Below are 56,912 nucleotides of genomic sequence, written 5' to 3' on the forward strand. Positions count from 1 at the left end.
CACCGTCGTCGCGTACATCCATTCGAGAATGGCGCAGTCAGGAGCGACCCTAACCCCCGGCACCGACGATGGCCGGAATCCTTCGCACGAGGGTCATACTCCCGTCACAAATTCCGGAGCACGGGTGGGGGAGGATGGCCGGGTGATCCGATTCGAGCATGTGACCAAGCGCTACCCCGACGGGACGACGGCCGTCGAGGACCTGTCCTTCGAGGTGGCGGAAGGCGAACTGGTCACCCTCGTGGGCCCGTCCGGCTGCGGCAAGACGACCACGATGAAGATGGTCAACCGGCTCATCGAGCCGACCTCCGGCCGGATCCTGCTCGGTGGCGAGGACATCGCGAGCGCCGACCCGGTCGAGCTGCGCCGGCGCATCGGGTACGTCATCCAGCAGGTCGGGCTGTTCCCGCACAAGACCGTGCTGGAGAACACCGCGACCGTGCCGCAGCTGGTCGGCACCCCCAAGGCCAAGGCGCGCGCCCGGGCGGCCGAGCTCCTCGACCTGGTGGGGCTGGACCCGGCCGTGTACGGGGGCCGGTACCCGGAGCAGCTGTCCGGCGGGCAGCGCCAGCGCGTCGGCGTCGCCCGCGCGCTGGCGGCCGATCCGCCGGTGCTGCTGATGGACGAGCCGTTCGGGGCGGTGGACCCGGTGGTCCGCGAACGCCTCCAGAACGAGTTCCTGGCGCTCCAGAAGACGGTGCGCAAGACGATCCTGCTGGTCACGCACGACTTGGAGGAGGCGATCCGGCTCGGCGACCGCATAGCCGTCTACGGCGAGGGCACCATCGAGCAGTTCGACCGCCCGGCGGCGGTGCTGGGCGCGCCGGCCACCGAGTACGTGGCCTCCTTCGTCGGCGCGGACCGCGGCCTGAAGCGGCTCGCGGTCACCCCCGTCGAGCGGGCCGACCTGACGGCGGCCGACGGGGCGCCGGCGGCGGCCGGGACGGTGGCGCTGGGGGCGAGCCTGCGCGAGGCCCTGGCCGCGCTGCTCCAGGAGGACTCGGGCCGGATCGGGGTCACGGACCCGGACACGGGCGCGCTGGCCGGCGTACTGACCCCGGAGGGCGTCCACCGGGCGCTGCGCCGGGCGCGGTTGCAGGAGACGTAGGGCCCGGCCGGGCGGCACGGCGCGGCGGCACGGGCCCGGAACGACGTGTGACCGGCCTCCTCGGGCCGGTCACGGTCATGCTGGCGGGCCGTCCCGCCGGGGGTCAGGCCTGGATGCGGTTGCTCATCCACACCAGCATCGGCGGGATCTCGCGGCGCCAGGTGTTGAAGTTGTGGCCGCCGCTGTCGAGGATGATCGAGGAGACCCGGTCCGGGCCCTTGACCAGCTTGATGAACTTCTTGGTGTCGTCCAGGTTCGGCTCGCCCTGCTCGCTGCTGGTGACCAGGAAGGACGTGCCGGACGGCTTCTTGTTCTCGATGCTGTGCAGGACGTCCGCGCGCTTCTTCAGCTTGTCGTCGCCCGCGAACAGGTTGCCGGTCGTCGCGTCGTTCGCCGCGTCGTAGTACGCGGACAGACCCGCGGCGGCGCCGAAGGTCTGCGGGTAGTGCGCGGCGATCTTCAGGGCGCAGTAGCCGCCCGTCGAGTTGCCGATGAAGCCCATGTTCTGCGGCTTCTTGCCGACCCGGAAGGTGTCCTGGATGGCCTGCGGCAGGTCCTGGCCGAAGAACGTCTCGGTCTGGGGGCCGCCCGGTATGTCCACGCACTCGGTGTCACGCGGCGGTGCGATCGTCGGGCGCAGCATCACCAGGATCATCGGCTTCATCTTGCCCGCCTTGGCCTGCTTGAAGGCCGTCATCGGGTAGTTCAGCCCTTTGATCAGGTTCTCGGCGGTGCCCGGGTAGCCGGTCAGCACGATCGAGGCCGGGAAGTTCTGCTCCTTGTGCTGCGGCTGGAAGTACTCCGGCGGCAGCCACACGTACCCTGGGCTCGTTATTTTCGACTTCTGCCCGGTTATGGCAACCTTCAGGATCTGTCCGCCCACCTGGGGCTGGGCGCCGCCCGGCACGTCGAGCTTCTGCTTGTCGACGACCTTGATGTCCTTGCTGCTCATCGAGTGGTCCACGACCTTGCCGACAGAAGTCTGCTGGCCGAACAGGTCCGCCCACGAGCCGTAGAAGGAGAAGGACTTGTTCGCCGCCAGGCCGACGGCCGAGAACAGCGCCAGCTGGGTCGCGAGCAGGAGGCCGACCCGGCCGAGCAGCGCACGCCAGGTGCGGCCCGAGAGCCGGGGCCACCACCACACCGTGGCCGCGAACAGCAGCACACCGGCGATGATGGCCAGCGCCAGAACCGTATTACTGGTGAGACCCATGAGCAGTCAGTCGACTTTCTGATGGCAGGACTAGTTTTTCTCGGCGGAAGAGTGAACCCGCTCGGCCCCGATGTCGTCCTAGTGGACGCACCACACTCCGGAGGCTGTCGCGGCCTTCGGCCACATGATCTCTCGCGGAGCAACGGGAAGCGATGTCTAGCAGGATAGATGGCGATAAGTCGGGACAGGTTCCGAAGCAGGTCCGCCGAATCTTCCGCGGGCCCCGACCGGAGTCGGTGCCCGGGCTCGTAGGTACGGCCGTCATGATCGTCGGCCTTCTGGACATCGCGGCGGGCGTGTTCCCGCGGTTCCGGCACAGCCGGATCCACGCGGTCACCGAGGTGCTGCCCGGTTCGCTGGGCCCGTTCGCAGCCGCCCTCGCCATCAGCGCGGGCGTCCTGCTGCTCCTGCTCGCCCACGGCCTCAAGCGCCGCAAGCGCCGCGCCTGGCGGGCCGCCGTCGTGCTGCTCCCGGCCGGTGCCGTGGCGCAGTTCACGTACCGGCACTCCGTCATCAGCGTCGTCATCTCGGCGGTGCTCCTGGGACTCATCGTCCGTCACCAGGGTGAGTTCAAGGCCCTGCCGGACCCGCGCAGCCGCTGGAAGGCGCTCGCCAACTTCGTGCTGATGAGCGCCGGCTCCATCGGGCTCGGTCTGGTCATCGTCAACTCCCACCCGGGCCGTGTCGTCGGCCATCCGGGTGTTTACGAGCAGATCAGCCACGTCGTGTACGGCCTCTTCGGCATCGAGGGACCCGTCGACTACTCCGGCCGCGTCTCCTGGACCGTGGGCTACTCCCTCGGCGCCCTCGGCATGCTGACCGCGCTCACCACCATCTACCTGGCCTTCCGCCCCGAGCACCCGGCCGCCCGGCTCACCGCCGACGACGAGACCAAGCTGCGCGAGCTGCTCGCCAAGCACGGCGGCCGCGACTCCCTCGGCCACTTCGCGCTCCGCCGCGACAAGGCCGTCGTCTTCTCCCCGAGCGGCAAGGCCGCCGTCACCTACCGCGTCGTTTCCGGCGTGATGCTCGCCTCCGGCGACCCCATCGGCGACGTCGAGGCCTGGCCCGGCGCCATCGAGCGGTTCATGGAGGAGGCCAAGGCCCACTCCTGGACCCCGGCCGTCGTGGGCTGCAGCGAGACCGGCGGCGAGGTCTGGACCCGCGAGACCGGGCTGGACGCCCTGGAGCTCGGCGACGAGGCGATCGTCGACGTCAAAGACTTCTCCCTCTCCGGCCGCCCCATGCGCAACGTCCGCCAGATGGTGAAGCGCATCGAGCGCAACGGCTACACCACCAAGGTCCGCCGTGTCAGCGAGCTGACCGAGGAGGAGCTGGAGCAGGTGCGCGGCGCGGCCGTCGCCTGGCGCGGCACCGACACCGAGCGCGGCTTCTCCATGGCCCTGGGCCGGGTCGGCGAGGAGGGCGACGGCGACTGCTTCATCGCCACCGCGCACCGCGTGGAGGAGAACGACCCCAGCCCCTTCGGTGACCTCAAGGCCATCCAGCACTTCGTGCCGTGGGGCAAGGACGGCATGTCGCTGGAGATGATGCGCCGCGACCGCTCCGCCGACCCCGGCATGAACGAACTGCTGATCGTCGCCTCCCTGCAGCAGGCGCCCGACCTGGGCATCGAGAAGGTCTCCCTGAACTTCGCGATGTTCCGCGCGGCGCTGGCCCGCGGCGAGAAGATCGGCGCCGGCCCGGTCCTGCGCATGTGGCGCAGCCTGCTGGTCTTCCTCTCGCGCTGGTTCCAGATCGAGTCGCTCTACAAGTTCAACGAGAAGTTCCGCCCCCGCTGGGAGCCGCGCTTCATGGTCTACCGCACCAGCAGCGACCTGCCCCGCATCGGCTTCGCCGTGATGCAGGCCGAGGGCTTCGTGACGGTGGCCCTGCCCCGGCTGTTCGCCAGCCGTCGCCGTCCCAAGCCGGTGCGCACCTGCGCCCACAACCCCGTGGCGACCGCGGTCCCGGCGCAGCCGAAGCAGGACCGCGAGGTCCAGGTCGCCTGACCCCGGCCGCCGCCCCGGAGCCCGGCCCGCCACCCCGGCGGGCCGGGCTCCGGCGTTTCCCGGCCGAGGGCCCGCGCCCCCGGCCAGGTGCAGGCCCGCGCCCCCGCCCGGACGCAGGCCCCGGGCCCTGCGCCCGCGTACCGCCCGGTCAGGGCGGCGGCCCTACCCTGGAGCCATGAACATCGAGCACGGGGCCGTCGGCAGGGGCCGGGTCACAGGCCTGCCGGACTGGGACCGCTGCGCGGTCATGGGCGTCGTCAACGTCACCCCGGACTCCTTCTCCGACGGGGGGCGCTGGTTCGACACCACCGCCGCCGTCAAACGCGGACTCGACCTCGTGGCCCAGGGCGCCGACCTCGTCGACGTCGGCGGCGAGTCCACCCGCCCCGGCGCCACCCGCGTCGACGAGGAGGAGGAGCTGCGCCGCGTCGTCCCCGTGGTGCGCGGCCTGGCCTCCGAAGGGGTCACCGTCTCCGTCGACACCATGCGCGCCTCCGTCGCCGCCCGGGCCGTCGCAGCCGGCGCCCTGCTGGTCAACGACGTCAGCGGCGGACTCGCCGACCCCGGCATGATCCCGGCCGTCGCCGCCGCCGAGGTGCCGTTCGTGGTGATGCACTGGCGCGGCTTCAGCGACGGCATGAACAGCCTCGCCGTCTACGAGGACGTCCTCGCCGAGGTCACCGCCGAGCTGCGCACCCGCATCGACGCCGTCGTGGCCGGCGGTATCGCCCCCGAGCGGCTCCTCGTCGACCCCGGACTCGGCTTCGCCAAGAACGCCGAGCACGACCTGGCCCTGGTCGCCCACCTCCCCGAGCTGCGCGCCCTCGGGTTCCCGCTGCTGGTCGCCGCGTCGCGCAAACGGTTCCTCGGCCGGGTGCTGGCCGGCGCGGCGGACGCCGCGCCGCCGCCGGCCCGCGAGCGCGACGCCGCCACCGCCGCCGTCTCCGCCATCGCCGCCCATCAGGGCGCCTGGGCCGTACGGGTCCACGAGGTACGGGCCACGGCCGACGCGGTTCGGGTGGCCCGCGCCGTGGAAGGGGCCCTGTGATCCGTCCCGCCGGTGGCCGGACCCGTACAGCCAGGAGAGGGGAACGGTGAGCCGCACAGACATCGAAGCCGTCGACGAGGTCAACACGGCCTTCTACGAGGCCATGGAGCGGGGGGACTTCGACGCACTGTCGGCGCTCTGGCTCGAAGACGAGATCTCCTGCGTGCACCCGGGCTGGCCGGTGCTCTCCGGCCGCGGCGAGGTGCTCCGCTCGTACGCGCTGATCATGTCCCACACCGACTACATCCAGTTCTTCCTCACCGACACGAAAGTCGCCGTCATAGGTGACACCGCACTGGTGACGTGCACGGAGAACATCCTCAGCGGCGGCCCCGCCGAGGAGGGCGGCGCGCTCGGCCCGCTGGTCGGTCAGCTGGTCGTCGCCACGAATGTGTTCCGACGCACATCGGAGGGGTGGAGGCTCTGGTCCCACCACGGTTCTCCCGTCCTGACGGAGTCCGACGAGGACGAGGAAGAGGACTCCGCCTGACCCCACCGGCGGGGTCCGAGGCCTTTCGCAGGTAAATTCGAGGACGGACGACGCCGACCGCACTCGGCGCAGGCCCATGGATCCGGGGAGTCCCGGACCGCAAGCACCTACGAAAGCAGGAGTGATTCGCGTGGATCGTGTCGCGCTGCGCGGCCTCAAGGCTCGCGGGCACCACGGCGTCTTCCCCCGGGAACGCGAGGAGGGCCAGACCTTCATCGTCGACCTCGTGCTGCACATCGACACCCGCCCCGCGGCGGCCGACGACGACCTGGCGAAGACCGTGCACTACGGGGTCGTCGCCGAAGAGGTCGTCGACGTGGTCCAGGGAGAACCCGTCGACCTGATCGAGACCCTGGCCGAGCGGATCGCCCAGCAGTGCCTGAAGCACGAAGCGGTGGCACAGGTGGAGGTCGTCGTCCACAAACCGGACGCCCCCATCACCGTCCCCTTCGACGACGTGACCATCACGATCACCCGGAGCCGCGTGTGAACAACGGACTGAACGCCCAGAGCGACCCCACCGTCCAGCCGGTGCCCGCATCCGTCGTCGAGACGGTGGACGCGGCCGATGTGACCCTGTCCAACCCCAAGTGGGCCGTGATCGCGCTCGGCGCGAACCTCGGCAACCGCCTGGAGACCCTCCAGGGCGCCATCGACGCCCTCGGCGACACCCCCGGCCTGCGGGTCAAGGCCGTCTCCCCCGTCTACGAGACCGAGCCGTGGGGCGTCGAGCCCGGCTCGCAGCCCTCGTACCTCAACGCGGTGGTCCGCGTGAAGACCACGCTGCCGCCGTCGTCGCTGCTGGAGCGCGGGCACGCCATCGAGGAGGCCTTCGACCGCGTCCGCGAGGAGCGCTGGGGTCCGCGCACCATCGACGTCGACATCGTCTCGTACGCCGAGGTGGTCTCCGACGACCCGGTCCTCACCCTCCCGCACCCGCGGGCCCACCAGCGGGCCTTCGTCCTGGCCCCGTGGAACGACATCGACGCCGAGGCGCAGATCCCGGGGCACGGCCCGGTCGCGGCCCTCCTGTCCGGAATCGGCCTGACCGGCGTGACGCCGCGGCCGGACCTGGAACTCCGCCTCCCCGAGTAGTCGTTAACCTGTGGCTGGCTGAGGCCGACGACGTGGTGCGCAGAGCGAAAGCGGGGAACGGGCACGTGAAGCAACTGAGGCCGGCGGTCCTGGCGGGGATCTTCGTCGTCGCCGGGGTGCTGTCCTGGGCGGGCGCCCGGCTGTGGAACGCGTACGGGACCCTGCCGGGCGTCCCGCTGGCCGCGCCCATCGTCCTGGGCGTGATCGCGGTCGTCCTGCTGGCCACGGCCCTGTCGCTGCGGGCCCGGCTCAGGGCCCAGCGCGAGCGCCGGCCGGGCGCCAAGGGCGTGGAGCCGCTGATGGCGGCCCGCGCGGTCGTCTTCGGCCAGGCCAGCGCGCTCGTGGCCGCCCTCGTGGCGGGCATGTACGGCGGCGTGGGCGTCTTCCTGCTGGCCGACGGCCTGGAGGTGCCCGCCCGCCGCGACCAGGCCTGGTACGCCGCCTTCTCGGTCCTGGCGGGCGCAGCCGTCATCGCCGCCGCCCTCTTCCTGGAGCACGTCCTGAAACTCCCGGAAGACGACGACACGACCCCCCACTCCCCGGCCCGCACCTGACCCACGCCGGGGCCGGGGGTTCACATCCGGTCAGCGAGCCATGATCAGGCTCATGGCCTCGTTGCGGGTCGCGGGGTCGCGGAGCTGACCGCGGACCGCCGAGGTGATCGTCTTCGCGCCGGGCTTGCGGACCCCGCGCATCGTCATGCACATGTGCTCGCACTCGACGACCACGATGACGCCGCGCGGCTCCAGGATCTCCATCAGGGAATCCGCGATCTGCGTGGTCAGCCGCTCCTGCACCTGCGGACGGCGGGCGAACACGTCCACGAGGCGGGCCAGCTTCGACAGGCCCGTGATCTTGCCGTCGGTGGACGGGATGTAGCCGACGTGGGCCACACCGTGGAACGGCACCAGGTGGTGCTCACAGGAACTCATGACCTCGATGTCCTTGACCAGGACCATCTCGTCGTGGCCGAGGTCGAACGTGGTCGTCAGGACCTCTTCGGGCTTCTGGTAAAGGCCGGCGAATATCTCCTTGTACGCCCTGGCCACACGGGCCGGGGTCTCCAGCAGGCCCTCGCGCTCCGGGTCCTCGCCGACCGCGATCAGGAGTTCGCGGACCGCCGCCTCGGCGCGCTTCTCGTCGAACTCGCCGATCGTGCCCTCGTCACCGGTCAGGGTCACTGGGTCGGTCATCTCTTCCTCGTTCCTGTGTGCACTGCCGCTCGCGGACACGCGAAAGTGCCGCGCCCCCCAGGCTAGAACCTGGGGGGCACGGCATCCATTCCGGGACGGTCCGGCCGAGGGCTACTCGGCGCGGTCCTCCGGCGCGGTGTCCTTCTCCACGGAGACGGCGGACGAGGCCGCCGACGTGCCGTTCGCCGAGTTCGTCAGCTGGAGCTCCTTGGGAGAGAGCACCGGCGGACGGGTCGACGGGGTGCGGTGCGAGGAGCCGGTCCACGCCGGACGGGCCGGGCGCTTCACGATCGTCGAGAAGATCTCGGCGATCTCCTCCTTGCCCAGCGTCTCCTTCTCCAGGAGCGCGAGGACCAGGTTGTCGAGGACGTCGCGGTTCTCGACCAGGATCTCCCAGGCCTCGTTGTGCGCCGTCTCGATGAGCTTTTTGACCTCTTCGTCGACCAGCGCCGCGACCTCTTCCGAGTAGTCCCGCGGGTGCGACATCTCGCGGCCCAGGAACGGCTCGGTGTTGTCCCCGCCGAACTTGATCGCGCCGAGGCGCTCGGTCATGCCGTACTGGGTCACCATCGCGCGGGCCGTCGCCGTGGCCTTCTCGATGTCGTTCGCCGCGCCGGTGGTCGGGTCGTGGAAGACCAGTTCCTCGGCAGCGCGGCCGCCCAGCATGTACGCCAGCTGGTCGAGCATCTCGTTGCGCGTGGTGGAGTACTTGTCCTCGTCGGGCAGGACCATGGTGTAGCCCAGTGCCCGGCCGCGGGACAGGATCGTGATCTTGTGGACCGGGTCGGAGTTCGGGGAGGCCGCCGCGACCAGGGCGTGACCGCCCTCGTGGTACGCGGTGATCTTCTTTTCCCGGTCCGACATGATCCGGGTCCGCTTCTGCGGGCCCGCCACGACGCGGTCGATGGCCTCGTCCAGCATGTGGTTGTCGATCAGCTTGCGGTCCGAGCGGGCGGTGAGCAGCGCCGCCTCGTTCAGGACGTTGGACAGATCGGCACCGGTGAAGCCGGGGGTGCGGCGGGCGACGGCCGAGAGGTCGACGTCCGGAGCGACCGGCTTGCCCTTCTGGTGGACCTTGAGGATCTCCAGACGGCCCTGCATGTCCGGCCGGTCGACCGCGATCTGCCGGTCGAAGCGGCCCGGGCGCAGCAGCGCCGGGTCGAGGATGTCCGGGCGGTTCGTGGCGGCGATCAGGATGACGCCGCCCTTCACGTCGAAGCCGTCCATCTCGACGAGCAGCTGGTTCAGGGTCTGCTCGCGCTCGTCGTGGCCGCCGCCGAGGCCCGCACCGCGGTGCCGGCCGACGGCGTCGATCTCGTCGACGAAGACGATCGCCGGGGCGTTGGCCTTGGCCTGCTCGAACAGGTCGCGGACACGCGAGGCACCGACACCGACGAACATCTCGACGAAGTCGGAACCGGAGATCGAGTAGAACGGCACTCCGGCCTCGCCCGCGACGGCGCGCGCCAGCAGGGTCTTGCCGGTTCCGGGCGGACCGTAGAGGAGCACGCCCTTGGGGATCTTGGCCCCGACGGCCTGGAACTTGGCCGGCTCCTGGAGGAACTCCTTGATCTCGTGGAGTTCCTCGACGGCCTCGTCCGAACCCGCGACGTCGGCGAACGTCGTCTTCGGGGTGTCCTTGGTGATGAGCTTGGCCTTGGACTTCCCGAAGTTCATCACCCGGGAGCCGCCGCCCTGCATCTGGTTCATCAGGAACAGGAAGACCACGACGATGAGCACGAAGGGCAGGAGGGAGAGCAGCACGCTCAGGAACGGGCTGGTCTTGTCCGGCTGGACCTTGTAGCCGTCCGGGATCTGACCGGATTCGAACTTGGTCTGGAGGTTCTGGGCGAGCTCGACGCCCTGATCCCCGATGTAGTTGGCCTGGAACTTGGAGCCGGAGTTGTCGGCGAGCTTCTGGTCCTTCTTCAGCTCGACCTTGATCATCTGGCTGTCGCCGGTGGTGAGCTCGGCGCTCTGCACCTGGCCACTGTTGATCGCCTTGATGACCTCGCTGGTGTCCACCGTCTTGTAGCCGCCGCCGGAGCCGACGACATTCATCAACACGACCACGGCGAGGACGGCCAGCACGATCCACATGACCGGCCCACGGAAGTATCGCTTCACGTCCATCCATACGGGGTGCCGGGCACCCCGTCCCTCCTGCCCGTAGGTAAATGCTGCTCTGAGTAAAGACTGTTCTTCGGAATGTACCCCTGTATTGTCACCCGCGGCCTCGTGGGACGGCTGACAGAACTGCTTTCCCCTGCTCCAACGCCGGGAATCGTTCCAGGGTTCCCCTGTGCGGGCCCCGGCCGGGGCCCGCGGCGTCAGCCGCCGTAGACGTGCGGGGCGAGGGTGCCGACGAACGGCAGGTTGCGGTACTTCTCCGCGTAGTCGAGGCCGTAGCCGACGACGAACTCGTTCGGGATGTCGAAGCCGACCCACTTCACGTCGATGGCGACCTTGGCGGCGTCGGGCTTGCGCAGCAGCGTGACGACCTCCAGCGAGGCCGGCTGGCGGGAGCCCAGGTTCGACAGCAGCCAGGACAGGGTCAGGCCCGAGTCGATGATGTCCTCGACGATCAGGACGTGCTTGTCCTTGATGTCGGTGTCCAGGTCCTTGAGGATCCGGACGACACCGGAGGACTGGGTTCCGGCGCCGTAGGAGGACACCGCCATCCAGTCCATGGTGAGCGGGGTGGACAAGGCGCGCGCCAGGTCCGCCATCACCATCACGGCGCCCTTCAGGACGCCGACGATGAGCAGGTCCTTGCCCGCGTACTCCGCGTCGATCTTCGCGGCCAGCTCGGCCAGCTTCGCGTCGATCTCTTCCTTGGTGATGAGCACCGACTGGAGGTCGCTGCCCATGTCCTTCTCGTCCACCCGCATCACTTTCGTTGTCGGCCGGGGCTCCGGGGGGTCCCCCGGAGGACTCAGCCGTGCTTCAGCACCAATCAGCCCTGCCGGATGACAAGTCTGCCACCCTGCCGCTGCGCCTCGACCCTGCCGGGCAGGTTGATGGCACCCTGGCCCCGCCAGCCGGTGATGAGCCGGTCCACTTCCTCGATGTGGCGGGCGAAGAGGGAGCCTGCGGGGGAGCCGGCCGCGACCACGGCCCTGCGCAGCACGCGGCGGCGGACGGCCGGGGGCAGGGCGTACAGCTTGGCGCACTCCAGCCGGCCGTCCTCGTCCCGTACGCCCGTCTCGGCCTCGGCGGCCCAGGCGTCGAGGGCGTCGGCGTCGTCGCGCGACAGCTGGGCGGTGCGGGCGAGCGCCTCGACCACTCCCTTGCCGAGCGCCTTCTCGAGGGCGGGCAGTCCCTCGTGGCGGAGCCGGGAGCGGGTGTAGGCGGGGTCGATGTTGTGCGGGTCGTCCCAGACCGCCAGGGACTGGACCATGCAGGCCTTGCGGGCGGTCTGCCGGTCGATCTGGAGGAAGGGACGGCGGTAGCGGTGCGAGCGGCCCGGGCCGCCGGACACCTCGGCCATGCCGGAGAGCGAGCGGATGCCGGAGCCGCGGGCGAGGCCCAGCAGGACGGTTTCGGCTTGATCGTCCCGGGTGTGGCCGAGCAGCACGGCCGATGCGCCCAGCCGGTCCGCGGCCTCGTCCAGGGCCGCGTAGCGGGCGTCGCGCGCGGCAGCCTCGGGCCCGCCGTCACGGCCGACGCGCACGGCGACGGACTCCACCGGGTCGAGGCGGAGTGCGGTCATGCGGGTGACGACCTCCGCGGCGCGCAGGTCGGAGCCGGGCTGGAGGCCGTGGTCGACGGTGATGCCGCCGGCCCGGATGCCGAGCTTGGGCGCCTCGAAGGCGAGGGCGGAGGCGAGGGCCATCGAGTCGGCGCCGCCGGAACAGGCGACGAGGACGAGCGGCGGGGAGCCGGCCGCGGTGCCGGGGGTCCCCCCGGACGGAGCCTGGGAGGGTTCGGCGGAACGGCCGGTGAGGTCGGTGAGGTCGGTGAGGACGTCGTGGAGTACGCGGCGGACCGCCAGGCGTATCGCCGCGACCGCAGGATGGGGACCCATGTCCGGTGCCCTTCGGTGGAGTTCGGATGCCTCGAAGGCGTTGGGGTGTGGTGCTGGAACGGCTGCTGTTCGGTGCTGTTCGACTCGCTGCCCTTGTGCCCCGGCCCCCGTGAGGAGCCCCCGCCGGGAGCCCTCGCGAGATGAGGGTTGTCACTCAGAGTGCGTCGATGGTGACAGAACCGAGCCGTTCCCTGAGCATCGCACGCCCTTCCACGCCTCACGGTCCCTCGGACGGGTGACGCTGCTTCCCCCAGTGAGACATGTTTACGCCCCCCGAGTCACCCCCCTTCGCTCCTATTCGCCCTTGCGGTGCACCCGCGCGACCCAGTCCGCGGGCTTGGCGATCTCCGCCTTGGTCGGCAGCGTGTTCGGAGAGGTCCAGACCCGGTTGAAGCCGTCCATGCCGACCTGGCCGACGACGGCGCGCACGAAGCGCTCCCCGTCGCGGTACTGGCGCAGCTTGGCGTCCAGCCCCAGCAGCTTGCGCAGCGCGGCGTCGAGGCGGCCCGCCCCGCTGGCCCGGCGCTGCTGGAACTTCTCCCGGATCTCGGCGACCGAGGGCACCACCGCGGGGCCGACCCCGTCCATGACGTAGTCGGCGTGCCCCTCCAGCAGGGACATCACGGCGGTCAGCCGGCCGAGCACCTCGCGCTGTTCGGGGGTCTGGACGAGTTCGACCAGGGAGCGGCCCTCGTCGCCCTGGTCGGAGTCCGGACGGCCCCCGGCGAAGGACTGGGCGGCTTCGCGCAGCCGTTCGAGGATGGTCATCGGGTCCAGCTCGGTGGCGCCGAGGAAGGTCTGGATCTCGCCCTCCAGGTGGTCGCGGAGCCAGGGGACGGCCGTGAACTGCGTACGGTGCGTCTCCTCGTGCAGGCAGACCCACAGCCGGAAGTCGTGCGGGCGCACGTCCAGCTCGCGTTCGACGTGCACGATGTTGGGGGCCACGAGGAGCAGCCTGCCGCCGCCCGCTGCGGAGCCCGGCAGGTCGAGGCCGGCCGGGGCGAAGGTCTCGTACTGGCCGAGCACGCGGGAGGCCAGGAAGCTGAGCAGCATGCCCAGCTCGACACCGGTGACCTTGCCGCCGACGGTGCCGAGGACGGCTCCGCCGGGCGCTCCGGCGCGGCGATCCTGCATCCTGCCGAGCAGCGGGCCGAGGAGCTCGCGGAAGCCGGCCACGTTGGCCTTGACCCAGCCGGCCCGGTCGACGACGAGAACGGGGGTGTCGGGGACGGCCGCGCCCTCGGGGATCATGCGGGTGAACTCGCGTACGTGGCGTTCGGACGTCTTGGCATGCCGGCGCAGCTCCGCCACCACCGCGCGGGCCTCGTCGCGGCTGACCTCGGGACCCGGCCGCACCAGCCGGGTCGCGGTCGCCACCGCGAGATTCCAGTCGACCATCTCGGCACCACCGATGCTCGTCATGCGTCAACCGTACGGGGACCGGGGCCGGTGCGGATCCCCCCGGAACCGCTACGAGGCCCGGGCGACGGCCGCGGCGAGCTTGTCGAGGCCCTTCTCCGCGGCCCCCGGGTCAGGGGTGTTCGCGGTCAGGAACGCGAAGGCGAGCAGTCGGCCGGAGGGGTCGACGACGGTGCCGGCGAGGGAGTTCACGCCGCTCAGGGTGCCCGTCTTGGCACGGACGAGGCCGGCGGCCGGGGAGGTGCCGACGTTGCGGCTGCGCAGGGTCCCGGTGAATCCGGCGACGGGCAGTCCGGTGAGCACGGGCCGCAGCTCCGGCCGCTGCGGGTCGGCGGCCTTGGCCAGGAGTCCGGCGAGCAGCCCGGTGGTGGCCTTGTCGGCGCGGCCCAGGCCGCTGCCGTCGGCGAAGCGGGCGCCGGCGGTGTCGAGGCCGAGGGCGGTGAGCCGGTCGGTGACGGCCCTCTCGGCCCCTTCGAAGCTGGCGGGCTGTCCGGAGGCGAGGGCGGTCTGGCGGGCCAGGACCTCGGCGATGTCGTTGTCGCTGTTGGTCAGCATCCGCTCGACGAGGCCGCCGAGCGGGGTGGAGAGGGTGGTGGCGAGCGGCTGGGCGCCGGCGGGCGCCTTGGCCCTGGCGGGGTCGCCGGTGACCGTGACGCCGCGTTCCCTCAGGAGGGCGGCGAAGGTGCGGGCGGTCTCCAGGGCGGGGTCCTCGACCCGCTCGACGGGCCCGGAGGTGGAGTCGTCGGGGCGGCCCTCGTCGGCCGCGAGGGAGGTGATCAGCGCGATGTTGGGGTTGTCGCCGATGGGGTGGCGGGCGGGCCCGGTGAAGAGGGTGTCGTCGTAGCCGAGGCGCACGGCGGCGGTACCGGCGGCCTTGAGGGCCTGGGCGGCGTCGGCGGCGAGGGCGACGAGGCTGCCGCCGGATCCGGCCGGGCTCTTCTTCTTGGCGGTGAGGGAGGGGTCTCCGCCGCCGACCAGGACGATCTCGCCGGGTCCGGCGCCGGGGGTCACCGTGGTCCGGATCCGGTGTTCGGGGCCGAGCGCGGAGAGCGCGGCTGCCGCCGTGGCGATCTTGATGGTGGAGGCGGGGGTCATGGGCTCGCGCGGCCCGGACTCGAAGAGCACCTGGCCGGTGGCGGTGTCGATGACCGAGGCGGTGCGGACCGTGCCGAGGGCGGGGTCGGCCAGCAGCGGCCGCAGGACGTCGGCGAGGCGCCCGGAGCCGGCGGGCGCGGCCCCGGCGTCGGCCTTGCGCAGGGCGGCCGGGCCGATCGCGGAGAGCACCCCGGGGGCGCTGGGCGCGGCCTGCGGCTCGCGTCCGCCGCCGGCGTCGCCATCGTGATCTGCGCCACCCGTGAGGCCCCAGGAGGCGGCCCTGTCCCGCTCGGCCTTACGCTGGCCGGAGTCCCAAGGACCGGCGGCGGCCACCGCAGCCACCGACAGGGCGAGGCCGGCCACGGCCGACACCGCGATGAGCTGCCACGTCTTGACCAAGGGCACCTCGGACCAGCCCCTTTCGCGATCACACATATGCGTGAGGGACACTTAACCACTGCGTCTTGCCGCGAGCATGGCACCCCACCCCGGTTGGGCTGGGAGGGACGCGCACGCAGGTGAATGAACGCAGTCTCGAAGCAATGAAGCTGATCATGGAGGAGCAGGACGTGGAGTTCGACGTCACCATCGAGATCCCCAAGGGTTCGCGGAACAAGTACGAGGTGGACCACGAGACCGGCCGGATCCGTCTGGACCGTCGCCTCTTCACCTCCACCAGCTACCCGGCGGACTACGGCTTCGTCGAGAACACCCTCGGCGAGGACGGCGACCCGCTGGACGCGCTGGTCATCCTGGACGAGCCGACCTTCCCGGGCTGCCTGATCAAGTGCCGCGCGATCGGCATGTTCCGCATGACGGACGAGGCGGGCGGCGACGACAAGCTGCTGTGCGTGCCGGCCTCGGACCCGCGCGTGGAGCACCTGCGGGACATCCACCACGTGTCGGAGTTCGACCGCCTGGAGATCCAGCACTTCTTCGAGGTCTACAAGGACCTGGAGCCGGGCAAGTCGGTCGAGGGCGCCAACTGGGTGGGCCGCGCCGAGGCCGAGGCCGAGATCGAGGCCTCGTACAAGCGCCTCGAGGCGCAGGGCGGGCACCACTGAGTCCGCTCCACCGGTAGCGGGACGGCGGGATTCCCCGCTGCCCCCGCACCCCCGTGACACACGACGGGCGGTACCCCTTCACCGAAGGGGTACCGCCCGTTCGTCATGTGGTTTCGCCGGGGACGAAAGGGTTCCGCATACTGATACCCGGGCTGGTCGGGGACTGGAGGACGTGTGGCGGAGGCCGAGGGATCCGGGGGCACGGAGGACCGGAAGCCGAAATCGGACGAGGCGCACAGCGCCTTCGCTCCGCCCGCCGGGATCGAGCCCGAACCGGTCGACGAGGACCAGCCGACCTCGGAGTTCACCGTGCCGGCCGGGCTGCCCGCGCCGCCGGTCGAACCCGAGGGCTCCGCGTTCGCACCCCCGGCCACCTACAGCGCCCAGCACTCCCCGCCCGCGTACACCTCCGGCCACGGCTTCCCCGTCTCCCTGATGAAGGAATCCCCCTGGCAGGACCGCATGCGCACCATGCTGCGCATGCCGGTCGACGTCCGGCCCGTCCCCGAGACCGCGCACAAGCACAGCGAGACCGGGCCGGCCGTGGGCCGCATCCTCGACCTGACCCTGCGCATCGGCGAGCTGCTGCTCGCGGGTGGTGAGGGCGCCGAGGACGTGGAGGCCGCGATGTTCGCGGTGGCCCGCTCGTACGGGCTGGACCGCTGCGAGCCCACGGTCACCTTCACGCTGCTGTCGATCACCCACCAGCCCTCGCTGGTCGACGACCCGGTCTCGGCGAGCCGGACCGTGCGCCGCCGCGGCACCGACTACACCCGTCTGGCCGCGGTCTACCAGCTGGTGGACGACATCAGCGCGCACGAGATCGAGCTGTCCCTGGAGGAGGCCTACCGGCGCCTCGCCGAGATCCGCCGCAACCGGCACCCGTATCCGTCCTGGGTGCTCACCGCGGCCGCCGGGCTGCTCGCCGGGGCCGCCTCCACCCTGGTCGGCGGTGGCGTGTTCGTCTTCTTCGCGGCCGCGATCGGCGCGATGCTCGGCGACCGGCTGGCGTGGCTGTGCGCCGGGCGCGGGCTGCCGGAGTTCTACCAGTTCGTGGTGGCCGCGATGCCACCCGCCGCGATCGGCGTGGCCCTGAAGCTGGCCGAGACCGACGTCCGGGCCTCCGCGGTGATCACCGGCGGGCTGTTCGCGCTGCTGCCGGGGCGGGCCCTGGTCGCGGCGGTGCAGGACGGGCTGACCGGCTTCTACATCACCGCCTCGGCCCGACTGCTGGAGGTCATGTACCTCTTCATCGGCATCATCATGGGCGTACTGGTCGTGCTGTACCTCGGGCTCCAGCTCGGCGCCTCGCCGAAGCCGGAGGAGGTCCTCCAGATCACGCAGCGGCCGCTGATCCAGATCGCGGCCTCGATGGTGCTGGTGTTCACGTTCGCGATCCTGCTCCAGCAGGAACGATCCACCGTGTTGATCGTAACGCTGAACGGCGGGGTCGCCTGGGTGACCTTCGGGGCCCTGCACTACGCGGGCGGCATCCCTCCCGTGCCCTCCACGGCCATCGCCGCCGGCCTGGTCGGCCTGTTCGGCCAGCTCTTCTCCCGCTACCGCTTCGCCTCCGCCCTGCCGTACACGACGGCGGCCATCGGCCCGCTGCTGCCGGGCTCCGCGACGTACTACGGGCTGCTGCTGATCGCCGAGAACCGGCTGAACGAGGGCCTCGGCTCGCTGGTGAACGCCGCCGCCATCGCGCTGGCCATCGCGATCGGGGTCAACCTGGGCTCTGAGACCTCACGGCTGTTCATGCGGATCCCGGGCGCCGCGAGCGCCGCGAAACGCCGCGCGGCGAAGCGGACCCGCGGCTTCTAGCCCCGCGCGCCCCCCGGCGCCCCGGGCGCGCGCCCCCGCACGCCCGCGCCCCGCGCACGCGAGAGCCCCGGGGACCCTCTCGGGTTCCCGGGGCTCTCGGACGGGCCGGTACGGCGCTCAGCGCTTGGCGTGGCGGCCGCTGCGCCGGGCCGGGGCGCCCGGGGCCTGCGGGTCGTCGGCGGTCGCGGGCTGCCCGCCGGAGGCCGCCGCCGCCTTCTTCTCCTTGCGGGACTTCAGCACCTCGAAGATCACCGGGATGACGGAGACGAGGACGATGACGATGAAGATCGGCTCGACGTTCTTCTTGATGAACTCGAACTGGCCGAGCTGGTAGCCCAGGACCGTGACGCCCGCGCCCCACAGGACACCGCCGATGACGTTGAACGTCAGGAAGGTGCGGTACTTCATCGCCGTCGCACCCGCCACCATCGGCGCGAAGGTGCGGATGATGGGCACGAAGCGCGCGAGCACGATGGCCTTGGGGCCGTGCTTCTCCATGAAGTCGTGCGCCGAGTCGAGGTTCTCGCGCTTGAAGAGCTTGGAGTTCGGCCGGTTGAAGATCTTCGGACCGAACACCTTGCCGATCATGTATCCGACCTGGTCACCGAGGATGGCAGCGGCCGAGATCAGGGCGCAGACCAGCCACAGCGGCTCCTTGATCGCCCCGCTCGCGGTGAACAGGCCGGCCGTGAACAGCAGCGAGTCCCCGGGCAGGAAGGCGAAGAGGCCCGACTCCGCGAAGACGATGACCAGGATGCCGATCAGACCGAACTGCCCGATCAGATACTCCGGGGACAGCCACTCAGGGCCGAGCGCAAGCGTGTACACGAGTTCCGGGCTCTCCTGGATCGGGGGTATCGCGGGCATCGCGGCAGGGCGCCCGCGGGTGCTGCGGAAAAGGCGGCGGTTTCAATTATCAACGCACAGGTCCCCCTCCCGGTTCCAGGTACCGGGAGGGGGCCGTGTGAGGAACATCTAGAGCTATCTAGAGCTTGCGGACGGCGTTCGCGAAGATCGCGTCCCGCACGAAGACCGCCAGGCCGGGCCGGACGCCGTCGTAGTAGGCCGTGAAGCGCTCGTCCGCGACGTACATCTCACCCAGGCACGTGTGCATCTCGTGCGAGCAGGTGTAGCAGTTGCGGTCGATCCAGTTCCGGTGCTCCTCGGCCACGTCCATGGCCTCCTCGGAGTCCGCGGCCGCACCGGCGGCGAGCAGCGCGGCGAACCGCCGGTTGATCCCGTCCGCCTCGTCCTGGAAGCGCTTCCAGTCCTCCTTCGTGTACGAGGCCGTCCGCCGGGCGGATTCCTTGTACGCGTCCGTGTGGCCCCAGCGCTCGTGCGCCTCATCCCCGTACTGGTCGGGGTCGAAGTCGCCGAAGACCTCGAACTTCTCCTCGGGCGTGAGATTGATGCCCATCCTCTGTGCCTCCATGGCGTGCTCCACGGCCGCGGCCATCTGCTGGAGCCGGGCGATCCGGTCGGACAGGAGGGCGTGCTGCCGGCGCAGGTGCTCCCTCGGGTTCGAGTCCGGATCGTCCAGCAGGACCGCGACCTCTTCGAGCGGGAAGCCGAGCTCCCGGTAGAACAGGATCCGCTGCAGCCGGTCCAGGTCGGCGTCGTCGTAACGCCGGTGGCCCGCGCTGCTGCGGGTGCTCGGGGAGAGCAGGCCGATCTCGTCGTAATGGTGCAGGGTGCGCACCGTGATTCCGGCGAATCCGGCGACCTGTCCCACGGAGTAGCTCATCGTTTCCGCTCCTCTGGTCGGTACGCCCTTCACTGTGGGTCCTCACGCCACGTGAGGTGCAAGTCCTCCGGCCGGGGAGCCCCCTGGGGGGCGGGACGGTCGTCGGCTACGAGGCGGGCCGGGCCTCCCCCTGGGCCTGCGCCACCAGCTCGAAGGCCGTCCTGCCGTCCAGCGACTCGCGCACGATGTCCGCGTGGCCCGCGTGGCGGGCGTGCTCCTCCACCAGGTGCAGGAGCAGCCACCGCATCGAGACCCTGCCCTCCTTCGGGAACCAGGGCGCCTCGGGCAGCGGGAAGGTGTCGTCCAGGCTCGGGACGGAGTGGATGAACTTCTCCAGCTCCGCCACGACCCCGTCCCAGAACTCCAGGATCTGGGGAACGCTCTCGCCCTCGACCAGACGGAAGCTGTCGCCCCAGGTCTCCTCGGTGCGCTGCTTCTCGTTCGGCTGCTGCTGCGCCATCCGCAGCCAGCCCAATTCCGTCTCCGCGACGTGCTTCAGCAGCCCCGACAGCGACAGCCCGCTCGCACTCGGGCGGCTCGCCGCCTGCTCCTCGGTCAGGCCGAGGACCGAGCGGCGCAGGGCGCCGCGCTGGGCCTCGACGAAGGACAGGAGCGCTCCGCGCTCGTCGCCGTAGGACTCCGCGGGAACGTGAGTGACCATGCCGATCCACCGCCTTTTCCGTATGCCGTGCATGTCGTGCCCCCTTTCCGGGGGCAGGAGACACGTTACGAAGGGTTGCGGTCAGGATCTGTCCGCAATGCCGGTCACTGGGCGGCGCCCTCGGGACGGATCGCCGGGAGTTGCGTCTGCGGCTGCGGGAGCAGGGCCTTGGACAGGTCCTGGTTGCCCTTCTCGTCGAGCCCGTACATCGCCTCGTAGATCTTGCGGACGGCCGGACCGGAAGCCCCGGAGCCGGTACCGCCCTGGGAGATCGTCATGACGATCGCGTAGTCCCCGGTGTACGAGGCGAACCATGAGGTGGTCTGCTTGCCCTGGACCTCCGCGGTGCCCGTCTTCGCGTGCATCGGGATCTGCTTCTGCGGCCAGCCGCCGAACCGCCAGGCCGCGCTGCCGGTGGTGGCCACCGAGGCGAGCGCGCCGTCGATGTCGTCGCGCAGCTCCTCGTCCATGGGGAGCCGGCCCTGTTCCCTCGGCGCGATCTCCTTGACCGAGGTGCCGTCGGCGCTGACGATCGCCTTGCCGATGCTCGGCTGGTGCATCATGCCGCCGTTGGAGATGGCCGCGTAGATCGACGCCATCTGGATCGGGGTGACGAGGGTGTCGCCCTGGCCGATCGAGTAGTTGATCGCGTCGCCCTCGCGCAGCTGGTTGCCCTGGCGGCAGTTCTCGTACGCGATCTTCTCGGCGTACGAGCCGTCCTTCTTGCCGTCGCGGCACCAGGCGGCCTTGTTCGCCTCGAAGAAGTCCTTCTTCCACTGGCGGTCGGGGACCCGGCCGTTCACCTCGTTCGGCAGGTCGACGCCGGTGGCCTTGCCCAGCCCGAACTGGTGGGCCGTCTTGAAGAACCAGTCGGCCGGGTCCTTCCTGGGGTTGATCCCGCCGTCCTTCTTCCACTCCTTGTCCGCGATGCCGTAGTAGACGGTGTCGCAGGAGACTTCGAGGGCCCGGCCGATGGTGATGTCGCCGTAGCCCTGCGACTCGAAGTTGGTGAAGCTCTGGCTGCCGACCGAGTACGAGCTGGGGCAGCCGTAGCGCCCGTTGAACGGGTACCCGGCGTTCACCGCGGCGGTCGAGGAGACGACCTTGAAGATCGAGCCGGGGGCCGCCTGTCCCTGGATCGCGCGGTTGAGCAGCGGGTAGTTGGATTCCTTGTCGGTGAGGGCGGCGTAGTCCTTGGCGGAGATGCCGCCGACCCACGCATTCGGGTCGTAGGTGGGGTTGGAGGCCATCGCGACGATGCGGCCCGTCTTGGCCTCCATCACGACGACCGCGCCCGAGTCGGCCTCGTAGTTCTTGTGCGTGATCTTGTCGTACGTCTTGCGGGCCTCGACCATCGCGTTGTTCAGCTCGCGCTCGGCGACCGCCTGCACGCGCGAGTCGATCGAGGTGACGATGTTGGAGCCGGGCGTCGGCTTCTCGGCCTGCGCCTGCCCGATGACCCGGCCGAGGTTGTCCACCTCGTAGTGCGTGACGCCCGCCTTGCCGCGCAGCTCCTTGTCGTACGTGCGCTCCAGGCCGGAGCGGCCCACCTGGTCCGAGCGCAGGTACGGGGAGTCGGTCTTCTTCGCCTTGGTGATCTCCGCGTCGGTGACCGGCGAGAGGTAGCCCAGCACCTGGGAGGTGTTGGCCTGGTCCGGGGCGGGGTAGCGGCGCAGGGCGGTCGGCTCGGCGGTGATGCCCGGGAACTGCTCGGCGTGCTCCCTTATTTCCAGCACCTGGTCCGTGGTCGCCTCGTCGGTGACGGGGATCGGCTGGTACGGGGAACCGTTCCAGCACGGCTTGGGCGTCTTGGCGTCGCACAGCCGGACGCTGTTGACCACGTCGTCGGGGTTGAGGCCCAGGACGCCGGCGAGCCGGGTCAGGACGCCCTTGCCCTTGTCCTTCATCTTGGTCAGGTCGGTACGGCTGGCGGAGACGACCATGCGCGTCTCGTTGTCGGCGAGGGGCACCCCGCGGGCGTCCAGGATCGAACCGCGCACGGCGGGCTGGACGACCTGCTGGGTGTGGTTGTTCTTCGCCTCGTCCGTGTACTCCTGGCCGTTGCGTATCTGGAGGTACCAGAGGCGCCCGCCGAGGGTGAGCAGCAGCGAGAAGACGACCACCTGGATGACCACCAGGCGGTTCTGGACCCGGGGCGTGCGCCCCGTCTCCGGAATGTTGCTCAACTCAGGTCTCCCCCGGAACGCTGCCCGCCGCCGACTCGCACTCGCACGCGCACGAGTCTAGAACGAGGTCAGAACGGGAAAGTCGTCCGGCCGTGCTGGACCGAGATCCACTTCTGGGTGGTGAAGGCCTCGATCGTGGCCTCGCCGTTGAGTCGGCCCAGGCCCGAGGCCTTCTCCCCGCCGAACGCGGCGAGCGGCTCGTCCCCGATGGTCGAGTCGTTGACGTGGATCATCCCGGTCTCGATCCGCTGCGCGAACCGGACGCCGCGCTCCACGTCCCGCGTGTGCACGGCGCCGCTCAGCCCGTACGGGGTCGCGTTGGTCAGCCGTACGGCCTCGTCCTCGCCGTCGAAGACCACCAGCAGAGCCACCGGGCCGAAGATCTCCTGGCCGAGCAGCGGGGAGTCCTCGGGCAGGCCGGCCAGCACGGTCGGCTCGACCAGGTTGCCGCGCGTAGAACCGCGGACGAGGGCCTGGGCCCCTGATTCCACGGCCTGGTCGACGAGCGCGGTCAGGGCGTCGGCCTGGAAGGAGTTGATCAGCGGGCCGATGTGGGTGTCCGCCTCGTGGGGGTCGCCGGTCTTCAGGCTCCGCACCCGGGCGGTGAACTTCGCGGTGAACTCCTCCGCCACCGAGGCGTCCACGAGGATCCGGTTGGCGGCCATGCAGACCTGGCCCTGGTAGACGAAGCGGCTGAAGACGGCCGCGTCCACCGCGTAGTCGAGGTCGGCGTCGTCGAGGACGACCAGGGCGCTGTTGCCGCTGAGCTCCAGGACCGTCCGCTTGAAGTGGCGGGCGGCGACGGAGCCGACGTGCCGGCCGACCCGGTCGGAGCCGGCGAAGGAGATGACCTTCGGAACGGGGTGCGTCAGCAGTGCGTCGCCTATCTCGGCGATGTCGGTGACCAGCACGTTCAGCAGGCCGGCGGGCAGGCCCGCGTCCTCGAAGACCTTGGCGATGACCCCGCCGCCGACCACGGGTGCGTTCTGGTTCGGCTTGATCACCACGGCGTTGCCCAGGGCCAGGGCCGGGGCGACCGACTTCAGGGTGACCAGGAACGGGAAGTTGAACGGGCTGATCACGGTGACCACGCCGACCGGCAGGCGCTGGACCCGGTTCTCCTTGCCCTCGACCTGCGACGCGAGGATGCGGCCTTCGGGGCGGACGGCCAGCTGGATCGACTCGCGGATGAACTCCTTGGCGAGGTGGACCTCGTACTCGGCCTTGGGACGGGTCCCGCCGAGCTCGTCGATCATCGCCTCGACGATCTCCTTCTCGCGCTCCTCGGTGATCCGCAGGGCGCGTTCCAGGACGGCGCGTCTGGCGTACGGGCTGGTGGCGGCCCACTCTCTCTGGGCGCGCTCGGCGCCGCGGTAGGCCCGGTCCACCTGCTCGACGGTGGCCACGGTGATGGCCGCGAGCTTCTCCCCGTTGTACGGGTTGACGTCGATGATGTCCCACGAACCGGTGCCGGCCAGCCATTCGCCGTCGATGTACTGGTGAGCCAGGTCGTCGAATATGGACATGCCATCCCTTACTGCGAGCGCGCACCCGTGCGCTGCACCGGAGACCGATCGGTCATCATGCACTGATCAGACGTCATACTACGTGCGAATCAAGACAGTTGAAGGAGGCCGCGGAGAAGATCCCGGGTCCGGTCCGGGTCGGGGCAGTCGGCCTGGAGCCGCTCCATCGCCCTTTCGTACTGCCTCACTTCCTCGTCTTTGTCCAGGTAGAGGGCGCTCGTGAGCTGTTCCAGATAGACGATGTCCTGGAGGTCGGACTCCGGGAAGCGCAGCAGGGTGAAGGCTCCGCTTTCGCCCGCGTGGCCGCCGAAGGAGAACGGCATCACCTGGAGCTGCACGTTGGGCCGCTGGGAGACCTCGATCAGGTGCTCCAGCTGACCGCGCATCACGTCGCGGTCGCCGTACGGGCGGCGCAGCGCGGCCTCGTCGAGGACGGCGTGGAAGACCGGGGCGCTCTCGGAGACCAGCACCTTCTGGCGCTCCAGGCGCAGCGCGACCCGGCGGTCGATCTCGGCCTTGGTGGCCCCGGGCATGCCGCGGCTGACGACGGCCTGGGCGTAGGCCTCGGTTTGCAACAGGCCGTGGACGAACTGGACTTCGTAGATCCGGATGAGCGACGCCGCGCCCTCCAGGCCGATGTACGTCTGGAACCATCCGGGCAGCACGTCGCCGTAGCTGTGCCACCACCCGGCCGCATTGGCCTCGCGGACCAGTCCCAGCAGGGACTCCCGCTCCGCGCCGTCCGTGACTCCGTAGAGCGTGAGGAGGTCCTCGACGTCCCTTGCCTTGAAGCTCACCCTTCCCAACTCCAAGCGGCTGATCTTCGATTCGGATGCGCGGATCGAGTAGCCGGCCGCCTCACGGGTGATGCCGCGGGATTCTCGGAGTCGCCTGAGCTGAGAGCCCAGGAGGATGCGGCGCACCACAGAACCGCTTGCTTCTGCGGTCACTTGTCCTGCCCTCCCCATCGCCTTGTGTACGCGTGGTCTGCGCGTGGTGTGCGTCGCCGGGGCCCCCGAACCCCAGGGCCCGCAGTCTGCCACCAAAACGCATCGGCCCGTACTCGTTCTGTAACGGAATCCCGGCTGCCGCAAAAGAAGTCCGTAAGTATGCGTAGGAAGAAATGAGCAAGAACCATCACGGGAGTGGACAGGTCCGGCGCGTGCACGTGCATCTGCCCTTGCATCCAGCTTCTGCATTCGGAACGATGGTGCCGCGCACCTGCGTGCTCCTTTCGCGCCGGCGCCGGACCCACCCCGCAGTTCTTTCTGGACGGAGTCACCGCTCCGGCCGCGAATCCCGGGAGTGCCTCGCATGGGGACGAATGGATCGACCATGCTCGAGCCGTTACGGCAGGGGCTGCCCCCGGTCGACCCCACGGCTGTCTCCGGGTCCGCCTCCTGCGCTCTGCCCGCCCGTTTCGAGGCGGTGCGGGGCGCCCGCTCGTTCACCCGGTCGACCCTGTGCCAGTGGGGGCTCGACGAGCGCTTCGACGACGTCGCCCTGGTGGTCTCCGAACTCGTGACCAACGCGCTGCGCCACGCCCTGCCGGACGACGCACGGCCCGGGAGCGGCGCCGCGGGCGAGCCGGAGGCCTCGGTACGGCTGCACCTGATGCGGTGGAGCACCCGGCTGGTGTGCGCGGTGCGGGACCCCAGCGAGGACCGGCCGGGCGGGTCGTTCACGCCGGAGCGGACGCAGGAGAACTGCGACCTGGAGTCGGGGCGCGGGCTGTTCCTCGTGGACGCGTACAGCGACGGCTGGGGCTGGCACCCGCTCGCCGGGCGGCTGACCGGCAAGGTGGTCTGGGCGCTGTTCATGCTCCCCGAATAGCCGTCGCCCAGTCGTTCCGTCCAGTCGTTCCGTCCAGTCGTTCCGCCGGGTGCACACAGGCCAACTGGCCGGGGTTGATCGTTTCGATCAGTCCCGGCCAGTGCACGTGCATGGCTTGATCAGCGCGCTGTTCCTTCAGGCGATCAGGTGGTCGAACTCGCCGTCCTTGACGCCCAGCAGCAGCGCCTCTATCTCGGCCGGCGTGTAGACGAGCGCCGGCCCGTCCGGGAAGCGCGAGTTGCGCACGGCGACGGCGCCACCCGGCAGTTTGGCGAACTCCACACAGGAACCTTGTGAGTTGCTGTGTCTGCTCTTCTGCCAGGTCACCCCGTCGAGTTCTGCAGCTGCCATCCCGTTGTACGCGTGGTCCACAGGAAGCCCCCGATAGTGCAGATGTCAACTGCACCGGATCATAGCTGTGTTCATAAGCGCATGCATGGGCAGATGCACGTGCACGCGGAGGGTGCTGCCTTGATCACTGTCAGGGAAGAACTCGGGTGGATCAGGGGCGAATCAGACCCTTATAAGACCTGGATCAAGACTCGGCCCCCCGGATCTTCAGAACTCCTTCAGAGTTGTACGGATGCGCGGGGCGCTGTTCCATGGTCGGGCCCGACACCCGGAAATCCCGTCACCCTGTGGGGGAAGCGCATGCTCCGCAACGCCCTTGAGCCCTGGCACCTCATCCTGCTCCTCGTGGTCTGCGTGCTGGTCTTCGGCTCGAAGAGGCTGCCCGACATGGCCCGCTCGGTGGGCCGGTCGATGCGCATCCTGAAATCGGAGACCCAGGCCCTGCGCGGCGAGAGCGGCGACCAGCCGTAGCCCCGCCGGCCAGAGGGGACTTTGACGACACGACCTAGCGGGGCAGCGGGGGGCGCTTGCCGCCCATGTGGGCGCGGTCGGCGGCGGCCGTGCCGTCCTCCCAGCCCGCGTGGTCGGTGGCCCCGCGCAGCCGGGTCGTCGTGGTCCGGGGGAACATCTCGTCGGCCCGGGAGGTGACGGCGACGTCGCGGGCGACCAGGGCGGGCAGGTTGTCGGGGGCCTCGGCGACGGTGTGCTCGGCGGTCTCCGCGAGCCGCTGGCCGAGCCGGCTGGCGTACGCGAGCAGGAAGGACTGCCGGAACGTCTTGGTGCGCTTGCGTCCGCCGGAGCGCTGCGCGGCCTCGGCGCGGGTCATGGCGGCCGTGCCCTGCACGAGCAGCGAGGTGTAGAGCAGCTCCACCGCCTCCAGGTCGCTCTCGAAGCCCACCACGGTGGAGAACTCGAACGCGCTGTTCCACACCGCCCGGCAGCGGTTCGCGGTGGCCACCGCGTCGAGCAGCACCGCCTTGGCCTCCTCGTACGGCGCCTCGACACCGATCCGGCAGGCCCCGGGCACCTGGGCCGGCCCCTTGCCGCTCGCCGCGAGCAGGGCCTCGTCGACGGTGTGCCGGGCCATCAGCTCCTGGGCCTTGGCGCTGAGCGCCTCCGCCTCCTCCGGGTACGTGGTCGCCTCCGCCTTGGCGAGCAGGGCGCGGATGCGTCCGAGCATGCGGGGCTCGATGTGCGCGTGCTCCAGGGCGTCGGCGGCCGGGTCGCCGGGAACCGGACCCACCGGTTCGATCGAGGGCAGCCGGATCAGCAGGCGGAACACCTCCAGCACCCCGGTCGCCAGGGTGAACCGGTCCGTCCGCTCCCGCTGCGCGAGCCCTTCGCCGTACTCCGCGTCGTCCGCCCACCACACCTCGGCGTCGGTCCACCGCTCGGGGAGCCGGGCGTACCGGCGGGCCTCGGCGGCGATCAGGTCGCGGGTGATCCGCAGGTGCCGGTCGCCGAGGTCCCGGCCCACCAGGCGGAGCACGTCCGCGGGCTGCCACCCCCGCTCCCAGGCCTGCCGTGCGTACGCCTCCCCGCGCGCCAGCAGTGCCCGCCCGACCTCGGCCCACCGCCCGCCGTCACCGACGAGCACGGAGGCACCGGCGTCCAGCCCGGCATCGTCCTGGCTGTAGAGGGCGGCTTCGCACGCACGATCGACAATCTCTCTCACCCCCAAAGCTTGTCACGGCCCCCCACCGCCACCGGCGCCCCGGGCCGGGAGGACCCCGCCCCTCCCCGTCCGGCCGCCGGCCGGCTCCAGCCCCGCCGGCGATCGAGTTGCGGACCCGGGGGCAGGGCCCCGCAGCGGGGCCGCACCCGGGCAGCGACGGCGCGGGGCCGACGCGACGCCGTCGGCGGGGCTGCAGGCGGGGCCGCTGTCAGCCCCCGGTGGGACACTCGCACCCATGAGCGACCCCACTCCCCGCTGGGCCCTGGCCGAAGCCGCCGACGGCCTCTGGAACGCCAGGCCGCTCACCCCCGCCCCCTCCCCCACGCTCACCTTCCGGGACCCCGCGGACGCGGTCCGCTCCGCCCCCGCCCCCACCCGCTGGATCTGGCGCAGCACCGCCGCCGTCTACCCCCGCCTCCTCGCCGCCGGCGCCCGCGTGGAGCGCTGCCACGACGTCGAGGACGCCGAGCTCCTCCTCCTCGCCCACGAGGGCCGCTCCGGCGAGCCCCGCTCGGCGGCGGCCGCCTGGGCCCGGCTCACCGGGGCCCCCGTACCGCCCGATCCCCCGCACCCGCAGCGTGCGGCCGCGCCCAGCGCCCAGGACTCCCTCTTCGATCCGCAGCCCGCCCGCGCCCCCCTCCCCCTCGACGCGCTCGTCGCCGTCTACGAGGACCAGGCCAGACGCCACGCCGCCACCGCCCACCCGGACCGCATGCGCCTGCTCACCGCCTCCGAGTCGGCGGCCTTCCTGATCGCCGCCGAAATGCACCGTGCGGGCCTGCCCTGGCGGGCCGACGTGCACCGCGCACTGCTCACCGAACTCCTCGGCGAGCGGTACGCGGGCGGCGGCGAGCCGCGCCGCCTCGCCGAGCTGGCGGACGAGATCTCGGCCGCGTTCGGCCGCCGCGTGCGTCCCGACCTGCCGGCCGACGTGATCAAGGCCTTCGCCGAGGCCGGGATCAGGCTCAAGTCCACGCGCCGCTGGGAGATCCAGGAGCTCGACCATCCCGCCGTCGAGCCGCTCCTCGCGTACAAGAAGCTGTACCGGATCTACACCGCCCACGGCTGGGCCTGGCTCCAGGACTGGGTCCGCGACGGCCGTTTCCGCCCCGAGTTCGTCCCCGGCGGCACCCTGACGGGCCGCTGGGTCACCAACGGCGGCGGGGCCCTGCAGATCCCGAAGGTGATCCGCAGGGCCGTCGTCGCCGACCCGGGCTGGCGGCTGGTCGTTGCCGACGCCGATCAGATGGAGCCCCGCGTGCTGGCCGCGATCTCCCGCGATCCGGCGTTCATGGAGGTGGCCGGGCGCCCCGAGGACCTGTACACGGCCATCTCGCGCCAGGGCTTCTCCGGTGATCGGGACATGGCCAAGATCGCCGTCCTCGGCGCCGTGTACGGGCAGACCTCCGGCGACGGCCTGAAGAACCTGGCCGCGCTGCGCCGCCGCTTCCCGCAGGCCGTGGCGTACGTGGACGACGCCGCCAAGGCCGGGGAGGAGGGTCGCCTCGTACGGACCTGGCTGGGCCGGACGTGCCCGCCGCCGGCCGGCGTCGACGAGGACGGCGAGGCCGGGATCCCGCAGGACCGGGACGAGGCCTGGACTCCGAGCTACGCCTCCACCAACACCCGGGCCCGCGGCCGGTTCACCCGCAACTTCGTCGTGCAGGGCAGCGCCGCCGACTGGGCACTGCTGCTGCTCGCGGCCCTCCGGCAGGCCATCGCGGGCGCCGGGATGCGGGCCGAGCTGGTGTTCTTCCAGCACGACGAGGTGATCGTGCACTGCCCCGCCGAGGAGGCCGAGGCCGTCGCCGAGGCCATCCGCACGGCCGGCGACCGGGCCGGCCGGATCGCCTTCGGCGACACCCCGGTCCGGTTCCCGTTCACCACGGCGGTCGTGGAGTGCTACGCGGACGCCAAGTAGCGCAGTTCGCTCCGGCCGGTCAGCCGGCCCACTTCGGGTCCAGGGCCATCCTGCGGAGCTCCTCCATCGTCAGGGCGGGCTCCTTCCGGGTGGCGGCCTTGTTCTGGCTGCCCGAGTTGAAGGCGGAGATCACGACGCGCAGCCCGTTCGGCCGCAGCGTGTCGACGGTCCACATGACCACGTCCGCCCCGCCCTTCTCACCGGGCTGCTGCTCCGCCACCACCTTGGTGCCGTCGGGGAGGGTGGTGGCGTCGGCGGCGCCGAAGCGGCCCGCGAGTGCCGGACCCATGCCCTGCTGCGCGTTGACCTGGACGAACGAGGCCCCCTTGCCGTCGTCGAGCACGACGTAGCCGTAGTCGCCCGAACCGCCCCTGCCGGTCACCGTGAGCCCCGACTGCGGCAGCAGGGACTCCAGGATCACGCCGGCGTCCGCCACCGTGACCGGTGCGAGGGGGGTCTGCGGCTCGGCCCCGGCGGCCGGCAGGTCGCTGAGCGCCGGGCGCCACAGCGTCGAGATCGCGAACTCCTTCAACTGGCTCGCGCTCAGGGGCGGGTCGACCCGCGAGACCTTCGCGCCCTTCTCCGCCGGCGCGTTCCACTCCTGTACGTCGACCTGGTAGCCCTCCGGTGTCACCAGGGTGGCCCGCCACAGCTTGGTGGGCTCCCGGCGGTCGGGGTACTCGTACCCCTTGAAGAGCTGGATCCGTCCGCCGTCGGGCAGCATGTCGACGTCGCACGCGTCGTGCTCGACAAAGTTCTTGTCCGGGCACTTCAGCGCGTCCGCGGCGCGCCGGCCGGTGGGGTCGGTCCGCGTGAGGGAGACCCCGATGGCCGCCTTGCCGTACCCGTCGTCGTAGACGCCGGAGACGCCCGGGCCCGGCTCGTCGCCCGTGCCGCGCGCCTCGACGTCGGACAGCTGGCCCTTCGGCAGCAGCCTCTTGAACACGGCGGCCATCCGGTCGGCGGGAACGGCCCCGGTGCCGGTTCCCTTCCCCTTCCGCGGCAGGGGGGGCGGCGCGGCGACGGTCTGTGCGCCGGAGGCGCCCGCGGCGTCGAACAGCCCCGCGGTGTAGGCGCTGCCCGCGCCGATCACGGCGAGCGCCAGCACCGAGCCGCCGACGACGGCGGCCCGGCGGCGCGCCACCAGCCGCCGCCCGCGCTTCTCGCCGGCGGTCACGAGGGCGTGCCGGTCGGGCGTGAACTCCTCGCCCGTGCGCCGCAGGGCGTCGCTGAGGTCATCTTCAAAAGGCATGCGGAACCAGACCTTCCATCCATGGGCGAGGGTGAGGACGAACACGGCAGGGGCTGCCGGGAACGCAGGGACCACAGGGGGTGCGGGGGTGTACGGGGCGTACGGGGAACCTCAGAGGCCGGCGAACTCGCTGAGTGAGCCGCCCAGTTGCTCCCGGAGCCGGACGAGCGCCCGGGTGGTGCGGGTGCGGACCGCCGCGGAGCTGGCGTTCATGGCATCGGCGGTCTCCTCAACACTGCGGTCCTCCCAGTACCGCAGCACGAGCACCGCCCGGTCCTTCGGCGCCAGCCGTCCCAGCGCCTCCAGCAGCGTCAGCCGCAGCGCCGGATCGCTGCCGCCCGTCGTGGGCGCGCCCGGTTCGGGGAACTCCCCGACCGGGCGCTCCCCCGCCGACCTGCGCCGCTGGTGCGTCAGGAAGGCCCGTACGAGCACGGTCTGCGCGTACGCCGCCGGATTGTCGATGCGCGAGATCCGCCCCCAGAGCAGGTACATCCGCCCCAGGGTCTCCTGTACCAGGTCCTCCGCGAGATGGGTGTCCCCGCTGGTCAGCAGGCAGGCCGACCGGTACAGCGGCCCGGACCGGCCCTCCGCGAACTCACGGAACCCCTCTCTGCGAACCTGCCGCATGCCCTCCCCCTCGCGTCCGTCCCACCCCATTGACGCGATGGCGGCGCGCACATGTTTCACCCTTGTCCGAGTCCGTTGAAATAGATGTGGAACGCGTCGCGTTCGAAGCCCTCCGCCTCGTACAGGGCCTGCGCGACGTGGTTGTCGTACGCGGTCTCCAGCTGCACCCCGGCCACCCCCGCCTCCCGGGCCCGGCGCAGCACCTCGCGCAGCAGCGCGCGCCCGGCGCCGGTGCGGCGGCCGGACGGGTCCACGTACAGGTCGCTCAGGATCCACAGGGGCCGCAGGGCGAGGGACGAGAAGGTGCGGTAGACCTGCGCGAACCCGACGGCGCCGGCTCCCGGTGCGTCGGCGAGCAGCACCAGGGACTCGCCGGCCCGGATCCGCTCGGCGAGGAAGGCGCGGGGGGCGTCCGGGTCCTCGACCTTCACCTCGTAGAAGTCGAGGTAGCCGCGGAACAGCGCGGCCGCGGTCTCGACATCGACTTCACCGGCGACGCGTACGACAGGATTCTGGTGATCGTTCATGCCCCCAGTGTTCAGTGTCCGGTGACGGGCTGGGCCGGCAGGTTGAAGACGTGGTCCGGGGTGACGATCTTGGTGATCGCCTCGCCGAAGAGGGTGCTGGGCTCGGAACCCTGGTGGGAGACGTCCGTGTTCAGCGTCAGCACCAGCGTGGCCTTCGCCTGCGGCAGGTACACGACCAGCGCCTGGTAGCCCGGAAGCGAGCCGTTGTGGCCGATCCAGCCCTGGACGTTGAAGATCCCCAGGCCGTACCCGGTGCCGGGCAGCGCATCGACGACCCTCAGCCGCTGGGCCTGGGTGGCGGGCTTCAGCAGCGTGCCCGTGGCCAGCACCCTGGCCCAGGTCTTCAGGTCGGCGAGGTCGGAGATCATGGCTCCGGCGGCCCAGCCCCAGGAGGGGTTCCAGTCGGCCGCGTCCTCGACCTTCCCGGAGGCGGTCTGGTCGGTGTACCCCTGCGCGTGCGGACTCGGGAACTCCGCGCCGACCGGGAAGAGCGTGTGGCGCAGACCGGCGGGGCGGACGACCTTCTCGTTGATGTAGTCGTCGAGTTTCTGCCCGCTCTGCTTCTCCACCACCAGCCCCAGCAGGATCAGGTTGGTGTTGCAGTAGGAGAACTTCGCGCCGGGCTCGAACAGCACCGGGTGCTTGAAGGAGTACGCGAGCAACTGCTGCGGGGTGAAGGGGCGCCGGGGGTTGCTCGTCAGGGCCTTGAAGAAGCTCTCGTCCTCGGAGTAATTGAACAGCCCGCTGCGCATCCCGGCGAGCTCGCGCAAGGTGATCCGGTCCCCGTTGGGCACACCGGAGACGTACTTCCCGATGGGGTCGTCCAGCCCGGCCTTGCCCTGGTCGACCAACTGGAGCAGGGCGGTCACGGTGAAGGTCTTGGTCACGCTGCCGATGCGCATGTTCATGTCCGTGCTGATCGGCCGGCCGGTGGCCTTGTCGGCGACGCCGAAGGCCCGTACGTACGAGCCCTTGCCCGGCGCCGAGAGCGACACCATCACCCCGGGCACCGAGGCCTGACTCATCACCTTCCGGACGGCGTCGTCCAACTGCCGGGCCACGGCGGGGGTCAGCTGGGGAAACTCCCCGTCGGCAGCCACCGGGGCCGAAGCCGGGGCCGGGCGGGCGGCCTGCCCCTCCGCGGCGTACCCCACCCCCACCCCCGGGGGCACGACCACCAGCCCCACCGCGACCGCCCCCACCACCGCTCTGCGCAACCGTGTCGACATGCCGGCCTCCTGCCACGCGCCGCCCGGGTCCAGCCTCCCCACGCTAGCCCCGCCCCCGCCCCCCGGCGACCGGAACCCGGCCTGCTCGGGGGATTCGCCCGCGGAATGTGAATTTGACGGCACATCTCTTTCACACACTTGCTTTTCCATTACTCCCCCATGGGTGTAACTTGACCCGAACGCGGGAACCGCGCGGCCGCTGAAGCGTTTCCTCAGATCTTGCTCAAAGCGATTGGGCTTGATCGATAACGGCGGGTAGGGTCGACTGCGGGCTTGATCAACAGGCCTCGAGTCGGAGCCCACAAGGGCTCCGCCGAGCACGGGGGACGTGCTTGATTCGCAACGGGGATAAGAATTTTCGGACCCATGGGGGATCGTTGCCCCATGGCGGCAGGCGCGGGGGTGGACCGCCCCCGGCCTGGGTTCCGGCGCCCGCGAGGCGCATGGCTCATCCCGGTGCTGCGGACCGCGAGAAGGGCTTGACCAGGCCTTTTCGCACTGGCACGTAAGTACGTCCAGCGAGGACGGTGGGGTTTCCACCCTCCGCAGGATGACCGGCAGGACCGTTCGCGGCCCGCCGGGCACGTCCCCCCGGTTCAAAGAACGGGGAATTCTACATGCACATCCGCGGCTCCGACCGGGCACGTTTAGCTACGGAAAGCGATTACTCCACCCTTCTGAGGCCGATCTTTAGAAGAATTGAGGGGAAATTCTCCCGGGCGGAACCCCGGGAGCATGCACTCGGTTATCTGCAGGGACTCCTGGCGAGTTCCGGACAGCAGAAATCACGGAAAGCGATCGTTCAGGCGAAGGACGCGAGTTCGGACGGAAAGCGGCGCCTGCTCACCACCTCCCGGTGGGACGAGGACGGAATGCGCGACGAGGTCAGGGACTTCGTCACGGAACGCCTGGCGAACCCGCAGGGCATCCTGGTCATCAGCGAGGACGGATTCGTCAAGAAGGGCGACCACTCCGTCGGCGTGGACAGGCAGTACTGCCCCGGCGAGAGACGCGTCGAGAACTGCCAGCTCGGCGTCTTCCTGGTGTACGCGGACGGCCACGGCGCCGCGGCGATCATCGATCGCGAGCTGTTCCTGCCCCGCAACTGGTGCGACGCACGCGATCGCCGCCGCAGCGCCGCGGTTCCCACGGACGTGCCGTTCCGGCCCAAGGACGAGCTGGCCGGGCTGATGGTCGGGAGATCGCTGGACGCGGGCGTCCAGGCGGGGTGGGTGGTGTCCCGTCTCCCCTACGGCGGCAGCCACGCCCTGCGTGCGGAACTCGAGCGCCGCGGGATGCCCTACGTCCTGGCGGTGGCTCCCGAGGACCTCCCGGACGTGCCCCCGGCCGGCGGACCGACGGCGGCCGGGTTCGAGCGCCGGCTGCTGCGCCACGCCGGCGCGGACGACGGCGGGGACCAGCCCTACCTCTGTTTCGTCCCCGCGGGGACCGACCCGGCCCGGCTGGAGCATGCGCTGCGCTGCGCCGGAGAGGCGGGGCGCCATCTGCGGTCCGCTCGCGAAGAGGCGGGTCTGGACCGCTACGAGGGACGGGTCTGGCGTGCCTGGTACCGCCACATGACCCTGGCCATGGCGGCGCACGCCGGTCTCGTCGTCGCCAGGACCCGGCCCGCCGGACGGCGGCGGCCGGTGCGACAGGCCGGCGTTTCCGGTGAACGCACGCTCCGGACCTGCCCCCGCCCGTCGGCGGAGGCCGGCGGCAGCCGCTCCGCCGGCGCGCCCCTCCAGGCCGGGGCTGCGCGGTAATTCTTCTTCCGCGCTTCGTTTGGGCGGCCGTTTGCGTACTTGATAGACAAGTACGGAGACGCCGGGCGGAAAACCGACGGCTATTAATTCAAAGCACATCACCGGCGGCCGCAGAAGGCTGTGCCGGTATGAGCCGCGCCGTCGGCAATTCAGGTGCCTCACATCCCGCCAATGGTCTCCGGATGCTGGTTTCCAGGGACCCGCCACCGCCTTCAAGGAGGACGGATCATGATGAACGCTGTCGACGAGAGCATCCAGGCGCAGGTCGAAGAGGTCACCATCGAGGACCTGACCGAGGTCAGCGGTACCGGCTTCAGCTGCGTCGGGACCATCGCCTGCGCCGGGTGCCCGAGCACGGCGAGCACGGTCGGATCGCACTGAGCCGGCCGTGACCGGGGGTCGGCGGCCCTCGCCGCCGGCCCCCGGCAATTCACGACCGAAGTGCCGGGTCATTCTTCTTCCGCACTTCGCTTGGACCGCACGGAAGTGCTTGTAAACATAATTCCGACAGCCGGGTCCCGCCCCTCTCGCAGGGCGGAGTCGCACTTTCCCTGCGGCAAATAGGGAATGCGGGGACGCAATACGGAGGACCGGCACCGGCGGCTGCCGGTGAGCCCGCGCCCGACGGACGCCACACCGCCGGCACACACGTGGCCGCGGCCCGGCAGCGGAACGCGCCACCCGTGGACAGGGGATGAACGAGATGACCGAGCTTGCCGACGCGGCCTGGAAGTACCTGACCGACCCGCACTCGCGAGGTGCCGGCAACAGCGAGCTGTACCGGCGGCTTCCCGTCGAGGCGCCGGTGCTGCGGTTCGGCCCGGTCTGGATCGTCTCCCGCTTCGACCTGGTCACCGCACTCGCCGGCGATCCCCGGTGCGTGATCAAGCTGCCCGAGCAGTCGGAGGGCATGTGGGCCGCCAGCCCCGTGTTCGGTGAGATCTTCAAACGCTCCATGTCCGTCCGGCCGCCCGCGGACCACCGGCGCCTGCGCAGGCTGGTGTCTGCCGAGTTCGGCGCCCGCACGGTCCGGCACCTGCGCCCGCGCATCGACGCCATCGTGGACCGCCTGCTGGCCGGGCCGCTGGAGCGCGGAGTGTGCGAGTTCGTCTCCGAGATCGGCGTGCCGCTCCCGGTGATGGCGACCGCCGCGATGCTCGACCTGCCCGAGGAGGACTGGCCGCGCATCCTGGACTGGGCGCAGATGCTCACGGCCCAGCTCGCCGGAGCCACCGGGGGGATGGAGCAGTCCGGCGCCGTGTCCGGCGCCGAGGAGAAGCTCCAGGAAGCCCTGCGCTACGTGGAGGACCTGGTGGCCCGGCGCTCCGCCGAGCCGGGTGAGGACCTGATCTCGCGGCTCGCCCGGCAGAGCGGCGACGAGGGCCGGCTCACCCACGACGAACTCGTCTCCATGGTGATCCTGCTCCTCATGACCGGGCTGGAGACCATGACCAGCGGGCTGGTGAACGCCATCCTGTGTCTGCTCCGGGACCCGGAGTCCTGGCAGCGGGTGGTCGAGGACCCGGAGCTGGCCGGTACGGCCTTCGCCGAGGGGATCCGGGCGATGTCGCCGGTCCCCCTGGGGTCCCGCCTCGTCGAGGAGGACATCCAGCTGGGCGAGCACAGGATCAGGGCGGGTGACACCGTGATCCTGATGTACGGCGCCGCCAACCTGGACCCGGCCCAGTTCCCGGACCCCGAACGCTTCGACCTGGAACGCCGGTCGATCGGCCAGCTCGCGTTCGGCCACGGCCCCTACTTCTGCCTCGGCGCGGCGGTCTCGCTGCTGGAGGGGGAGAGCGTGCTGCGCAAGCTCGCGGCGCTGGCGCCCGGCATGTCGCTGGCCGGCGACTCGCTGCGCTGGCGCACCGACCTGGCGTTCAACAGCCCGGCCGAACTCCCGGTACGGCTGACCGGCCGTCCGGACGCCACCCGCAACCCCGACCGGCACGAGGTGCGGCCGTGACGGTGACCGCCGCCGGGGAGGCGCCCGGCCGGGCGCCGGGGCGGCGCCGGCCCGGTGCCGTGCGGACCGCCCAGGTGCCGCAGATGGAGGAGTACGACTGCGGCGCCGCGTGCCTCGCCGTCGTCCTGTCCGCGCACGGACGGCACGTCCCGCTGCACGAGCTGCGCGAGGTCTGCGGGGTGGGCCGGGACGGGGTCACGGCGGCCGCGATCGTCCGCGCGGCGGGCGAGTACGGGCTGCAGGGCACCGGCCGCAGGGTCAGGCTGCAGACCGGAGCCGGAGTCGACGTCCGCCCCCTGGGGCGGTTGCCGCTCCCGGCGGTGGCCTTCGTCCACGGCAACCACTTCGTGGTGCTGGAAGGCGTCACGCGTCGCGGGAGGGTCGCCGTCAACGACCCGGCCGACGGCCGTAGCACCCTCGACCCCGAAGAGTTCGCACGGGCGTTCAGCGGGATCGTCGTGACCTTCACCGCGACGGAGGAGTTCCGTACCGGAGGCCGGCGCGGCGGGCCCGCCCGCATGCTGGGCGGCTGGCTCAGGCCGCACCTTCCCCTGGTGGTCCTCGCCGTCGTCGCCGGCCTCCTGGCCACGGCGCTCACGCTCGCCGGGGCGTTGACCGTACGGGCCGCAATGCTGCGCGTCGCGGGGAGCGGTGACGGCGGTCCGGGCACCACCGTGCTGCAGTTGCCGGCCGTCGCCCTCGGTGCCGGGTTCGCGGTGTGGCTGCAGCAGCGCGCCCTGAGCCGGATACTCGCCCGGGTGGCGACCCAGCGGTCCCGCGCGTTCCTCACGTCCCTGATGGCGCTGCCGGGCCTGTTCTTCCACCGGCGCTTCGCCGGCAGCCTGGCCGCTCGCGCACAGCTCGCCGACACCACGGCGATGGAGCTGACGACCCGTGTCATCCCGGTCCTGGCCGGCGCGGCGGGCCTGATCCCGCTGCTGGTCGCCATGAGCGTGTTCTCCGGGGTGCTGACGGTCCTGGCCGTCGCCGGGGCGTGCCTGAGCGCCCTCGTCTTCCGTCTGGCCGCACGCCGTGCGGCCCCCGAGGAGAAGCGGCTGGCCGTCGGGCAGGCCGACCGTGACGGGGGTGTGCTGGCCGCCCTCGGGATGATCGAGACGCTCAAGGCGGAGGGCACCGCCTCACGCTTCTTCGACGACTGGGCCGACTCCCACACCCGCGACCTGGACATCCGGCACCGGCTGGCCGTGTCGACCCGGCGCTACACCGTGTTCGGCGCCGGTCTGGACTCGCTCACCGGTCTGGCCGTACTGGCCTGCGGGGCCCTTCTGGTGCGCCAGGGGAACCTGCACATCGCCGACTTCATGGGCTTCATCTCCCTGCTGGGGGCGTTCCACGCCACCACCGGTCCGGTCGCGCGCTCCGGCCTCGACCTGGCCAGGCTCGGCGGCAGCCTCGCGAAGCTCGACGACGTGCTGCACGCGGCGCCCGACGAGCGGTACACGCGCGACGCCGTCTACGACCCGACGGCCCCCCGGCTCAAGGGGGCGGTGGAGCTGCGGGGCGTGACCTTCGGCTACGACCCCAACCGTGCGCCCCTGGTCAGCGACGTCAACGTACGGATCGAAGCGGGTGAGCGCGTGGCCGTCGTCGGTGCGACCGGCAGCGGCAAGTCCACGCTGGCACGGCTGGTCATCGGTGCGCTGGACCCGTGGCAGGGAGAGGTCCGCTTCGACGGCCGCCCGTCGTCCCGCGTCTCCCGCGCCGAGCTGCTGCGCTCGCTGGCCTACGTCAGTCAGCGTCCGCTGTTGCTGGAGGGCACGGTGGCCGAGAACATCACGCTGCACCAGTCCGCCATCACCGACGAGCGGGTGCGGGCCGCCCTGGCCGACGCCTGCCTGGAGGACCTGGTCGACCGGCGCGGCGGAGCCCACCGGGCGCGCGTCCACGACGGCGGCAGCAACTTCAGCGGCGGGGAGCGACAGCGGCTCGCCCTCGCGCGCGCCCTGTCCCGCGACCCGTCCGTGCTGGTGCTCGACGAGGCGACCAGTGCCATGGAATCTCCCCTGGAAGCCGCGGTGGACGCCAACCTGAGGCGGCGCGGGGTCACCACGATCGTCGTCGCCCACCGGCTCAGCACGGTTCGGTCGGCCGACCGCATCCTCGTCGTCGACGGCGGACGCGTCGTCCAGCAGGGCCACCACGACGAGCTCGTCGACGCCGACGGCCCGTACCGCCGGCTCGTGCGGGAGGCGGCGTGACCGGCCTGAGAACGCATGAGCCGCAGCCGGCCGACCCCGAGGCGACCGGCCCCGCGGCGACCGGCCCCGCGGCGACCGGCCCCGCGGCGACCGGCCCCGGGGCGACCGCCCCTGCCCAGGCCTGGCAGGCCCACCGCACGGCGCTGAACCGCATCGCCGCCGCGCTCGGCGCCCTGCCCGAGGCACCGGAAACGGCCCCGCCCGGCCCCGATGCGGTCGCCGGCGCGGCCGCCGCCTGCGGACTGCGGGCGCGCCGGGTGCGCCTGGACGAGGAACTGACCCGCCGTCCCCGCCATCCGCTGCTGGCCGAACGGGCCGGTGACGGCGTGCCCGTGGTGCTGCTGCCCGGGCGCCGGCGCTGGCGAGCCGCCCCCGCGGGGACCGGCCGCGCCGTTCCGCTGGATGCGTCCGCGCAGGCGGCACTGGACCCCTTCGGCTGGCGCTTCCACCGAAGGCTGCCGTACGCGGCGCCGGAGGGCTGGAGCCTGGTGCGCCACTGCGCCGCCGGCGCGTTCGGCTCGCTGGCCCTCGCACTCTGCGCGGGGCTGCTCGCCACCGTGCTGGGTTTCGGGGTGCCGCTGGGCGCGGTCCGGGTGATGCGTGCCGCCCTGTCGGGCGAGGGGGACGCGTTGCTGTGGACCTGCCTGTTCCTGGCGCTGGCGGTCGGCGGATCGGTGCTGTGCGCGCGCGTCCGCGATCTGGCCGCGGTGCACTTCCAAGGTCACGTCCAGTCGGTGATGGAGCCCGCCGTCTGGGACCGGCTCCTCAGCCTCGACCTGCCCTTCTTCCGCCGCCGGTCCACGGCCCGGCTGCTCGGGCACGCCAACGGGGTCACCCGGTTCCGCCAGTTGCTGGGCGACGGCGCCCTCGACGTCGTGCTGGGCGCGGTGTTCACCTCCTGCGCGCTCGGCCTGCTGCTCTTCCTCGATCCGCGGCTCGGCCTCGCCGGGGCGGGCACCGCCCTCCTGCTGGCCGTCCTGGTCGGCTGGCTCGGATGGTTCCAGCAGGCCCACGACCGGCACGTCCACGACAGCGTCGACGATGCCCAGGCCCTGCTCTACCCGGCGCTGACCGGCATCGACGAGATCCACCTGTACGGGTGCGAGCGCGCCGTGTTCGACCGCTGGTGGCGGGTGTTCTCGAAGCAGAAGGCGGCGGACACGGCGGGCCTGCGGTACGCCGAGGTGTCGAGCGCGCTGCTGGCCGCGTCCCAGCCCGTGCTGCTCGCCGTCCTGCTGTCGGTGGCCTGGTGGACCGGGCAGGGTCCGGCCGGTTTCATCGCCGTGGGCTTCGCGGGCGCGCAGCTGGCGGTGGCCGTCGGCACGCTGCACCACGCGCTGCAGACGGTGTTCGCGGTCGGTCCGGTGCACGCCCGCCTCAAGGAGATCCTGCGCGCCGCGCCGGAGACCCCACCGGGCAGCCGGCTGCCCGGGGTGCTGCGTGGCGAGATCGAGCTGCGGGACGTGACGTTCTCCCACCCGGGAGCGCAGCGGCCGACGCTGGAAGGCGTCGACCTGCACATCCGGCCGGGCGAGTTCGTCGCGGTCGTCGGTCCGTCCGGCGCCGGCAAGTCATCGCTGCTGAGGCTGCTGCTCGGCCTGGACACGCCTCGGAGCGGGCAGGTGCGGTACGACGGCCAGGCCCTTGCCGGGCTCGACCGCGAGGCGGTCCGCGCCCAGCTCGGCTACGTCCCGCAGGACTCGAAGGTGCTCCGCGGCGACCTGCGCTCGGTCATCCTCGGCGGCGTCGTGGCCGCGTCGGACGCGGACGCATGGGAGGCGGCCGAGGCGGCCGGGATCGCCGATGACATCAGGCGGCTGCCGATGGGCCTGCGGACCCGGGTGTCCGACGGCGACTCGGGCTTCTCCGGGGGCCAGCTCCAACGGCTGCTGCTCGCCCGGGCCCTGGCGAAGCGGCCCCGGATCCTCCTGCTCGACGAGGCGACCAGCGCACTGGACAACGCCACCCAGGACGAGGTGAGCCGCCGGGTGGCCCGGCTGGGGGTGACCCGGGTGGTGGTCGCCCACCGGCTGAGCACGATCCGCCAGGCCGACCGGGTCGTGGTGCTGGACGGCGGACGGGTCGTGGAGTGCGGGACGTACGGGGAACTCGCCCGCGGCGGCGGAGCACTGGCGCGGCTCGCAGCGGGGTGAAGCGGTGACGCGGTGACGCGGGTGATGAGAGCGATGAAAACCGGTTCTGCGCAGGCAGGGCCCGTCAGCAGGACCCATCGGATGAGGAGAGACATGCGCACGGTCATCAGGTTCAAGCGGTTCGTCCATGCCGAGGTGGTGCCCGCAGACGGCGTGTACCTGATTTCCGAGCGGTCGGGGCAGACCCGGCTGCAGGGGGCGCTCATCGAGCGGATGGCCCCCCTGCTGTCCGGGAAGCACGACCGTTCGCAGATCGTGGCGGCGCTGGGGGACGACTTCCCCGGCGGCCGGGTGGAACGCGCCCTGGACATGCTGGTCTCGGCCGGTCACGTGGTGGAGGTCGACTCCTCCGTGGAACCCCGGTCGGGCGGCTACTGGGAGCAGGCGGGCCTCGACGGTGACGCCGCGATGCTGGCGGTGCACGACCGGCCGGTGGAACTGGTCGCGCTGGGAGACGTCCGCCCCGAATGGTTCGCCGAGGCCGCCGCGCCGCTGGGGATCCGCGTGGGCGGGGCCGACAGCCCGCTCGCCGTCGTCCTGACCGACGACTACCTGCACCCGGACCTGGCGGAGTTCAACCGCGTCGCGCTGGAGACGGGACGGGCCTGGCTGCTCGTCAAGCCGATCGGCAGCACGCTCTGGGTCGGTCCGGTGTTCGAGCCGGGGACCACGGGCTGCTGGGCCTGCGTGTCGAGCAGGCTGAGCGGCAACCGGATGGTCGCCTCGTACCTGAAGCAGCGCCAGGGCGGCGACCGGCCGCCGGTCACCTCCCTCGCGGACCTGCCGGCGACCGTTCAGACCGGGATGCAGCTCGGTGCGCTCCAGGCCGCCAAGTGGCTGGCCGGGGCCTTCGGCGGTCCGGAGGGCCACATCCCGGGCCCCCGGCAGGCGGAGGTCTTCACGCTCGACACCCTGACCATGGCCTCCGAGCGCCATCCGGTGACCCGTCGTCCGCAGTGCCCGGCGTGCGGAAACCCCTCCCTGCAGGCGGAACTGCACCGCCGGCCGGTGGTGCCGGAGAGCCGCGGCAAGCGGATCACGTCGGACGGCGGCCACCGCGCGAAGGACCCGCAGGAACTGCTCGACACCTACGGGTACCTCGTGAGCCCCGTGACGGGACCGGTGACCAGTCTGGTCAAGGTGCCCACCGGGATCGACGGGCTGCACAGCTACACGGCCGGGCAGAACTTCGCGGTCGGCATGTCCGACATCGGTGACCTGCGGGCCGGCCTGCGCAGCATGAGCGCGGGCAAGGGCATGAGCGACGTGCAGGCCAGGGCCAGCGCCCTCGGTGAGGCCATCGAGCGCTACTCGGGACTGTTCCAGGGCGACGAGGCACGCATCACCGCCTCGTACGAGGAACTCGGCGAGCAGGCGATCGCCCCGAACGAGCTGCACCTCTACAGCGAGCAGCAGTACGCCGACCGGGCCGAGTGGAACCGGCGGGACTCCCACTTCCACCGGGTCTGCGATCCCTTCGACCCGGCCCGGCCCGTGGAGTGGACGCCCGTCTGGTCGCTCACCCGGGGCACTCACCGCTACCTGCCGACCGCGTCGCTCTTCTACGGCTACAACGTGCCCCGGGGCTACGTCTTCTCCGGTGCGGACTCCAACGGCAGCGCAGCGGGCACCAGCCTCGAGGACGCCGCCCTGCAGGGCTTCATGGAGCTGGTGGAGCGCGACAGCGTGGCGATCTGGTGGTACAACCGCCTGCGCAGGCCCGCCATCGACCTCGACAGCTTCGACGAGCCGTACTTCGCGCAGTGGCGCGAGATGTACCGGTCGGCGAACCGCGAGACCTGGGTGCTGGACCTCACCAGCGACCTGGGCATCCCGGTGGCCGCCGCGGTCTCGCGCCGGGTGGACAAGCCGGTCGAGGACATCCTGATCTCCTTCGGCGCGCACTTCGACATCAAGGTCGCGGTGGCGAGGGCGCTGACCGAGATGAACCAGTTCCTGCCGGCGGTACTGCCGATCGGCGCGGACGGCTCGGGCGACTACGCCTTCCCCGACCCGGTCCAGCAGCACTGGTGGCGGACCGCGACCACGGCCAACCAGCCGTACCTGCTGCCCTCGGGCGAGGCGCCGCGGCGGGCGGGCGACTACCGCGACCCCTCGAGCAGCGACCTGCTCGACGACCTGCGGCTGGCACAGCGGATCGTCGAGGAGAAGGGCCTGGAGATGCTGATCCTCGACCAGACCCGCCCGGACATCGGCCTCCCGGTGGTCAAGGTGATCGTGCCCGGCCTGCGCCACTTCTGGCCCCGTTACGGCGCCGGCCGGCTGTACGACGTACCGGTGCGCATGGGCTGGCTCGACGCACCCACCCCCGAGTCCGACCTCAACCCGATCGGGATGTTCCTGTGACCACTGCCGAAGGCGTGAGCGCAACCGTCGCCGTCGCCGCCGCGGGCGGGCAGCCCCGCCCCGACATGTCGGCGCTCGCCTTCCGCGAGGGGGTGCGGGTCACGGCGGAGGACGACGGGGTGCGGGTGCAGAGCCCCTGGGCCGCGTTCGTGCTCGGCCGCCTCACGGACGGGACCCGCGCCGCCGTCCACCGCTTGGCCGGGGAGCCCGTACCGCCCGCCGTCCTGCTCGCCGGGTGCACAGCCGCCGAGCGGACCCAGGTGCTGCGGATCGTCGACCGGCTCGGTTTCCTGATCACCCGCTCCGTGCTGGCGCAGGACCGGCCGCTGGCGCGCATCGAGGCGACCAGCCGCACCGCCTCCTACCGGCCGGTGTCCGTGCCGGCGCAGGCGCCCCTGCGGCTGTCCAAGTTCGCCCTCTGCCGCTCCTACTCCGGCGCCTTCGTCCTGGAGTCGCCGCTCACCCCCCACCGGGTGCTGCTGCTGGATCCGGCGAGCCGGGCGGTCGTCGGCGCCCTCGGCGACTGCGTGCGCGCGGCGGACCTCGTGCGCGCGGCGGACCTGGCCCCGGCGGACGTGCCCGCGGAGTCGGTGGCCGAGCTCCTGGAGCACCTCGCCGGAGCCGGCTTCGTGGACGTCGGCGAGTGGGCCGACGGGCAGGCGCGGTTCGCGGCCGACGAGGACGAGGTGCTGGAGCAGTGGGACTTCCACGACCTGCTCTTCCACTCCCGCAGCCGGGCCGGCCGCCACGACGAGCCCTTCGGCGGCATCTTCCCCTACGAGGGCCGGATCGAGCCCCGCCCCGCGGTCGAACCGGCCCCCGCCGGACCGTTCATCGAGCTCCACCGGCCGGCCCTCGACGACGTCCTGGCGGCGGATCCCGCCCTGACGACGGTGCTGGAGGGCCGCACGTCGGTGCGCCAGTACGGCGAGGAGCCGATGACGGTGCGCCAGCTGGGCGAGTTCCTCTACCGGACCGCCCGGGTGCGCTCCGAGTACGGGCCGCGGCCGGACCAGAAGATGCCGTACGAGGCGACGTCCCGGCCGTACCCGTGCGGTGGCGCCGCCTACGAGCTGGAGCTCTACCTCACCGTGCGCCGCTGCGAGGGCCTCGCGGAGGGCGTCTACCACTACGACCCGGTCGGCCACCGGCTGCGCCTGGTCAACGAGAACGCCGGGGACCGGTCCGCGATGCTGTACCTGGCATCGGTCGCCACCGGCGGGATCGCCGTCCCCGACGTGCTGGTGACCATGACCTCCCGCTTCCAGCGCCTGTCGTGGAAGTACCGCGGGATCGCCTACGCGGTCACCCTGAAGCACGCGGGCGTCCTGTACCAGACCATGTACCTGGTGGCCACGGCGATGGGGCTGGCGCCGTGCGGGCTGGGCAGCGGTGACGCGGACCTCGCCGCCCGGGTGCTGGGCCTCGACTACCTGCGGGAGTCGTCCGTGGGCGAGTTCATGCTCGGCAGCCTGCCCGCCGCCGGGCGGGACGGCTCCGCGGCGGCGCCGCCGGCCGACTGGCGGGCCGCCAACGACCCGCAGTGGACGGACGCCGCCCGGGCGCTCCTCGACCGTCACGACGGCTGACGCATGGCCACGGACACGCCTTCCAGGCCCGCGGACACCGCGGTGTCCGCTCCGGGGATACCCGACTTCGGCACCGTCCCGCCGGCCCCCGCGGGCCGCGGCGCGGTCGCGCCCGTGCTGATGGCGCGGGTCTGCGGACTGCCGGTCGGCGTGCTCGACGCATCGGCGACGCCCCGGTCCACGCGCCTCCTGAGGGACGCACTGGACGCGCAGGACGACGCCGCCGCACTGGCCGGCCCGCTCACCGACGCCCTCTACCGGCTGGTGCCACGCCTCGACGGCGACCGCGCGGCCCGCCGCGCCGCCGTCGGGCTGCGCCGGGACGTCCACAACGGGCGCTTCGCGCCGAGCACCGGCCGGGCCGCGGCCCTGGTGTCGGCGCACCTCGAACCCGGACCGGCCCGCCGGCTGGAGGCCTGGCTGGAGTCGATGCGCCGGCACCGCACCGGGCTCGGCCGGGCGGAGGAGGTCTTCGCCACGGAGCTGCCCGAGGCCACAGAGGCCCTGTACCGCCACCTGCGGAGTCCGCGGGTGGCGTCCGGACTCGCGCTGGCCAGCCCGCAGTTCGCCGGGCGCCTGCTGGCCCAGGAGGGTCCGGCGCCGGCCGGCCTGGACTCGCGGGGCGCCCGCAGTGCGGCCGCCTACCTGTCCCGCATCGCCGTCAAACCCAGCCCTTTCAGTACGTTGACCACCCTCGCCGTGGCGCGGCTCGGCAGCGGCCCGGACACCGTGACCCGGCCGGCTCCCCGGGACGGCGGCCGGGACGGAGCCGCCGGCGCGGTGACCTCGTCACGCGGTCTGGCCGTCACCCTGCTGCTGGCCTGCGCGGCCCATCCGGACCTGGCGCCGGCATTCGACGTGGTGGCCAACTCCGGTCTGCGGCAGGTCGGCGACCGCCTGCTCGCGGCGCTCCCGGTCTACGCCGCGGCGGACGGATTCGTCTTCCGCGAGGACGAGGTGACCGACTGCGGGCTGTACGCATGGGCGCTCCCCCTCCTGCCCTCCCGACCGGTCCCCTTCACGGAGCCGGCCGCACGGCTGGGCGACCTCGGTCCGCACCTGGTCGCCCGCTGGGTGGAGATGGGGCTGCTGCAACCCGTCACCCCGTGGCGGCTGGCCGACGGCGGGCACCTGGGGGCGCTGTCCCGCGCGGTCCGCCGCCGTACCCGCGCCGATGCGTCGCCGACGGCGGCGGCCGTCGGGGCCGCCCTGGACACCCTGGGCGAGCTGGAAGCCACCGTCGCCACCACGGTCGACGCAGCGGAGCGGGCCCGGGCGGTCGAACGCACCAGGGACGTGGCCGCGGCGGCGTTCAAGGAGCTCGGCAGGCCCGTCCCGTCGTGGCTCCCCGGCACTCCGCTCTTCCACGAGGCGGTCGCCGGTCCCGAAGGACCGGCCCTCGAACTGCCCCGGCCCGTCGGAGACGACCTCGCGCACGCGGCCCGGTGGCTCGCCCCGCACGTGGCGCGCACCCCGCTGTACGACCGGCTGGTGGAGCGCTTCGTGCAGCGGTACGGCGTCGGGGGCACCTGTACCGATCTGCTCGGCTTCCTGTACGAAGTCCTCGCGCACGCCGACCCGTACGCCCTGGCGCAGCAGGACGCGCTGCCCCAGGCGGGGGATGCCCGCGGGGACACCGGCGCGGCACCCGGCCGGCTCCTCGGCCACGGCACCCTGGGCACCGCGAGCAACTCGGTCTTCTTCCAGGTCGCCGCCGCGGACGCCGAGCACGTCGCGGCCGGTGACCACACGCTCGTCGTCAACCTCGTGCAGAACGGGGTCGGCGGGCTGCTCAGCCGCTGGGCCGGCGTTCCCGCGCTGCACGACCGGCTCGCGCCGGCCCTCGACGAGTGGCTGCGCGCACTGCATCCGGGCTGCCGCGTACTCCAGGTGTCGGCCTATCCCGACTGGTCCGAGATGCAGCGGCCCACGCTGAGTACGGTGCCCCGGCTCCGCTGGCCCGCGGACCTCCCGGACGGCGACCCCGACGCCGTCGACATCGCGGGCCTGTCGCTGTCCCACGACCCGGAGACCGGCACCCTCCAGGCGTACGACCGCGACGGGGGCCCGGTGGCGTTCGCCTACCTGGGGACCACGCCCACCTACCTGCTCCGCGGGGCCGTCCGGCTGCTGTGCCTGCTCTCCGATCCCTGGATGACGCTCGGCAGGGCCGATCGCGAGGTCCGGGCCTTCGACCGGGTGACGACGGGCGAAGGGGCCCGGTACCTGCCGCGCATCCAGCACGGAAGGGTCGTCTGGGCCAGGGCCCGGTGGCGGCTGCCCGCAGCCCGCCTGCCGCGCCCGGACCCCGGCGTGTCACCGCTGCGGTTCCTGGCCGACGTGGAGCGGTGGCGACGCCGGCACGGGCTGCCCGAGGAGGTGTTCCTCGTACAGATCACGCGCGGGCCGAGGGGCGTGCGCAAGGAGAAACCGCAGTGGCTCGGCTTCGACCACCCCCACGTCGTGTGGGCCGCGCTGCGCCAGATCCGGTCCGACGCCCTGGCGGTCGATCTGGTCGAGGCACTGCCGGGCAGGGACGGGCACTGGAACCGGGACGCGGCCGGCGCGCCGGTCGCCACCGAGTTCACGGGGCTGGTGCGTCATGGCTGACACATTCGCGAAGGTGCACGTGGAACTGCCCACGCACGACTGGCTGTACTACCGGATCCATGTCACCGGGCCCGCCGGGATGCAGGACCTGCTCGAACACGTCGTGCGCCCGGCGCTCGTCCGGCTACGGGACGAGGTCCCGGAACTACGGTGGTTCTTCCTTCAGTTCATGGACGTCTCCGGACTGCATCTGCGCCTGCGCCTGAACGCGCGGCAGGCGTCGCTCGTCCACGTCGAGGGCACCCTGCAGGACCTGCTGTCGTCCGTGCCGCACCGTGGTGCGACGCGACACGTCTACTCCCCGGAGACCCACAAGTTCGGCTCGGGCGAGGGCATGCGCCTGGCCGAACGGGTCTTCGAGCACGGCAGCGAGGCCGCACTCGCCTGCCTCGGACCCCGGCAGCGCTCCCTGCGCACGGGGTATGCGGCGGCCCACATGACGCTGATGCTGGCCGCCCTCGAACCCCGGCTGCGCAGAGCCTTTCTGCATCAGTACGCCTGGTACTGGAGCGGCGGCCCGCTGCTGCGCGGACGCCTCCCGCACGGAGCCTCCCTCGCGGACGCACCCGCCCGGTCCGCGCGGCTGCTGGCCCAGGTCGAGTGGGTCCTCTCGGATCCCGGGGCCCGTTCGGCGCTCGCCGGATACGCCGAGGCGTACCGGCGCGAGCTGAGCTCGCCGGCCCGCATGCACATTCATCGGACCGATTCCTTTCTGCTTTTCCACCACATTCACCTGATGAACAATCGACTCAGTGTTGTACCTTCGGAGGAAGCCCAGTTGGCGCGCTTTCTCTGGCTGGCCGCCGATACATTTTCCGACGAGTCCCCGACGACATGACAGTTGTCATGAGGGGTGTTCCGCGAACTGCACGGGAAAGTGGTGACAGCGGTCTCTGCCGGGAACCACACCGGACCGATAGCATTGGATCATGCCTGAACAGCCAGTGATCGAGGTCTCGGACCTCCATCAAAAATACGGGGAATTCGCCGCGGTTCGCGGAATATCGTTCGACGTCCAGCCCGGAGAGGTATTCGCGCTGCTCGGGACGAACGGTGCCGGGAAAACCACCACGATGGACGTCCTGGAGGGGTTCCGGCCCGCAACCCGGGGAACCGCCCGCGTCCTGGGCGTCGACCCCCATGCACACCGCCGCAAGATCGCGCACCGGGTCGGCATCATGCTCCAGGAGGCGGGGTTCTTCCAGGAACTGACCGCCGCCCAGACCGTCGACGCCTGGCGCCGGTTCATGGTGAGGGCGCGGTCGCGCACCGAGGCCCTGGCGATGGTCAGGCTGGAGGACCGGGCGAACACCCCGGTGGGCCGGATGTCGGGCGGCGAGAAGCGACGGCTCGACCTCGCCCTTGCGCTGCTCGGCCGGCCGGAGGTCCTCTTCCTCGACGAACCCACCACCGGCCTGGACCCCGAAGCCCGCCGCGACACCTGGAAGCTCATCAAGGGCCTGGTGGGCGAGGGCATGACCGTCCTGCTCACCACGCACTACATGGAGGAGGCGGAGTTCCTCGCCGACCGCGTGGCGATCATGGACCACGGCAGGATCGTCAGGTCGGGCACGCTCGGGGAGATGGTGCAGCAATTCGCCGCACGGATCTCCTTCCGGCTGCCGGCCGGGCTCCGCGCCGCCGACCTTCCGGTCCTGAGCGGCACCGAGGTGCAGGAGGAGTCCGGACGGACGGTGCTCCTGGCCCGCGATCCCCAGGACGTGCTGAGGGCGCTGCTGCACTGGGCGGACGGCGCCGACGCCTCGCTGCGTGAACTCGAGGTGCGCAGCGCCTCCTTGGAGGATGTCTTCCTCGATGTCGCCGAGAACGGTAGGAAAGCCCCGTGATGTGGTTCCGGTACACCTTCGCGCAGTTCCGGCTGTCCCAGCGGGTCTACTGGAAGCAGTTCGGCTTCGCGTTGACCGCGGTGATCGTGCCGCTCGGACTGGGCATCGCCTACCCGATGAGCATGCACGGCAAGAAGCTGATCGCCGGCATCGACGCCGGGCAGTACGCGCTGGTCGGCTTCATCGGCTTCGTCCTGCTCTGGATCGTCTACAACCTGATCAATTCGGCCGCGTCCCGGCGTGACGCCCTGATCTACAAGCGGTTGCGGGGCACCGCCCTCCCGGACACCTCCATCTTCGCCGGGGAGGCGCTCAGCGGCAGCGTCGTGAGCCTTGCGGAAGTCGTCGTCCTGATAGCCGCCGGATGCGCCCTCATGGGTTCTTCGGGACCGGAGAACGTCCCGCTGTTTCTGATCGCCGTCGTGCTGGGCGCCGCCATGTTCGCGATGGTGGCCATCGGCGTCTCGGGACTGCTTCCCAATGCGGAGGTGTCCACCTGGATCGTCACCCCCTTCATGATGCTGATGATGCTGGGATCCGGCGTCACCATGCCGCTGTCCGCACTCCCGGAAATCCTGCGGACCCCGGCCGAGTACCTGCCGCTCACCCCGGTCGTGGAAATTCTGCGAACCGCCTATTTCGGCCGTGACTTCGCGACGGATTCGGCGGGCCCGGCAGTTCCGGACCACATCGGATTCCTCGACGCCTTCCAGGCCTGCTCGACCCAGGTCGGTATCATGTGTGCCTGGACCGCGATCGGACTCGCCCTCGCCCAGAAGTACTTCCGCTGGGACCCCCGGCACGCCGGGTGACCCTACGGGCACCGGCCAAGGGCACTGCCACGGGCGGGGGTTCGGCCCGGACCGTGACATGGGGGAGACAGAGGCGCGTGCTGGGGCAGTCATCGGAGTCCGTGCCGCGCGCCGTCGGAGTCCTCATCATCGGGCTGTTCCTGTTCTACGTCGCCGAGCCGGCGTTCTACTGGGGCTCCTCGCGGCCGGGCGTGCCGTACGTGCTGGCCGCCGTCGTGGGTGTCCTCGCGTTCGGGGCGACGTTCATCCGCATCGTGCGGGAAAGCATCCGGTACGGGCCCGGCGGGAACGTGCGTACCGCCGACCTGGCCGTGTGCGGGATCGTGGGCTTCGGCGTCTGCTTCACCTGCGGTCCGTACTGGATGGCGCTGCCCGCGTTCTTCGGCGGAGCGGCTCTGCTGTCGCTCGCGCCGTGGCCCGCCGTCACGGTCACGGCACTCGCCCTCGCCGGCGAGGCCCTGGCCGGCCTGATGCTCGGCCTGAGCGGCTCCGGGGCGGTGGAGGTGACCGTCCGGGCCGGCATCACCGCACTCGTGGTGTTCGCCCTTGGGCGGCTGGGCGCGCTCATCAGCGAAGTCCACCGGGCCCGGGCGGAACTGGCCAGGATGGCGGTGGTGCAGGAGCGGCTGCGGTTCTCCCGCGACCTCCACGACGTACTCGGCCACACCCTGTCCGTCATCGCGCTCAAGAGCGAGGTGGCGGTCCGGCTGGCTCCGCGGCGGCCCGAGCGGGCCCGGGACGAGATGGAAGCCGTGGTGGACATCGCCCGCAGCGCCATCACCGATGTCCGCACGCTCGTACGGGGTTACCGGCAGCCGTCGCTGTCGGCCGAGATCGACGGGATCCGCTCCGTGCTGGAGACCGCCGGGGTGGCGTGCGAGGCCGACGCGATACCGCAGCAGCTTCCGACCGCGGTCCAGGACGTCCTCGGCTGGGTCGTCAGGGAGGGCGCCACGAACGTCCTGCGGCACAGCCGGGCAACCTGGTGCCGGATCAAGGTCCGCACCAGCGGGGACACCGTGCTCCTGGAGATACTCAACGACGGTGCGCAGCAGCAGGCGGAGGGACGGCAGCGGCGCGGCGGTCACGGCCTGGTCGGCCTCTCCGAGCGGCTGGCGGCCCTGGACGGCCGGCTCGCCTCCGGCCCGGGCCCCGGCCGCACCTTCCGCCTGCAGGCCACCGTCCCGCGGGATCCGCCGAACAGCGAAACGACCAGGGAGACATCCCCATGATCAGGGTTCTCATAGCCGAGGACGAACGGCTCATCCGCGAGGCGCTGGCGGTCCTGCTCTCGTTGGAGGACGACATCGAGGTCGTCGCGCAGACCGGGACCGGCGACGAGGTCGTGGCGCTCGCCTCCGGGCACCGGTGCGACGTGGCGATCCTCGACATCGACATGCCCGGCACCGACGGGCTCACCGCCGCCGAGCGGCTCCGGCGCGACCGGCCGCAATGCGCGGTCATCGTGCTGACCAGCCACGGCCGCCCCGGCTACCTGCGGCGTGCGGTGCACGCCGGCGTCCGCGGGTTCCTGACCAAGGAGGTCGCGGGCGACCGGCTCGCGCAGATCGTGAGGGAAGTCAGGGACGGCGGGCGGTACATCGACCCGGTGCTGGCCGCCGACGCGATCTCCGTCGGGGAGAGCCCGCTGAGCAGGCGCGAGCTGGAGGTCCTCAGGCTCGCGGAGGACGGCCGGCCGCTGCACCGGATCGCCGGGGAGCTCTCGCTCAGCGAGGGGACGGTCCGCAACTACATCTCGGCGGCGATCCAGAAGCTCGGAGCGTCCAACAAGCTCCACGCGATCCGTATCGCGACTCAGGCCGGATGGCTGTAGCGGATCACCTTGGTGATCGGCCACGGCCATCCGGCCCTGGGTTGGCCGCACGGCACCACCCGCCGGGGGGCGGGGCGGGGGCTACGGCCGTGCGCCGAGGCGGGCGGCGGTGACCGCCGGCCTCACGCGCGCGGGTCTACCGGTGTTTACCAGCAGCCGGCGGTGCCGATGGTGGCCGGGCAGCCGGCGGTGCCGGCGGTGCCGAGGCAGCCCGCACCGCTGACCTCGCCGAGGTCCTCGATGGTGACGTCCTCGACGGCGTCCTGGATGTTCTCCACGGCGAAGTTGTTCTCCATGACCTTTTCTCCTTGACGAAGTGACACGGGCGGACGGATTAGTCCGCCCTGGGCGGCCACGTAATGCCCGCGGCCGGACAGAAAAGGCCCCAATTCCGCACTGAAGTGCGCCTCCATCGAGCGGAAGATCGGCCCGGGCTGTCATCATTATTTTTAGCAGGCCCTTACGAACGGCCCCAAGCCAAGCGCGGAAGAAGAATATTCGCGCGCCCTCGCACGCAGAATTCCAACGCAAAATTCCCGGTCATCCGACGGAATGACCGGGCAGGTGCAAAACGGTGCGGCGCGGCGAGGACGGCCGCCCCTCGGCGGGGGCCGCGAGGAGGGTGGTGCCGGCGGCCGTGGCCGCCGGCACCGTGAGGCTCCGGTCAGTGGGAGCCGAAGGTACCGGCGCTGCTCGCGGGGCAGCCGGCGGTGCTCGCCGTGCCGAGGGTGCCCGCACCGCTGACCTCGGTGAGGTCCTCGATGGTGACCTCCTCGACGATGTTCTGACCGAGCTCGGAGATGGTGTTGTTCTCCACGATTCCTCCTTGATGGAAATACGGCGCGCCTTGGACGAGCCGCCGGGAATCACTGGAACGGTCACGGAAAACAGCATCCCGAAAAGAGACACCACTCCCCCGCGCCCGCATCCTTCCACGAACCCGCGCAGGCAGAACCGGGAATCGGATAACGCCGTTCCGTCGGCTGCAGGAGGTTCCGGCCAGTGATCTGAAGTATTTCTAACAAGCCTCCGGGCCGGCTCCAAGCAAAGCGCGGAAGAAGAAGAATGGAACCCACTTCGGGGGGGGCGCGGGGGCCGGGCGGGGGCCGGACGGCGGCGCGGCGCCCGGGCATGGAAAAGCAAAAGCCCCAGGTCACGGCGAGTGAGTCCTGGGGCTTCTACAGAGCCGCCTTCGGGATTCGAACCCGAGACCTACGCATTACGAGTGCGTTGCTCTGGCCAACTGAGCTAAGGCGGCACCGCTGGGCAGACAAGTGTTCCCTCGGAGGGGAGCTCTCATCAGCAGCGGCGCCAAGTCTACAGGCTCGAACGGGGTGCCCCGAACCACGTCGTCCGGGGCCCGCGGCGGCGGCCGTCAGGCGCACTTCTTGCCGTCCTTCGGCGGCGTCCCCTCCAGCAGGTACGTGTTGATCGCCGTGTCGATGCAGGTGCTGCCGCGGCCGTACGCCGTGTGCCCGTCGCCGTCGTACGTGAGCAGGACGCCGGAGTCGAGCTGCTTCGCCAGCGCCTGGGCCCACTTGTACGGGGTCGCCGGGTCCCGGATCGTGCCGACCACCACGATCGGCGGGGCGCCCTTCGCTGCCAGCGCGCCCGCCGCGCCCGTGGCCTTCACCGGCCAGTACGCGCAGTTCAGCGAGGCCCAGGCCAGGCCCGCGCCGAACACCGGCGAGGCCTTCTCGAAGGAGGGCAAGGCCGCCTCGACCGCCTGCGGGCCCGCGAAGGCCGGCGGCTGGTCCAGGCAGTTCACGGCGGCGTTCGCGAACATCAGGTTCGCGTACTTCCCGTCCGGCTCGCGCTCGTAGTAGCTGTCGGCGAGGCCGAGGAGGCCGGACCCGTCGCCGTTCATCGCCGAGGCCAGCGCCTCGCGCAGCTGCGGCCAGGCGCTCTCGTCGTACAGCGCCGCGATCACCCCGGTCGTGGCCAGGGACTCGCCGAGCGGGCGGTCCGGGTCGCCGCTGGGCACCGGCTGGGCGTCGGCCTTGCGGAAGAAGTCCTGGAGCCGGTCCGCGATCGCCTGCGGGCTGCCCTTGCCGAGCGGGCAGTCGGGCTGCTTCGCGCAGTCCCTCGCGAAGGAGCGCAGGGCCGTCTCGAAGCCACCGGTCTGGTCCCGGTTCATTTCGAGCGCCGGGCGGGAGGGGTCCATGGCGCCGTCCAGGACGAGCCGGCCGACCCGGCCGGGGAAGAGGTCCGCGTACGTCGCCCCGAGGAGGGTGCCGTAGGAGGCCCCGACGTACGTCAGCTTCTCGTCGCCCAGCACGGCACGGAGCACGTCCATGTCGCGGGCGGCCTCGACGGTGGAGACGTGCGGCAGGATCCGCGGCGAGCGGGCCTGGCAGCCGGCGGCGAACTCCTTGAACGCCGCCACCAGCGCGGCCTGCTCCGCCGCGTTGTCCGGCGTCTGGTCCACCTGTGTGAACTTGTCCATCTCCGGGCCGGTCAGGCACTGCACCGGGCTGCTGCGGGCCACCCCGCGCGGGTCGAAGGAGACCATGTCGTACTGGGTGCGGACGGCCTCCGGATAACCGATGCCCGCGTACGCCTGGAGGTATCCGATGCCGGAGCCGCCCGGCCCGCCCGGGTTGACCACCAGCGAGCCCAGCCGCTTGCCGGGGCCCGTGGCCTGGCGGCGGGCCACGGCGATGTCGACGTCCTGGCCCGCCTCGGGGTGCGCGTAGTCCAGCGGCACCTTCATCGTGGCGCACTGGAACCCGGGGACGCCGCAGTCGCGCCAGCTCAGCTTCTGCTCGTAGTACGGGCGCAGCGCCGTCGGGACCGCGGCCGGGGCGGCCGACGGTGCGGCGCCCCGGGCCGAGGAGGCGGCCGCCCGGGGTCCCGCCGACCCGGCCGAGGTGCACCCGGAGAGCAGCAGCCCGGCGGCTGCGATCACGGTTGCGGTGGTACGCAGCAGGCGACTGGTGTCCATCCTCGGAGCCTACGTCCTGCCCGGCGCCCCGGCCGGGCGGGCGGAAGCCGGTCCGCCGTCCCCGGCCCGCGGGCGCACCACAGCCCGCCCGGGACCCGTCCTACCCGGCACGAGCCCGCCGGATCGCTCATACGGATGAAGCGGTCAACGTACGGCGGTCAGCCCGCGCGCAGCGCCATCGTCATCGCCTCGACCGCGAGGAGCGGGGCCACGTTGCGGTCCAGGGCCTCTCGGCAGGCGATGATCGCTTCGATCCGGCGCAGGGTGCGCTCCGGTCCGGACGCACGGGCGATCCGGTCGAGGTCGGCCCGTATCTCCTCGTTCGCGATCGCCAGCGAGGAGCCCAGCTGGAGCGCCAGCACGTCCCGGTAGAAGCCGGTGAGGTCGGTCAGCGCCAGGTCGAGGGTGTCGCGCTGGGTGCGGGTGCGGCGGCGCTTCTGCCGGTCTTCGAGTTCCTTCATCACGCCCGCCGTGCCGCGCGGCATCCGGCCGCCGGTTCCGGCCCCGGCACCGAGCGCGGCCCGCAGGTCCTCGGTCTCCTTAGCGTCGACCTCCTCCGCGACCTGCTTGGCGTCCTCGGCGGCGGTGTCGACCAGCTCCTGGGCGGCCTTGAGGCAGCCACCCACGTCGTCGATCCGGAGCGGGAGCTTCAGCACGGCGGCACGCCGGGCCCGGGCGGACTCGTCCTGTGCGAGCCGGCGGGCCCGGCCGATGTGGCCCTGGGTGGCGCGCGCGGCGGCCGCGGCGACGGCGGGCTCGATGCCGTCGCGCCGGACCAGCACGTCGGCGACGGCGTCGACCGGCGGGGTGCGCAGGCTCAGGTGGCGGCAGCGGGAGCGGATGGTGGGCAGCACGTCCTCCAGCGAGGGCGCGCACAGCAGCCACACGGTCCGCGGGGCGGGCTCCTCCACGGCCTTGAGGAGCACGTTGCCCGCGCCCTCGGTCATCCGGTCGGCGTCCTCCAGGACGATGACCTGCCAGCGGCCCACGGCCGGGGAGAGCTGCGCCCGGCGGACCAGGTCGCGGGTCTCCTTCACGCCGATGGACAACAGGTCCGTACGGACGAACTCCACATCGGCGTGCGTGCCGACCACGGTGGTGTGGCAGCCGTCGCAGAACCCGCAGCCCGGCTCGCCCCCGAGGGCGCGGTCGGGGCTGGTGCACTGCAGGGCGGCCGCGAAGGCCCGGGCCGCGGTGGCCCGTCCGGAGCCGGGCGGTCCGGTGAACAGCCAGGCGTGCGTCATCTTGGACGCGGCGGGCGGCGGCGAGCCGGCCTCGACGGCGGTGACCAGGGCGTCGGCGTCCCGGGCGGCCGCGGCGAGCTGCGCCTGCACCCGCTCCTGGCCCACCAGGTCGTCCCATACGGGCATGCCGCCCACCGCCTTTCACCGGCCGTCTTCGCCGGCCGTCCGTACCGCTCGCACTCGTCCTGCCGTGCCCTGCTCCGGCCCGCTCGCCCCAGTGTGGCGTGCGCCACTGACAATCCCCGTCAGCGGCGGCGCGGGCCGCCCTCTTCGTCCTCGTCGTCCCGGCGCGGGCCGAGCAGTTCGTCCGCCAGGGTCGGCAGATCGTCCAGCGGGGTCTCCTCGGCCCAGGCGGGCCGCGGCCGGTCCGGGCGCGTCGGCCGGCCCTGCTGCCGCCCGCTCGGCCGGCCGTCCTCGCCGAAGACCGGCAGCTCGCGCGTC

General features: G+C 71.7%; 49 protein-coding genes and 1 tRNA gene (1 of these 50 only partly in view). 25 read left to right on the forward strand and 25 right to left on the reverse strand.

Going from position 1 to position 56,912, the window contains the following annotated elements; genetic code table 11:
• The first annotated feature begins 142 nt into the window (after positions 1 to 142).
• Positions 143 to 1,108, forward strand: a complete 966-nt coding sequence (locus tag ACIPK4_RS06995; RefSeq protein ID WP_402309799.1) for an ABC transporter ATP-binding protein — start codon at positions 143 to 145, stop codon at positions 1,106 to 1,108.
• 103 nt (positions 1,109 to 1,211) lie between these two features.
• On the opposite strand, the gene ACIPK4_RS07000 is transcribed toward ACIPK4_RS06995, so the two are convergent.
• Entirely contained in the window at positions 1,212 to 2,321 is a 1,110-nt protein-coding gene (locus tag ACIPK4_RS07000; protein ID WP_402309800.1) for an alpha/beta hydrolase, read from the reverse strand.
• Positions 2,322 to 2,473: 152 nt separating this feature from the next.
• Between ACIPK4_RS07000 and ACIPK4_RS07005 the strand changes: the two genes are divergently transcribed.
• From ACIPK4_RS07005 to ACIPK4_RS07030, 6 genes are all read left to right on the forward strand, one after another.
• Positions 2,474 to 4,333 carry a phosphatidylglycerol lysyltransferase domain-containing protein gene (locus ACIPK4_RS07005; RefSeq protein WP_376203127.1) on the forward strand — a complete coding sequence of 620 codons (1,860 nt, stop codon included), beginning with the start codon at positions 2,474 to 2,476 and terminating at the stop codon, positions 4,331 to 4,333.
• A 175-nt stretch (positions 4,334 to 4,508) separates the two neighbouring features.
• Positions 4,509 to 5,381 carry a dihydropteroate synthase gene (folP, locus tag ACIPK4_RS07010; RefSeq protein ID WP_402309801.1) on the forward strand — a complete coding sequence of 291 codons (873 nt, stop codon included), beginning with the start codon at positions 4,509 to 4,511 and terminating at the stop codon, positions 5,379 to 5,381.
• Between the two features lie 46 nt (positions 5,382 to 5,427).
• Positions 5,428 to 5,871 (forward strand): nuclear transport factor 2 family protein, encoded by a 444-nt coding sequence (locus tag ACIPK4_RS07015; protein WP_082410636.1) that lies wholly within the window; start codon positions 5,428 to 5,430, stop codon positions 5,869 to 5,871.
• Between the two features lie 130 nt (positions 5,872 to 6,001).
• A complete protein-coding gene (folB, locus tag ACIPK4_RS07020) occupies positions 6,002 to 6,361 on the forward strand; it encodes a dihydroneopterin aldolase (protein ID WP_030158540.1) in 360 nt (119 codons plus the stop codon).
• Complete coding sequence (gene folK / locus ACIPK4_RS07025; RefSeq protein WP_376196254.1) at positions 6,358 to 6,966, forward strand: 2-amino-4-hydroxy-6-hydroxymethyldihydropteridine diphosphokinase; 609 nt, start codon at positions 6,358 to 6,360, stop codon at positions 6,964 to 6,966. Before folB ends, folK begins: the two co-directional genes overlap by 4 nt.
• A gap of 65 nt (positions 6,967 to 7,031) precedes the next feature.
• Positions 7,032 to 7,520 carry a DUF3180 domain-containing protein gene (locus ACIPK4_RS07030; RefSeq protein WP_054224258.1) on the forward strand — a complete coding sequence of 163 codons (489 nt, stop codon included), beginning with the start codon at positions 7,032 to 7,034 and terminating at the stop codon, positions 7,518 to 7,520.
• A gap of 30 nt (positions 7,521 to 7,550) precedes the next feature.
• Here ACIPK4_RS07030 and folE read toward each other — a convergent pair whose 3' ends face one another.
• From folE to dacB, 6 genes are all read right to left on the reverse strand, one after another.
• Positions 7,551 to 8,159 carry a GTP cyclohydrolase I FolE gene (gene folE, locus ACIPK4_RS07035; RefSeq protein ID WP_054224259.1) on the reverse strand — a complete coding sequence of 203 codons (609 nt, stop codon included), beginning with the start codon at positions 8,157 to 8,159 and terminating at the stop codon, positions 7,551 to 7,553.
• 111 nt (positions 8,160 to 8,270) lie between these two features.
• A complete protein-coding gene (gene ftsH / locus ACIPK4_RS07040; protein ID WP_054224260.1) occupies positions 8,271 to 10,292 on the reverse strand; it encodes an ATP-dependent zinc metalloprotease FtsH in 2,022 nt (673 codons plus the stop codon).
• Between the two features lie 197 nt (positions 10,293 to 10,489).
• A complete protein-coding gene (hpt, locus tag ACIPK4_RS07045) occupies positions 10,490 to 11,050 on the reverse strand; it encodes a hypoxanthine phosphoribosyltransferase (protein ID WP_030158549.1) in 561 nt (186 codons plus the stop codon).
• A 65-nt stretch (positions 11,051 to 11,115) separates the two neighbouring features.
• On the reverse strand, positions 11,116 to 12,186 hold the full coding sequence (gene tilS / locus ACIPK4_RS07050; protein WP_402309805.1) for a tRNA lysidine(34) synthetase TilS: 1,071 nt from the start codon (positions 12,184 to 12,186) through the stop codon (positions 11,116 to 11,118).
• A gap of 294 nt (positions 12,187 to 12,480) precedes the next feature.
• Positions 12,481 to 13,608: a zinc-dependent metalloprotease gene (locus tag ACIPK4_RS07055; protein ID WP_402309806.1), complete on the reverse strand. Its 1,128-nt coding sequence runs from the start codon at positions 13,606 to 13,608 to the stop codon at positions 12,481 to 12,483.
• Between the two features lie 48 nt (positions 13,609 to 13,656).
• Positions 13,657 to 15,105, reverse strand: a complete 1,449-nt coding sequence (dacB, locus tag ACIPK4_RS07060) for a D-alanyl-D-alanine carboxypeptidase/D-alanyl-D-alanine-endopeptidase (RefSeq protein WP_402309807.1) — start codon at positions 15,103 to 15,105, stop codon at positions 13,657 to 13,659.
• 164 nt (positions 15,106 to 15,269) lie between these two features.
• On the opposite strand from dacB, the gene ACIPK4_RS07065 reads away from it, so the two are divergent.
• Positions 15,270 to 15,764 (forward strand): inorganic diphosphatase, encoded by a 495-nt coding sequence (locus tag ACIPK4_RS07065; RefSeq protein WP_030031597.1) that lies wholly within the window; start codon positions 15,270 to 15,272, stop codon positions 15,762 to 15,764.
• 174 nt (positions 15,765 to 15,938) lie between these two features.
• A complete protein-coding gene (locus ACIPK4_RS07070) occupies positions 15,939 to 17,588 on the forward strand; it encodes a threonine/serine exporter ThrE family protein (RefSeq protein ID WP_054224264.1) in 1,650 nt (549 codons plus the stop codon).
• Between the two features lie 117 nt (positions 17,589 to 17,705).
• Here ACIPK4_RS07070 and ACIPK4_RS07075 read toward each other — a convergent pair whose 3' ends face one another.
• The 6 genes from ACIPK4_RS07075 to ACIPK4_RS07100 form a co-directional block, all read right to left on the reverse strand.
• The gene (locus ACIPK4_RS07075) at positions 17,706 to 18,455 is read right to left on the reverse strand and encodes a DedA family protein (protein ID WP_402309809.1); all 750 of its coding nucleotides are present in this window, start codon (positions 18,453 to 18,455) and stop codon (positions 17,706 to 17,708) included.
• Positions 18,456 to 18,573: 118 nt separating this feature from the next.
• Complete coding sequence (locus ACIPK4_RS07080; RefSeq protein ID WP_402309810.1) at positions 18,574 to 19,332, reverse strand: MerR family transcriptional regulator; 759 nt, start codon at positions 19,330 to 19,332, stop codon at positions 18,574 to 18,576.
• A gap of 106 nt (positions 19,333 to 19,438) precedes the next feature.
• A complete protein-coding gene (locus tag ACIPK4_RS07085; RefSeq protein WP_402309811.1) occupies positions 19,439 to 19,993 on the reverse strand; it encodes a DinB family protein in 555 nt (184 codons plus the stop codon).
• Positions 19,994 to 20,097: 104 nt separating this feature from the next.
• Complete coding sequence (gene mrdA, locus ACIPK4_RS07090; RefSeq protein ID WP_402309812.1) at positions 20,098 to 22,179, reverse strand: penicillin-binding protein 2; 2,082 nt, start codon at positions 22,177 to 22,179, stop codon at positions 20,098 to 20,100.
• Between the two features lie 68 nt (positions 22,180 to 22,247).
• Positions 22,248 to 23,705, reverse strand: a complete 1,458-nt coding sequence (locus ACIPK4_RS07095) for an aldehyde dehydrogenase family protein (protein ID WP_402309814.1) — start codon at positions 23,703 to 23,705, stop codon at positions 22,248 to 22,250.
• A gap of 89 nt (positions 23,706 to 23,794) precedes the next feature.
• Complete coding sequence (locus ACIPK4_RS07100) at positions 23,795 to 24,673, reverse strand: helix-turn-helix transcriptional regulator (protein ID WP_054224269.1); 879 nt, start codon at positions 24,671 to 24,673, stop codon at positions 23,795 to 23,797.
• Positions 24,674 to 25,019: 346 nt separating this feature from the next.
• Between ACIPK4_RS07100 and ACIPK4_RS07105 the strand changes: the two genes are divergently transcribed.
• Entirely contained in the window at positions 25,020 to 25,538 is a 519-nt protein-coding gene (locus ACIPK4_RS07105) for an ATP-binding protein (RefSeq protein WP_402309816.1), read from the forward strand.
• A gap of 135 nt (positions 25,539 to 25,673) precedes the next feature.
• Here ACIPK4_RS07105 and ACIPK4_RS07110 read toward each other — a convergent pair whose 3' ends face one another.
• The gene (locus ACIPK4_RS07110; RefSeq protein ID WP_051696354.1) at positions 25,674 to 25,889 is read right to left on the reverse strand and encodes a DUF397 domain-containing protein; all 216 of its coding nucleotides are present in this window, start codon (positions 25,887 to 25,889) and stop codon (positions 25,674 to 25,676) included.
• 300 nt (positions 25,890 to 26,189) lie between these two features.
• On the opposite strand from ACIPK4_RS07110, the gene tatA reads away from it, so the two are divergent.
• A complete protein-coding gene (gene tatA, locus ACIPK4_RS07115) occupies positions 26,190 to 26,360 on the forward strand; it encodes a Sec-independent protein translocase subunit TatA (RefSeq protein ID WP_402309817.1) in 171 nt (56 codons plus the stop codon).
• Positions 26,361 to 26,394: 34 nt separating this feature from the next.
• On the opposite strand, the gene ACIPK4_RS07120 is transcribed toward tatA, so the two are convergent.
• Positions 26,395 to 27,564, reverse strand: coding sequence for a DUF2786 domain-containing protein (locus ACIPK4_RS07120; RefSeq protein ID WP_402309819.1), 1,170 nt, complete (start codon positions 27,562 to 27,564; stop codon positions 26,395 to 26,397).
• A 235-nt stretch (positions 27,565 to 27,799) separates the two neighbouring features.
• On the opposite strand from ACIPK4_RS07120, the gene ACIPK4_RS07125 reads away from it, so the two are divergent.
• Positions 27,800 to 29,485, forward strand: a complete 1,686-nt coding sequence (locus tag ACIPK4_RS07125; protein WP_402309821.1) for a bifunctional 3'-5' exonuclease/DNA polymerase — start codon at positions 27,800 to 27,802, stop codon at positions 29,483 to 29,485.
• Positions 29,486 to 29,504: 19 nt separating this feature from the next.
• Here the strand turns inward: ACIPK4_RS07125 and ACIPK4_RS07130 are convergent, their stop codons facing one another.
• The 4 genes from ACIPK4_RS07130 to ACIPK4_RS07145 form a co-directional block, all read right to left on the reverse strand.
• Complete coding sequence (locus tag ACIPK4_RS07130; protein ID WP_402309822.1) at positions 29,505 to 30,737, reverse strand: hypothetical protein; 1,233 nt, start codon at positions 30,735 to 30,737, stop codon at positions 29,505 to 29,507.
• Between the two features lie 111 nt (positions 30,738 to 30,848).
• Positions 30,849 to 31,364, reverse strand: coding sequence for a SigE family RNA polymerase sigma factor (locus ACIPK4_RS07135; RefSeq protein ID WP_402309824.1), 516 nt, complete (start codon positions 31,362 to 31,364; stop codon positions 30,849 to 30,851).
• A gap of 56 nt (positions 31,365 to 31,420) precedes the next feature.
• Positions 31,421 to 31,891 carry a GNAT family N-acetyltransferase gene (locus ACIPK4_RS07140; protein ID WP_402309826.1) on the reverse strand — a complete coding sequence of 157 codons (471 nt, stop codon included), beginning with the start codon at positions 31,889 to 31,891 and terminating at the stop codon, positions 31,421 to 31,423.
• 11 nt (positions 31,892 to 31,902) lie between these two features.
• Positions 31,903 to 33,120: a serine hydrolase domain-containing protein gene (locus tag ACIPK4_RS07145; protein WP_402309828.1), complete on the reverse strand. Its 1,218-nt coding sequence runs from the start codon at positions 33,118 to 33,120 to the stop codon at positions 31,903 to 31,905.
• 617 nt (positions 33,121 to 33,737) lie between these two features.
• On the opposite strand from ACIPK4_RS07145, the gene ACIPK4_RS07150 reads away from it, so the two are divergent.
• From ACIPK4_RS07150 to ACIPK4_RS07210, 13 genes are all read left to right on the forward strand, one after another.
• The gene (locus ACIPK4_RS07150) at positions 33,738 to 34,886 is read left to right on the forward strand and encodes an IS701 family transposase (protein ID WP_402309830.1); all 1,149 of its coding nucleotides are present in this window, start codon (positions 33,738 to 33,740) and stop codon (positions 34,884 to 34,886) included.
• A gap of 228 nt (positions 34,887 to 35,114) precedes the next feature.
• A complete protein-coding gene (locus ACIPK4_RS07155) occupies positions 35,115 to 35,267 on the forward strand; it encodes a thiocillin family RiPP (protein ID WP_159044550.1) in 153 nt (50 codons plus the stop codon).
• A gap of 322 nt (positions 35,268 to 35,589) precedes the next feature.
• On the forward strand, positions 35,590 to 36,852 hold the full coding sequence (locus ACIPK4_RS07160) for a cytochrome P450 (RefSeq protein WP_402309832.1): 1,263 nt from the start codon (positions 35,590 to 35,592) through the stop codon (positions 36,850 to 36,852).
• On the forward strand, positions 36,849 to 39,071 hold the full coding sequence (locus ACIPK4_RS07165; protein WP_402309834.1) for an ATP-binding cassette domain-containing protein: 2,223 nt from the start codon (positions 36,849 to 36,851) through the stop codon (positions 39,069 to 39,071). The genes ACIPK4_RS07160 and ACIPK4_RS07165 overlap by 4 nt, the downstream gene beginning before the upstream one ends.
• Positions 39,068 to 41,224: an ATP-binding cassette domain-containing protein gene (locus ACIPK4_RS07170; protein ID WP_402309835.1), complete on the forward strand. Its 2,157-nt coding sequence runs from the start codon at positions 39,068 to 39,070 to the stop codon at positions 41,222 to 41,224. The genes ACIPK4_RS07165 and ACIPK4_RS07170 overlap by 4 nt, the downstream gene beginning before the upstream one ends.
• 93 nt (positions 41,225 to 41,317) lie before the next feature.
• A complete protein-coding gene (locus ACIPK4_RS07175; RefSeq protein ID WP_402309836.1) occupies positions 41,318 to 43,591 on the forward strand; it encodes a TOMM precursor leader peptide-binding protein in 2,274 nt (757 codons plus the stop codon).
• Positions 43,588 to 45,180, forward strand: coding sequence for a SagB family peptide dehydrogenase (locus ACIPK4_RS07180; protein WP_402309837.1), 1,593 nt, complete (start codon positions 43,588 to 43,590; stop codon positions 45,178 to 45,180). Before ACIPK4_RS07175 ends, ACIPK4_RS07180 begins: the two co-directional genes overlap by 4 nt.
• A gap of 3 nt (positions 45,181 to 45,183) precedes the next feature.
• The gene (locus ACIPK4_RS07185) at positions 45,184 to 47,790 is read left to right on the forward strand and encodes a lantibiotic dehydratase (RefSeq protein ID WP_402309839.1); all 2,607 of its coding nucleotides are present in this window, start codon (positions 45,184 to 45,186) and stop codon (positions 47,788 to 47,790) included.
• Positions 47,783 to 48,628 (forward strand): thiopeptide-type bacteriocin biosynthesis protein, encoded by an 846-nt coding sequence (locus ACIPK4_RS07190; RefSeq protein ID WP_402309841.1) that lies wholly within the window; start codon positions 47,783 to 47,785, stop codon positions 48,626 to 48,628. The genes ACIPK4_RS07185 and ACIPK4_RS07190 overlap by 8 nt, the downstream gene beginning before the upstream one ends.
• 91 nt (positions 48,629 to 48,719) lie before the next feature.
• Entirely contained in the window at positions 48,720 to 49,637 is a 918-nt protein-coding gene (locus tag ACIPK4_RS07195; protein WP_402309843.1) for an ABC transporter ATP-binding protein, read from the forward strand.
• Positions 49,637 to 50,449 (forward strand): ABC transporter permease, encoded by an 813-nt coding sequence (locus ACIPK4_RS07200; RefSeq protein WP_054226258.1) that lies wholly within the window; start codon positions 49,637 to 49,639, stop codon positions 50,447 to 50,449. Before ACIPK4_RS07195 ends, ACIPK4_RS07200 begins: the two co-directional genes overlap by 1 nt.
• A gap of 77 nt (positions 50,450 to 50,526) precedes the next feature.
• On the forward strand, positions 50,527 to 51,681 hold the full coding sequence (locus tag ACIPK4_RS07205; RefSeq protein ID WP_402309845.1) for a sensor histidine kinase: 1,155 nt from the start codon (positions 50,527 to 50,529) through the stop codon (positions 51,679 to 51,681).
• Positions 51,678 to 52,283 (forward strand): response regulator, encoded by a 606-nt coding sequence (locus ACIPK4_RS07210; protein ID WP_402309846.1) that lies wholly within the window; start codon positions 51,678 to 51,680, stop codon positions 52,281 to 52,283. Before ACIPK4_RS07205 ends, ACIPK4_RS07210 begins: the two co-directional genes overlap by 4 nt.
• Before the next feature lie 146 nt (positions 52,284 to 52,429).
• On the opposite strand, the gene ACIPK4_RS07215 is transcribed toward ACIPK4_RS07210, so the two are convergent.
• The 6 genes from ACIPK4_RS07215 to tmk form a co-directional block, all read right to left on the reverse strand.
• Entirely contained in the window at positions 52,430 to 52,579 is a 150-nt protein-coding gene (locus tag ACIPK4_RS07215; RefSeq protein ID WP_159044545.1) for a thiocillin family RiPP, read from the reverse strand.
• A 368-nt stretch (positions 52,580 to 52,947) separates the two neighbouring features.
• On the reverse strand, positions 52,948 to 53,100 hold the full coding sequence (locus ACIPK4_RS07220) for a thiocillin family RiPP (protein ID WP_159044543.1): 153 nt from the start codon (positions 53,098 to 53,100) through the stop codon (positions 52,948 to 52,950).
• A 367-nt stretch (positions 53,101 to 53,467) separates the two neighbouring features.
• Positions 53,468 to 53,541: transfer RNA gene (locus tag ACIPK4_RS07225), tRNA-Thr, on the reverse strand.
• A gap of 117 nt (positions 53,542 to 53,658) precedes the next feature.
• Positions 53,659 to 55,227 carry an alpha/beta hydrolase gene (locus ACIPK4_RS07230; RefSeq protein WP_402309849.1) on the reverse strand — a complete coding sequence of 523 codons (1,569 nt, stop codon included), beginning with the start codon at positions 55,225 to 55,227 and terminating at the stop codon, positions 53,659 to 53,661.
• A gap of 158 nt (positions 55,228 to 55,385) precedes the next feature.
• Complete coding sequence (locus ACIPK4_RS07235) at positions 55,386 to 56,597, reverse strand: DNA polymerase III subunit delta' (protein WP_054226272.1); 1,212 nt, start codon at positions 56,595 to 56,597, stop codon at positions 55,386 to 55,388.
• A gap of 119 nt (positions 56,598 to 56,716) precedes the next feature.
• Positions 56,717 to 56,912, reverse strand: partial view of a dTMP kinase gene (tmk, locus tag ACIPK4_RS07240; protein WP_402309850.1) — the 3' end only. It continues 3,050 nt past the right edge of the window; 196 of the gene's 3,246 nt are visible here — the last part of the coding sequence; its start codon lies beyond the right edge, outside the window; its stop codon occupies positions 56,717 to 56,719.

This window comes from Streptomyces sp. NPDC086989 (assembly GCF_044745505.1).
Taxonomy (GTDB): Bacteria; Actinomycetota; Actinomycetes; order Streptomycetales; family Streptomycetaceae; genus Streptomyces.

Coding starts and splice junctions, on each gene's coding strand:
- tilS (WP_402309805.1), bottom strand. CDS start 12,186: ATGGGTCCCCATCCTGCGGTCGCGGCGATACGCCTGGCGGTCCGCCGC.
- ACIPK4_RS07200 (WP_054226258.1), top strand. CDS start 49,637: ATGTGGTTCCGGTACACCTTCGCGCAGTTCCGGCTGTCCCAGCGGGTC.
- ACIPK4_RS07150 (WP_402309830.1), top strand. CDS start 33,738: ATGCACATCCGCGGCTCCGACCGGGCACGTTTAGCTACGGAAAGCGAT.
- ACIPK4_RS07195 (WP_402309843.1), top strand. CDS start 48,720: ATGCCTGAACAGCCAGTGATCGAGGTCTCGGACCTCCATCAAAAATAC.
- ACIPK4_RS07155 (WP_159044550.1), top strand. CDS start 35,115: ATGATGAACGCTGTCGACGAGAGCATCCAGGCGCAGGTCGAAGAGGTC.
- ACIPK4_RS07145 (WP_402309828.1), bottom strand. CDS start 33,120: ATGTCGACACGGTTGCGCAGAGCGGTGGTGGGGGCGGTCGCGGTGGGG.
- tatA (WP_402309817.1), top strand. CDS start 26,190: ATGCTCCGCAACGCCCTTGAGCCCTGGCACCTCATCCTGCTCCTCGTG.
- ACIPK4_RS07210 (WP_402309846.1), top strand. CDS start 51,678: ATGATCAGGGTTCTCATAGCCGAGGACGAACGGCTCATCCGCGAGGCG.
- ACIPK4_RS07100 (WP_054224269.1), bottom strand. CDS start 24,673: ATGGGGAGGGCAGGACAAGTGACCGCAGAAGCAAGCGGTTCTGTGGTG.
- ACIPK4_RS07075 (WP_402309809.1), bottom strand. CDS start 18,455: ATGCCCGCGATACCCCCGATCCAGGAGAGCCCGGAACTCGTGTACACG.
- ACIPK4_RS07055 (WP_402309806.1), bottom strand. CDS start 13,608: ATGACGAGCATCGGTGGTGCCGAGATGGTCGACTGGAATCTCGCGGTG.
- ACIPK4_RS07160 (WP_402309832.1), top strand. CDS start 35,590: ATGACCGAGCTTGCCGACGCGGCCTGGAAGTACCTGACCGACCCGCAC.
- ACIPK4_RS07140 (WP_402309826.1), bottom strand. CDS start 31,891: ATGAACGATCACCAGAATCCTGTCGTACGCGTCGCCGGTGAAGTCGAT.
- ACIPK4_RS07125 (WP_402309821.1), top strand. CDS start 27,800: ATGAGCGACCCCACTCCCCGCTGGGCCCTGGCCGAAGCCGCCGACGGC.
- ACIPK4_RS07095 (WP_402309814.1), bottom strand. CDS start 23,705: ATGTCCATATTCGACGACCTGGCTCACCAGTACATCGACGGCGAATGG.
- folP (WP_402309801.1), top strand. CDS start 4,509: ATGAACATCGAGCACGGGGCCGTCGGCAGGGGCCGGGTCACAGGCCTG.
- ACIPK4_RS07190 (WP_402309841.1), top strand. CDS start 47,783: ATGGCTGACACATTCGCGAAGGTGCACGTGGAACTGCCCACGCACGAC.
- ACIPK4_RS07085 (WP_402309811.1), bottom strand. CDS start 19,993: ATGGTCACTCACGTTCCCGCGGAGTCCTACGGCGACGAGCGCGGAGCG.
- ACIPK4_RS07230 (WP_402309849.1), bottom strand. CDS start 55,227: ATGGACACCAGTCGCCTGCTGCGTACCACCGCAACCGTGATCGCAGCC.
- ftsH (WP_054224260.1), bottom strand. CDS start 10,292: ATGGACGTGAAGCGATACTTCCGTGGGCCGGTCATGTGGATCGTGCTG.
- ACIPK4_RS07000 (WP_402309800.1), bottom strand. CDS start 2,321: ATGGGTCTCACCAGTAATACGGTTCTGGCGCTGGCCATCATCGCCGGT.
- ACIPK4_RS07005 (WP_376203127.1), top strand. CDS start 2,474: ATGTCTAGCAGGATAGATGGCGATAAGTCGGGACAGGTTCCGAAGCAG.
- ACIPK4_RS07110 (WP_051696354.1), bottom strand. CDS start 25,889: ATGGCAGCTGCAGAACTCGACGGGGTGACCTGGCAGAAGAGCAGACAC.
- ACIPK4_RS07215 (WP_159044545.1), bottom strand. CDS start 52,579: ATGGAGAACAACTTCGCCGTGGAGAACATCCAGGACGCCGTCGAGGAC.
- folE (WP_054224259.1), bottom strand. CDS start 8,159: ATGACCGACCCAGTGACCCTGACCGGTGACGAGGGCACGATCGGCGAG.
- ACIPK4_RS07175 (WP_402309836.1), top strand. CDS start 41,318: ATGCGCACGGTCATCAGGTTCAAGCGGTTCGTCCATGCCGAGGTGGTG.
- ACIPK4_RS07105 (WP_402309816.1), top strand. CDS start 25,020: ATGGGGACGAATGGATCGACCATGCTCGAGCCGTTACGGCAGGGGCTG.
- ACIPK4_RS07080 (WP_402309810.1), bottom strand. CDS start 19,332: ATGAGCTACTCCGTGGGACAGGTCGCCGGATTCGCCGGAATCACGGTG.
- ACIPK4_RS07235 (WP_054226272.1), bottom strand. CDS start 56,597: ATGCCCGTATGGGACGACCTGGTGGGCCAGGAGCGGGTGCAGGCGCAG.
- ACIPK4_RS07135 (WP_402309824.1), bottom strand. CDS start 31,364: ATGCGGCAGGTTCGCAGAGAGGGGTTCCGTGAGTTCGCGGAGGGCCGG.
- hpt (WP_030158549.1), bottom strand. CDS start 11,050: ATGCGGGTGGACGAGAAGGACATGGGCAGCGACCTCCAGTCGGTGCTC.
- ACIPK4_RS07130 (WP_402309822.1), bottom strand. CDS start 30,737: ATGCCTTTTGAAGATGACCTCAGCGACGCCCTGCGGCGCACGGGCGAG.
- ACIPK4_RS07185 (WP_402309839.1), top strand. CDS start 45,184: ATGGCCACGGACACGCCTTCCAGGCCCGCGGACACCGCGGTGTCCGCT.